The 43,800-nt window shown below is 74.4% G+C and carries 39 protein-coding genes and 1 riboswitch (1 of these 40 running past the window's edge); of the genes, 11 read left to right on the top strand and 28 right to left on the bottom strand.

Features of this window, described 5'->3' with window-relative positions; genetic code table 11:
• The first annotated feature begins 335 nt into the window (after positions 1 to 335).
• Both MUU72_RS23355 and MUU72_RS23350 read left to right on the top strand, forming a co-directional pair.
• On the top strand, positions 336 to 932 hold the full coding sequence (locus MUU72_RS23355; protein ID WP_248015323.1) for a uridine kinase family protein: 597 nt from the start codon (positions 336 to 338) through the stop codon (positions 930 to 932).
• Positions 933 to 1,429: 497 nt separating this feature from the next.
• Entirely contained in the window at positions 1,430 to 3,328 is a 1,899-nt protein-coding gene (locus MUU72_RS23350; protein ID WP_248015322.1) for an AAA family ATPase, read from the top strand.
• Between the two features lie 114 nt (positions 3,329 to 3,442).
• Here MUU72_RS23350 and MUU72_RS23345 read toward each other — a convergent pair whose 3' ends face one another.
• The 10 genes from MUU72_RS23345 to ribD all read right to left on the bottom strand — a co-directional run bounded on the left by MUU72_RS23345 (position 3,443) and on the right by ribD (position 12,120).
• Positions 3,443 to 4,594 (bottom strand): hemolysin family protein, encoded by a 1,152-nt coding sequence (locus MUU72_RS23345; RefSeq protein ID WP_248015321.1) that lies wholly within the window; start codon positions 4,592 to 4,594, stop codon positions 3,443 to 3,445.
• Positions 4,591 to 5,961 (bottom strand): hemolysin family protein, encoded by a 1,371-nt coding sequence (locus tag MUU72_RS23340; RefSeq protein WP_248015320.1) that lies wholly within the window; start codon positions 5,959 to 5,961, stop codon positions 4,591 to 4,593. The genes MUU72_RS23345 and MUU72_RS23340 overlap by 4 nt, the downstream gene beginning before the upstream one ends.
• Positions 5,962 to 6,133: 172 nt before the next feature.
• Entirely contained in the window at positions 6,134 to 6,604 is a 471-nt protein-coding gene (locus MUU72_RS23335; protein WP_248015319.1) for a PH domain-containing protein, read from the bottom strand.
• A 41-nt stretch (positions 6,605 to 6,645) separates the two neighbouring features.
• Positions 6,646 to 7,494 (bottom strand): ATP phosphoribosyltransferase, encoded by an 849-nt coding sequence (hisG, locus tag MUU72_RS23330; RefSeq protein WP_248015318.1) that lies wholly within the window; start codon positions 7,492 to 7,494, stop codon positions 6,646 to 6,648.
• 55 nt (positions 7,495 to 7,549) lie between these two features.
• Positions 7,550 to 7,822: a phosphoribosyl-ATP diphosphatase gene (locus MUU72_RS23325; protein WP_248015317.1), complete on the bottom strand. Its 273-nt coding sequence runs from the start codon at positions 7,820 to 7,822 to the stop codon at positions 7,550 to 7,552.
• A gap of 34 nt (positions 7,823 to 7,856) precedes the next feature.
• A complete protein-coding gene (gene ribH / locus MUU72_RS23320; RefSeq protein WP_248015316.1) occupies positions 7,857 to 8,342 on the bottom strand; it encodes a 6,7-dimethyl-8-ribityllumazine synthase in 486 nt (161 codons plus the stop codon).
• Between the two features lie 48 nt (positions 8,343 to 8,390).
• Positions 8,391 to 9,695 carry a bifunctional 3,4-dihydroxy-2-butanone-4-phosphate synthase/GTP cyclohydrolase II gene (locus tag MUU72_RS23315; RefSeq protein WP_248015315.1) on the bottom strand — a complete coding sequence of 435 codons (1,305 nt, stop codon included), beginning with the start codon at positions 9,693 to 9,695 and terminating at the stop codon, positions 8,391 to 8,393.
• Positions 9,692 to 10,354, bottom strand: a complete 663-nt coding sequence (locus tag MUU72_RS23310) for a nicotinamide mononucleotide transporter family protein (protein WP_248015314.1) — start codon at positions 10,352 to 10,354, stop codon at positions 9,692 to 9,694. Before MUU72_RS23310 ends, MUU72_RS23315 begins: the two co-directional genes overlap by 4 nt.
• A complete protein-coding gene (locus MUU72_RS23305) occupies positions 10,351 to 11,025 on the bottom strand; it encodes a riboflavin synthase (protein ID WP_248015313.1) in 675 nt (224 codons plus the stop codon). Before MUU72_RS23305 ends, MUU72_RS23310 begins: the two co-directional genes overlap by 4 nt.
• Entirely contained in the window at positions 11,026 to 12,120 is a 1,095-nt protein-coding gene (gene ribD, locus MUU72_RS23300; protein WP_248015331.1) for a bifunctional diaminohydroxyphosphoribosylaminopyrimidine deaminase/5-amino-6-(5-phosphoribosylamino)uracil reductase RibD, read from the bottom strand.
• Between the two features lie 194 nt (positions 12,121 to 12,314).
• Positions 12,315 to 12,445: riboswitch (FMN riboswitch) on the bottom strand.
• A gap of 202 nt (positions 12,446 to 12,647) precedes the next feature.
• Between ribD and MUU72_RS23295 the strand changes: the two genes are divergently transcribed.
• Positions 12,648 to 13,433, top strand: coding sequence for an SDR family oxidoreductase (locus MUU72_RS23295; protein WP_248015312.1), 786 nt, complete (start codon positions 12,648 to 12,650; stop codon positions 13,431 to 13,433).
• 52 nt (positions 13,434 to 13,485) lie between these two features.
• On the opposite strand, the gene MUU72_RS23290 is transcribed toward MUU72_RS23295, so the two are convergent.
• Positions 13,486 to 14,760: an ROK family transcriptional regulator gene (locus MUU72_RS23290; protein ID WP_248015311.1), complete on the bottom strand. Its 1,275-nt coding sequence runs from the start codon at positions 14,758 to 14,760 to the stop codon at positions 13,486 to 13,488.
• A gap of 71 nt (positions 14,761 to 14,831) precedes the next feature.
• Here MUU72_RS23290 and MUU72_RS23285 point away from each other — a divergent pair, with 71 nt between their 5' ends.
• Positions 14,832 to 16,088, top strand: coding sequence for an MFS transporter (locus tag MUU72_RS23285; protein ID WP_248015310.1), 1,257 nt, complete (start codon positions 14,832 to 14,834; stop codon positions 16,086 to 16,088).
• 7 nt (positions 16,089 to 16,095) lie between these two features.
• On the opposite strand, the gene MUU72_RS23280 is transcribed toward MUU72_RS23285, so the two are convergent.
• Positions 16,096 to 16,584: an acyl-CoA thioesterase gene (locus MUU72_RS23280; RefSeq protein WP_248015309.1), complete on the bottom strand. Its 489-nt coding sequence runs from the start codon at positions 16,582 to 16,584 to the stop codon at positions 16,096 to 16,098.
• A 157-nt stretch (positions 16,585 to 16,741) separates the two neighbouring features.
• Here MUU72_RS23280 and MUU72_RS23275 point away from each other — a divergent pair, with 157 nt between their 5' ends.
• The gene (locus MUU72_RS23275; protein WP_248015308.1) at positions 16,742 to 18,190 is read left to right on the top strand and encodes a uracil-xanthine permease family protein; all 1,449 of its coding nucleotides are present in this window, start codon (positions 16,742 to 16,744) and stop codon (positions 18,188 to 18,190) included.
• Positions 18,191 to 18,253: 63 nt separating this feature from the next.
• Here MUU72_RS23275 and MUU72_RS23270 read toward each other — a convergent pair whose 3' ends face one another.
• Positions 18,254 to 18,709: a phospholipase gene (locus MUU72_RS23270; RefSeq protein ID WP_248015307.1), complete on the bottom strand. Its 456-nt coding sequence runs from the start codon at positions 18,707 to 18,709 to the stop codon at positions 18,254 to 18,256.
• 169 nt (positions 18,710 to 18,878) lie between these two features.
• Between MUU72_RS23270 and MUU72_RS23265 the strand changes: the two genes are divergently transcribed.
• The gene (locus tag MUU72_RS23265) at positions 18,879 to 19,658 is read left to right on the top strand and encodes a DUF5995 family protein (protein ID WP_282504480.1); all 780 of its coding nucleotides are present in this window, start codon (positions 18,879 to 18,881) and stop codon (positions 19,656 to 19,658) included.
• A 134-nt stretch (positions 19,659 to 19,792) separates the two neighbouring features.
• On the opposite strand, the gene MUU72_RS23260 is transcribed toward MUU72_RS23265, so the two are convergent.
• Entirely contained in the window at positions 19,793 to 21,442 is a 1,650-nt protein-coding gene (locus MUU72_RS23260) for a DEAD/DEAH box helicase (RefSeq protein ID WP_248015306.1), read from the bottom strand.
• Between the two features lie 86 nt (positions 21,443 to 21,528).
• Positions 21,529 to 21,732, bottom strand: coding sequence for a cold-shock protein (locus MUU72_RS23255; RefSeq protein ID WP_248015305.1), 204 nt, complete (start codon positions 21,730 to 21,732; stop codon positions 21,529 to 21,531).
• Between the two features lie 249 nt (positions 21,733 to 21,981).
• Here MUU72_RS23255 and MUU72_RS23250 point away from each other — a divergent pair, with 249 nt between their 5' ends.
• Positions 21,982 to 22,914 (top strand): TIGR03619 family F420-dependent LLM class oxidoreductase, encoded by a 933-nt coding sequence (locus tag MUU72_RS23250; protein WP_248015304.1) that lies wholly within the window; start codon positions 21,982 to 21,984, stop codon positions 22,912 to 22,914.
• Between the two features lie 9 nt (positions 22,915 to 22,923).
• Here the strand turns inward: MUU72_RS23250 and MUU72_RS23245 are convergent, their stop codons facing one another.
• Both MUU72_RS23245 and MUU72_RS23240 read right to left on the bottom strand, forming a co-directional pair.
• A complete protein-coding gene (locus MUU72_RS23245) occupies positions 22,924 to 24,630 on the bottom strand; it encodes a flavin monoamine oxidase family protein (RefSeq protein ID WP_248015303.1) in 1,707 nt (568 codons plus the stop codon).
• Between the two features lie 104 nt (positions 24,631 to 24,734).
• The gene (locus MUU72_RS23240; RefSeq protein WP_248015302.1) at positions 24,735 to 25,541 is read right to left on the bottom strand and encodes a carbon-nitrogen hydrolase family protein; all 807 of its coding nucleotides are present in this window, start codon (positions 25,539 to 25,541) and stop codon (positions 24,735 to 24,737) included.
• Positions 25,542 to 25,919: 378 nt separating this feature from the next.
• Here MUU72_RS23240 and MUU72_RS23235 point away from each other — a divergent pair, with 378 nt between their 5' ends.
• Positions 25,920 to 26,300: a nuclear transport factor 2 family protein gene (locus MUU72_RS23235; protein ID WP_248015301.1), complete on the top strand. Its 381-nt coding sequence runs from the start codon at positions 25,920 to 25,922 to the stop codon at positions 26,298 to 26,300.
• Here the strand turns inward: MUU72_RS23235 and MUU72_RS23230 are convergent.
• The 10 genes from MUU72_RS23230 to fmt form a co-directional block, all read right to left on the bottom strand.
• On the bottom strand, positions 26,297 to 26,752 hold the full coding sequence (locus MUU72_RS23230; protein WP_248015300.1) for an Lrp/AsnC family transcriptional regulator: 456 nt from the start codon (positions 26,750 to 26,752) through the stop codon (positions 26,297 to 26,299). The genes MUU72_RS23235 and MUU72_RS23230 overlap by 4 nt on opposite strands.
• Before the next feature lie 10 nt (positions 26,753 to 26,762).
• On the bottom strand, positions 26,763 to 28,232 hold the full coding sequence (locus MUU72_RS23225) for an amino acid permease (protein WP_372503244.1): 1,470 nt from the start codon (positions 28,230 to 28,232) through the stop codon (positions 26,763 to 26,765).
• A 354-nt stretch (positions 28,233 to 28,586) separates the two neighbouring features.
• Positions 28,587 to 30,050: a GuaB1 family IMP dehydrogenase-related protein gene (locus tag MUU72_RS23220; RefSeq protein ID WP_248015299.1), complete on the bottom strand. Its 1,464-nt coding sequence runs from the start codon at positions 30,048 to 30,050 to the stop codon at positions 28,587 to 28,589.
• 167 nt (positions 30,051 to 30,217) lie between these two features.
• Positions 30,218 to 30,661, bottom strand: coding sequence for a barstar family protein (locus MUU72_RS23215; RefSeq protein WP_248015298.1), 444 nt, complete (start codon positions 30,659 to 30,661; stop codon positions 30,218 to 30,220).
• Positions 30,658 to 31,119, bottom strand: a complete 462-nt coding sequence (locus tag MUU72_RS23210; protein ID WP_248015297.1) for a guanyl-specific ribonuclease — start codon at positions 31,117 to 31,119, stop codon at positions 30,658 to 30,660. The genes MUU72_RS23215 and MUU72_RS23210 overlap by 4 nt, the downstream gene beginning before the upstream one ends.
• A gap of 58 nt (positions 31,120 to 31,177) precedes the next feature.
• Positions 31,178 to 32,167 carry a sugar-binding transcriptional regulator gene (locus MUU72_RS23205; protein WP_248015296.1) on the bottom strand — a complete coding sequence of 330 codons (990 nt, stop codon included), beginning with the start codon at positions 32,165 to 32,167 and terminating at the stop codon, positions 31,178 to 31,180.
• Positions 32,168 to 32,374: 207 nt separating this feature from the next.
• Positions 32,375 to 33,055: a ribulose-phosphate 3-epimerase gene (gene rpe / locus MUU72_RS23200; protein ID WP_248015295.1), complete on the bottom strand. Its 681-nt coding sequence runs from the start codon at positions 33,053 to 33,055 to the stop codon at positions 32,375 to 32,377.
• A 144-nt stretch (positions 33,056 to 33,199) separates the two neighbouring features.
• Complete coding sequence (locus MUU72_RS23195; protein WP_248015294.1) at positions 33,200 to 35,422, bottom strand: NADP-dependent isocitrate dehydrogenase; 2,223 nt, start codon at positions 35,420 to 35,422, stop codon at positions 33,200 to 33,202.
• 147 nt (positions 35,423 to 35,569) lie between these two features.
• Positions 35,570 to 37,009, bottom strand: coding sequence for an RsmB/NOP family class I SAM-dependent RNA methyltransferase (locus tag MUU72_RS23190; RefSeq protein WP_248015293.1), 1,440 nt, complete (start codon positions 37,007 to 37,009; stop codon positions 35,570 to 35,572).
• A gap of 106 nt (positions 37,010 to 37,115) precedes the next feature.
• Positions 37,116 to 38,057, bottom strand: coding sequence for a methionyl-tRNA formyltransferase (fmt, locus tag MUU72_RS23185; protein WP_248015292.1), 942 nt, complete (start codon positions 38,055 to 38,057; stop codon positions 37,116 to 37,118).
• Positions 38,058 to 38,307: 250 nt separating this feature from the next.
• On the opposite strand from fmt, the gene MUU72_RS23180 reads away from it, so the two are divergent.
• On the top strand, positions 38,308 to 38,853 hold the full coding sequence (locus MUU72_RS23180; protein WP_248015291.1) for a hypothetical protein: 546 nt from the start codon (positions 38,308 to 38,310) through the stop codon (positions 38,851 to 38,853).
• Between the two features lie 755 nt (positions 38,854 to 39,608).
• Here MUU72_RS23180 and MUU72_RS23175 read toward each other — a convergent pair.
• Positions 39,609 to 41,756 (bottom strand): primosomal protein N', encoded by a 2,148-nt coding sequence (locus tag MUU72_RS23175; protein ID WP_248015290.1) that lies wholly within the window; start codon positions 41,754 to 41,756, stop codon positions 39,609 to 39,611.
• Here MUU72_RS23175 and MUU72_RS36055 point away from each other — a divergent pair.
• Together MUU72_RS36055 and MUU72_RS23165 are read left to right on the top strand one after the other, a co-directional pair.
• A complete protein-coding gene (locus MUU72_RS36055; protein ID WP_505016669.1) occupies positions 41,701 to 43,299 on the top strand; it encodes a helix-turn-helix domain-containing protein in 1,599 nt (532 codons plus the stop codon). The two genes, MUU72_RS23175 and MUU72_RS36055, sit on opposite strands and share 56 nt — an antisense overlap.
• Before the next feature lie 40 nt (positions 43,300 to 43,339).
• Positions 43,340 to 43,800: the 5' portion of a toll/interleukin-1 receptor domain-containing protein gene (locus MUU72_RS23165; protein WP_248015288.1), read on the top strand. It continues 367 nt past the right edge of the window; only the first 461 of its 828 coding nucleotides appear in the window; the start codon lies at positions 43,340 to 43,342; its stop codon lies beyond the right edge, outside the window.

Raw genomic sequence — 43,800 nt, 5'->3', positions numbered from 1 at the left:
TGGTGGGTGCGGAAGAGGGTGCGGGAGTGCGTGCGGGCGGGGAGGGGTTGGAGGTGGTGCCGTTACGTGAGGGGGCGGGGGGCGGAGGGGTGGTGGTGCGGAGGTGCGTCGACGGGGGGCCGGATCGGGGCGCCGGAGTGGTCGGGCCGGTGCAGAGCGCGAGCACGGGAGGGGCCGGCAGGGGGGACGGGGGCGGGCAGCAGGGCGGTGGTGAGCCGGTTCGGTGTGGACACGGGTGGCTCAACTATGTCCGGTGGGGGCGGGCTTCGGAAGCGGTGGGGGGCGCGTCGCGCGGGGGAATATTGGTGTGGACCAGTGGCGCGTAGGCTGGTGGGATGACCCCTGCCCCGGATCCCGTTCTGCGCGCGCTCGCCGCGCGGCTGGGTGCGCTCGCGCCGTCCTGCGGGCCGGTGCGGCTGGTCGCGGTGGACGGGCACGCGGGGTCCGGGAAGAGCACCTTCGCCGGGCGGCTGGCCGAGGCGCTCGGCGGGGCGCCGGTGGTGCACACCGACGACCTGGCGACCCACGAGGAGCTGTTCGGCTGGAGCGAGCGGTTCCGGGAGCAGGTGCTGGCGCCGCTGTCCCGGGGGGAGACCGCGCGCCACGGGATCTACGACTGGGGGCGCGGCGCGTTCACCGCCGAGCGGGAGCTGGCGCCGGCGCCGGTGGTGCTGGTGGAGGGCGTCGGCACCGGACGGCGGGCGCTGCGGCCGGCGCTCGCGTGCCTGCTGTGGATGGAACTGGCGCGCGAGCATTCATGGGAACGGGGCCAACTCCGGGACGGGCCTGGGCTCTCGGCGTTCTGGGGTGGCTGGATCCCGGCGGAGCGCGCGCACTTCGCGGCGGATCCGTCCCGTCCGTACGCCGATCTCCTGGTGTTCCAGGGGCAGATGGGGTACGAGGTGCGGGAGGGACCGGGCCATACGGCATGAGCGGGCCCGGTTTTCACCCTGCGTAGTCGGTTATGGCTGACACGCCGACAGTTGTCGTCCGGGACCCGCCGAGTGCCCCAACTCGGCTTGACCTGGGGGGCGTACAGGACTTACGTTCTCAATGTGCGGTTCAACGGACCGCGCGCAGACGCGAAGCCCCCGGTTGTTCCCCCGTGATCGGGGGCTTCGTTCTGCGTAAAACCACCTCCGGCGCCGCTCGTTCACGGCCCATCCCCCTCACCCAGGGTCACCGCCCTCTTCGCGCCGGTGCGCCCTCCCGCGCGCCCCCGCCGCCACCTCGTGCGGCCCTCTACGGTCCGCGCCGACAGCGCAGGTACGATGCGAGTCTGTGTCACCGCGGGGCGGTCCGGGGTGCGCGGCAGGGCAACTCCCGCCCGCCGCACGCCGGTTCGGTACGGGCCGGAAGCGGCCCGTGGCTCCCCGGCCGGCACACGTCCGGTGGTACACCACGGGGGGACGTTTTGTGGGGGGACGGGATGGATGTCGGCGCTCAGGGTTCACCCGCCCCGGCCGAACTCGCCTGGCTGCGCGCGGTCGACGCCTACACCGTGGGGGCCTACCCCCAGGCCGAGGAGGAGTTCCGGGCCGCGGTCCGGCTCGATCCGACGATGGCCGACGCCTGGCTCGGCCTGCACGCGCTGCGCGCCGACACCGCCATGGCCCTGCTGCGGATGCACCAGCACCGCGACCGCTTCGGTGAACAGCGCACCCGCCACCGCCGCGCCCTCAACTCCTGGTACTGGCTGGGCTGGTGGGTCCAGCCCGTGCTGGAGACCGGCCGCGACCTGCTGCTGGCGCACGCCTCCCACTGGCTCGACGGCCGCCATGTCGCCGAGCTGGACCAGGCGCTGGCCGGCTGCCCCCCGGTGGAGACCGACCCCCAGGTGCGCTTCCTGCACGCCTGCCGCGCCTACCTCGTCAAGGACTGGGACCAGCTCGTCCGGCACACCGAACCGCTGCTCGGCGACCCGGTGCTGGGCATCGAGGCGGGCCTGTTCGGCGGGATGGCGCGGGTGCGGCTGGAGATGTTCGGGCAGGCCGAGCCGCTGCTGGCGGCGGCGCTGATGCGCTGCCGCAGCGAGCAGCCGCAGCGCAAGGAGCTGCGGTACTGGCTCGCCCGCGCCTACGAGGGCACCGGCCGCAGCGCCGCCGCGCTCCCCCTCTACCGCGCGGTGCACCGGGTCGACCCGGCGTTCATGGACACCGCGGCGCGGCTGGCCGCGATCGCGGAGGCGGACGGGCTGGACGAGGGCGCCGGGCTGGCCGCGGTCCCCGTCCAGGGGCCGGCCCAGGAGGCCGGCGGCGACCTCGATCCGCTGGCGCCGCTGGACCCGCTGGACGGCCGGGAGCTGCTGGTGGCCGGGGACGTGCCGGAGCCGGGGCCGGCCGGCGGGCTCGGCGGGAACGGCGGCGCGGCGGCCCGGGTGAAGACGACGGCGGCGGGCCGGCGCGACGGGGAACTGCTGCCGGCCGGTCCGGCCGATCCGGTGCTGCTGGAGAAGGCGCTGGCGGAGCTGGAGCGGATGGTCGGCATGGAACCGGTCAAACGGCACGTACGGGCGCTTTCGGCGCAGCTGCGGATGGCCCGGCTGCGGGCCGGCCAGGGCCTGCCGGTGGCGCCCCCGAAACGGCACTTCGTCTTCTCCGGCCCGTCCGGCACGGGCAAGACGACGGTGGCGCGGATACTCGGCCGGGTCTTCTACGCGCTGGGGCTGCTGGGCGGCGACCATCTCGTGGAGGCCCAGCGGGCGGATCTGGTCGGCGAGTTCCTCGGCCAGACCGCGGTGAAGGCGAACGAGCTGATCGACTCGGCGCTGGGCGGGGTGCTCTTCGTCGACGAGGCATACAGCCTCTCCAACTCCGGCTACAGCAAGGGCGACGCGTACGGCGACGAGGCGCTTCAGGTGCTGCTGAAGCGGGCCGAGGACAACCGCGACCGGCTGGTGGTGATCCTGGCCGGCTACCCCGAGGGCATGGACCGGCTGCTGGCCGCCAATCCGGGCCTGTCCTCGCGGTTCACCAGCCGGGTGGACTTCCCCAGCTACCGGCCGCTGGAGCTGACCAAGATCGGCGAGGTGCTGGCCGCGGAGAACGGCGACCGCTGGGACGAGGAGGCCCGCGAGGAGCTGTGCAGCATCAACGGGCACGTCGTCGACCAGGGCTGGATCGACGAACTGGGCAACGGCCGCTTCCTGCGCACCCTGTACGAGAAGAGCTGCGCCTACCGCGACCTGCGGCTGTCCACCTGGCAGGGCACCCCGTCCCGCGACGACCTCGCCACCCTGCGCCTGCCGGACCTGATGCAGGCGTACGGCGAGGTGCTGTCGGGCCGCGGCCCGGATCCGCAGGCGCCGCCGAAGGGGCTGGACCTGTAGGGCGGCCCGCACGGACACCGGCGCGCCACCGGGGAGCGGGGGCGCGCCAACAGGAGCGGGGGCGCGCCGGATGCTGCGGCGCGCCCCCGTGGGCCGTTCGTTCCGGTGAGCCGGTCAGCCCGCCAGGGCCGGGTCCGGGTCCTCGGCGGTCAGCGGCTTGTGCGGATGCGGTGCGGCGGCCGCCGGCGCGGGGGCCGGGGCGCCGGTCTCCCGGGGTGCCGGGCCGGCCGTCGGCTCCGTGCGGTGCGCGGGGTCGCGGACCTCGCCGACCAGCATCTCCAGCACGTCCTCCAGCGCGACCAGGCCGAGCACCCGGCCGGTGGCGTCGGCGACCGCGGCCAGATGGGAGGCGGCCCGGCGCATCGCGGTCAGCGCGTCGTCCAGCGGGAGTTCGGCGCGCAGCGTGGTCATCGGGTGCCAGATCCGCTGCGGTACCGCCCGGTCCCGTTCCTCCAGGTCCAGGACGTCCTTGACGTGCAGATAGCCCATGTAGGCGCCGCCCGGCGCGCAGACCGGGAAGCGGGAGTAGCCGGTCCGCACGGTCAGCTCCTCGACCTGGCGGGGGGTCACCGTCGGGTCGACGGTGATCAGTCCGGCGCGGTCCAGGAGGACGTCGGTGACCGGGCGGCTGCCCAGCTCCAGGGCGTCGGAGAGCCGCTCCTGCTCGGCCGGGGCGAGCAGGCCCGCCTGGCCGGAGTCCTCGACGAGGTGGGTGAGCTGCTCGCTGGTGAAGGCCGCCTCGACCTCGTCCTTGGGCTCGACCCGGAAGAGCCGCAGCACGCCGCGGGCCAGTGCGCCGAGCAGCGCGGTGACCGGGCGGCACAGCCGGGCGAAGGCGACCAGGCCGGGGCTGAACCACAGGGCGGTCTTCTCGGGCGCGGCCATCGCGAGGTTCTTGGGGACCATCTCGCCGATGACCAGGTGGAGGAAGACCACCAGGGCCAGGGCGATGGCGTAGCCGAGCGGGTGGATCAGGGCCGCGGGCAGGTGGACCGCCGCGAAGAGCGGTTCCAGCAGGGCGGCGACGGTCGGCTCGGCGACCGCGCCGAGCGTCAGGGAGCAGACGGTGATGCCGAACTGGGCGGCGGCCATCATCTGCGGGAGGTTCTCCAGACCGTGCAGGACCCGGCGGGCCCGTTTGGAGCCCAGCACGGCGAGCGGTTCGATCTGGCTGCGGCGGACCGAGACCAGGGCGAACTCGGCGCCGACGAAGAAGCCGTTGACGAGGACGAGCAGGACCGCGAAGAGCAGTTGAGCCACGGTCACCGGGCCACCTCCGCACCGGCGGCGACCCGCTCGCGGGCCGCTTCGGGGACGGTGGCCGCGGCGGGGGCCAGCCGGACCAGCCGTATCCGCTCGGCGCGGTGGTGGGCGACCAGCCGCACCCGCAGCCGCCAGCCGTCCAGTTCCGCGGTGTCGCCGGGGGCCGGGATCCGGCCGAGTATGTGGGCGACCAGTCCCGCGACGGTCTCGTACGGGCCCTCGGGGGCGTCCAGGCCGATCCGGCGCAGGGTGTCCACCCGGCAGCCGCCGTCCGCGTCCCAGGCGGGGCGGCCGTCCTCGGGCGGGGCCTGGCCCAGCTCGGGCAGGGCCGCGCGGTCGTGCTCGTCGCGGACCTCGCCGACGAGTTCCTCGATGATGTCCTCCAGGGTCACCACTCCGGCGGTGCCGCCGTACTCGTCGACGACCACGGCGATCGGCTGCTCGCTGCGCAGCCGTTCCAGCAGCGGCTGGACGGGCAGGGTCTCGGGCACCAGCAGCGGCGGTACGGCGATCCGCGCGGCCGGGGTGCGCAGCCGCTCCTCGGCCGGTACGGCCAGCGCGTCCTTGAGGTGGACCATGCCGACGATCTCGTCGAGCCGGGTGCGGTAGACGGGGAAGCGGGACAGGCCGGTGGCGCGGGTGAGGTTGACGACGTCCTCGGCGGTGGCGTTCGCCTGGAGGGCGCTGACCCGGACGCGGGGCGTCATGACGTTCTCCGCGGTGAGGCCGCCGAGCGAGAGGGTGCGGACGAAGAGGTCCGCGGTGTCCTGCTCGATGGCGCCGGCCCGGGCGGAGTGCCGGGCCAGGGAGACCAGCTCGCCGGGGGTGCGGGCGGAGGCCAGTTCGTCGGTCGGCTCCACGCCCAGGGCGCGGACCAGGCGGTTGGCGACGGTGTTCAGCAGGGTGATCACCGGCCGGAAGAAGCGGGAGAACGCGTCCTGCGGCCCGGCGACGAAGCGGGCGACCTGGAGCGGCTTGGAGACCGCCCAGTTCTTGGGCACCAGTTCGCCGACGACCATCTGGACGGCGGAGGCCACCAGCATGCCGATGACCACCGCGATGCCCGGGACGGCGCCCTGGGGCAGGCCGAGGGCGCGCAGCGGTCCGGACAGCAGTTCGGCCAGCGCGGGCTCGGCGAGCATACCGACCACCAAGGAGGTGATGGTGATGCCCAGTTGGGTGCCGGAGAGCTGGAAGGAGAGTTCCCGCAGGGCGGCCACGACGGTGCGGGCCCGGCGGTCGCCGCCGTCAGCGGCCCGTTCGGCGTCCGCCTTCTCGACGGTGACGAGGCCGAACTCGGCGGCCACGAAGAAGCCGTTGGCCAGGATGAGCGCGAGTGCCGCAAGGAGGAGCAGCAGGGGGCCGGTCATGCCGCCGCCTCCGTGGTGTGCGGGGGTCGGGGAGGGGCGGCGCAGGTACTACAGGACGATCCGTCCATTGCCGGAGGGAGTCACTCCTCGGGTCGTTGGGTCCCCTTGGGGGGCGGGGCGCGGGTGCGTCCCGGAGAACAGAGTAAACAGCGGGACCCGCGTTGGGGCAGGGTCAGCGGGCCGTGTGGTCGACGGCACCGTGGATCTCGACGAGGTCGCGCAGCGCGCGGGCGTCGCGGATGGCCTGGTCGCGGGCGATGCCGGGCTGGATGCCCATCGCCGGCAGGCTGGTGCCGTCGGCCAGGTCCAGATGGACCCACGGGTCGCCGGCCCGGAGGTTGACGCGCAGGACCTGGGCCCAGGCCAGCTCGCGCCGGGTGGTGAGGTTGACGACCGTGACGCCCTCCTGCCGCGCGACCACCTTGGGGCGGCTGAGCAGCAGGAGGACGGCGCCCACCAGCACCCCGGTGGCCACGAAGCTGATCCGCTCGCCGCCGCTCAGCTCCGGCAGCAGCACCGCGATCGCGGTGAGGGCGGCGAGCTGGGCGATGCCGACGGTGCACAGGACGGCCCGGGTACGGGTCGGCCGGAAGGTCACCGGCAGGCCGGGCAGCGGGGACTCGGGGGACGCGGGCGCGGACACGTGGCGTTCTTCCGTGGGTGGGGTGGCGGGCGGACGGGGCGTCAGAGCCGGCAGGCGTGGATGCCGGTGGTCAGGATGGCGCGGGCGCCGAGGTCGTAGAGCTCGTCCATGATGCGCTGGGCGTCCTTGGAGGGGACCATGGAGCGGACCGCGACCCAGCCCTCGTGGTGGAGCGGGGAGACGGTCGGGGACTCCAGGCCCGGGGTGAGCGCCACGGCCTTCTCGACCTGTTCGACCCGGATGTCGTAATCCATCATCACGTACCGGCGGGCCACCAGGACGCCCTGCATGCGGCGCAGGAACTGGCGGACCTTCGGGTCGTCGTCGGGGGCGCCGGTGCCGCGGATGACCACGGCCTCGGACTTCAGGATCGGCTCGCCGATGATCTCCAGGCCGGCGTTGCGCAGCGTGGTGCCGGTCTCCACGACATCGGCGATGATCTCGGCGACGCCGAGCTGGATGGCGGTCTCCACCGCGCCGTCGAGGTGGACGACGGAGGCGTCCACGCCGTTGTCTGCGAGGTGCTTGGTGACCAGGCCGGAGAAGGAGGTGGCGATGGTCATCCCGCCGAACTCGCTGACGTCCTTGGCCGTGCCGGGGCGGGTGGCGTAGCGGAACGTGGAGCCGGCGAAGCCGAGCTGGAGGATCTCCTCGGCCGGCGAGCCGGAGTCCAGCAGCAGGTCGCGGCCGGTGATGCCGATGTCGAGCTTGCCGGAGCCGACGTAGACCGCGATGTCGCGGGGGCGCAGGAAGAAGAACTCGACCTCGTTCTCGGCGTCGACCAGGACCAGTTCCCGGCGGTCCTTGCGCTGGCGGTACCCGGCCTCATGGAGCATCGCCGACGCAGGCTCGGACAGTGAACCCTTGTTGGGGACAGCGATGCGCAGCATGAGAGCGATTTCCTTTGCAGGTAAGGGAGTTGGGGAGTGCGGGGGGGGGGGGGGGTCAGAGGTGGGCGTAGACGTCGTCGAGGGAGATGCCCTTGGCGACCATCAGCACCTGGAGGTGGTAGAGGAGCTGCGAGATCTCCTCGGCGGCGGCATCGTCGGACTCGTACTCCGCGGCCATCCACACCTCGGCGGCCTCCTCGACGATCTTCTTGCCGATCGTATGGACACCGGCCTGCACCAGTTCGGCGGTGCGGGAGGTGGCGGGGTCGCCGGTGGCGGCCTTCTGCTGGAGCTCGGCGAAGAGCTCCTCGAACGTCTTCTTGGACATGATGCCGCCTACCCTACGCGGTCACCCCCTTCCGTCAGCGCCAGGGCTCGGCGACGGTGCGGAGCGTGGCGGCGGTGGCGACCGCGGCGGTGACCGCTTCGTGGCCCTTGTCCTCGGCGGAGCCCGGCAGGCCGGCGCGGTCCAGCGCCTGCCCCTCGGTGTCGCAGGTCAGCACGCCGAAGCCGATCGGGACGCCGGTGTCCACCGCGACCTGGGTCAGGCCCTGGGTGACGCCCTGGCAGACGTAGTCGAAGTGCGGGGTGCCGCCCCGGATGACCACGCCGAGCGCGACCACCGCGTCGTAGCCGCGGCCGGCCAGGACCTTGGCGACCACCGGCAGCTCGAAGGTGCCCGGCACCCGCAGCAGCGTCGGCTCGTCGATGCCCAGCTCGGCCAGCGCCCGCAGTGCGCCGTCCACCAGGCCGTCCATGACCTGCTGGTGCCACTGCGCGGCGATCACGGCCACCCGCAGGTCGCCGCAGTTCTTCACGGTCAGTTCGGGTGCGCCCTTGCCGCTCATGCTTCTCCTCGTACGGGTGATGTGCCGGTGCTTGGCTGACGGTGGTGGTTACTGGTCGCCGCAGGTGGTGGCCGTGCGGTCGGTGCGGCCCGCGGGGTCGAGCCAGGGCAGGTCGTGCCCCATCCGGTCGCGCTTGGTGCGCAGGTACCGCAGGTTGTGCTCGCCGGCCTGGACGGGCATCGGCTCGCGGGCGGTGACGGTCAGGCCGTGCCGGGCCAGGGCGGCGGTCTTCTCGGGGTTGTTGGTCAGCAGGCGCAGGGAGCGGACGCCGAGGTCTCGGAGCATCCGGGCGCCGGCGCCGTAGTCCCGCGAGTCGGCGGGCAGGCCCAGCTCCAGATTGGCGTCGAGGGTGTCCCGGCCGCGCTCCTGGAGCTCGTAGGCGCGCAGCTTGGACAGCAGGCCGATGCCGCGGCCCTCGTGGCCGCGGAGGTAGACCACCACCCCGCGGCCGGCCTCGCTGATCCGGCGCAGCGACTCCTGGAGCTGCGGACCGCAGTCGCAGCGCAGCGAGTGGAAGACATCGCCGGTCAGGCACTCGGAGTGGACCCGCACCAGAACGTCCTCGCCGTCGCCGAGGTCGCCGGCGACCAGGGCGATGTGCTCGACGCCGTCGACCGTGGAGCGGTAGCCGTACGCGGTGAAGTCGCCGAACGCGGTGGGCAGGTGGGTGGCGGCCTCGCGGCGGACGGTCGGTTCGGCGGTGCGGCGGTAGGCGGCCAGGTCCTCGATGGAGATGATCGACAGGCCGTGCTTGCGGGCGAACGGGACCAGCTCGGGCAGCCGCAGCATGGTGCCGTCCTCGCCGGCGATCTCCACGATGGCGGCGGCCGGGCGGAGTCCGGCGAGCCGGGCCAGGTCCACCCCGGCCTCGGTGTGGCCGGGCCGGGCCAGGACGCCGCCGGGCCGGGCGCGCAGCGGGAAGATGTGGCCGGGCCGGACGAAGTCGCCGGCCCCCGCGGCGCCGGAGGCCAGCAGCCGCAGGGTGGTGGCACGGTCCGCGGCGGAGATGCCGGTGGTCACGCCGTGCGCGGCGGTGGCGTCGACCGAGACGGTGAAGGCGGTGCCCATCGACTCGGTGTTGCGCGCGACCATCTGCGGGAGGTCGAGCCGGTCCAGCTCGGCACCCTCCATGGGGGCGCAGATCAGGCCGCGGCACTCGCTCATCATGAACGCGACGATCTCCGGGGTGGCCTTCTCGGCCGCGACGATCAGGTCGCCCTCGTTCTCGCGGTCCGCGTCGTCCACCACGACGACGGGGCGGCCGGCGGCGATGTCGGCCAGGGCCCGTTCGACCGGGTCGAGGGTCAGCTCGTCGGCGTCGGTGGCGCCGTACCAGCTCTGTAGTGCGGTCATGCCGCGGCTCCTTCCAGTGCGGAGCGCTCCGCGACGGCGGCGGCCCGCGAGCGGAGCCACCAGTCGCGCATGCCCCAGGCGACGAGGGCGAGGTAGACGACGTAGACGAGGCCGGAGAAGGCCAGGCCGCTGCTGAAGGCGAGCGGCACGCCGACCACGTCCACCAGCAGCCAGGCGAACCAGAACTCGACCAGCCCGCGCGCCTGGGCGACCATCGCGGCGAGGGTGCCGACGAAGATGTAGGCGTCCGGCCAGGGGTTCCAGGACAGCTGCGGGAGCAGGGTGAACAGGCCGCCGACGGCGAGGGTGCCGACGGCGGTACCGGCGATCAGCACACCGCGCTCGCGCCAGCCGGCGAACCGTACGGCGATCGAGCCGTCCTGGGCCTGCCGGCGGCCGCGCTGCCACTGCCGCCAGCCCCACACCGCCACCCCGATGACCAGCAGCTGCTTGCCGACACCGCCGCTGAGGTGGGCGGAGGCGTAGGCGGCGACGAGGATGACGCCGGAGAGGAACTGGGCCGGCCAGGTCCATATCGAGCGGCGCCAGCCGAGCGCCAGCGCGGCCAGGCCGATGGTGTTGCCGATCATGTCGGACCAGATGACGTGCTGTCCGAAGGCGGTGAACGCCGGGCCGTTGAGCCAGTGCAGGAGGTTCACCGGTCCGTCCCCGCACGCTCCGCGAGGCCGCCGGCGGTGTCCTGCGCGCCCCGGTCGAGCAGCCGCTCGACGTACTTGGCGAGCACGTCCACCTCCAGGTTGACCGGGTCGCCGGGCTGCTTGAGGCCGAGCGTGGTCAGCGCGAGGGTGGTGGGGATCAGGCTGACGGTGAAGTCGTCGTCGCCGGCGTCCACGACGGTGAGGCTGACGCCGTCGACGGTGATGGAGCCCTTCTCGACGACGTAGCGGGCCAGGCGGGCCGGCAGTGCGATCCGCACCAGCTCCCAGTGCTCGCCGGGGGTGCGCTCGACGATGGTGCCGGTGCCGTCGACGTGGCCCTGGACGAGGTGGCCGCCGAGCCGTCCGCCGAGGGCCATCGGCCGCTCCAGGTTGACCCGGGAGCCGGCGGCCAGCGCGCCGAGGCTGGAGCGGTCGAGGGTCTCGGCCATCACATCGGCGGTGAACTCGCCGTCGCCGGTCTCCACGACCGTCAGGCAGACGCCGTTGACGGCGATCGAGTCACCGTGCTTGGCGCCTTCGGTGACGACGGGGCCGCGCAGGCGGAAACGGGCGGAGCGACCGGGGGCACCCCCAGCGGTGGCGGGGGGACTGTCGCCGAGGATGTCGGCGGCGACGACCTCACCCAGTTCTTCGACGATTCCGGTGAACACTCAGTTCTCCTCGGGACGGGCGGGGCGGGCGGGGACGGCGGTGATCCGCAGATCGGGGCCGAGCCGGACGGTGTCGGTCACATCGAGCCGCAACGCCTGGGCGATGGTGGTGATTCCGGCCTCGCCGACGGCGGCCGGGCCGGCGCCGAGCAGCACCGGGGCCAGATAGCCGACGACCTTGTCGACGGCGCCGGCGGCGAGGAAGGCCCCGGCGAGCGTGGGCCCGCCTTCGAGCAGCACCGACCGCACCTCGCGGTCGTGCAGGGCCTGGAGCAGGGCGGGGAGGGACAGGCCGCGCCCCTGGGGGGCGCGGGGCAGCCGCACCACCGGGACGAGCCCGTCGAGATGGCCGGTGTCGGCGTCCTCGGCGACCGCGATCAGGGTCGGCGCGGTGCCGTCCAGGACGCGGGCGCCGGGCTTGACGGCGGTGGCGCCGGAGTCCACGACCACCCGCAGCGGCGGGCTGATCTCCCCGGCGCCGGCCCCGGCGATCCGGACGCCGAGCTGCGGGTCGTCGGCGCGGGCGGTGCCGGAGCCGACGACGACGGCGTCCGCGGCGGCCCGCAGCCGGTGCGCGTCGGCGCGGGACTCCGGGGAGGAGATCCAGCGGCTGGTGCCGTCGGCGGCGGCGATCCGGCCGTCCAGGGTGGCGGCGTATTTCCACAGGACGAACGGGCGGCCGCGCAGCACCGAGGTCAGCCAGGCTTCGTTGCCGGCCGCGGCCTCGTCGGCGAGCAGTCCGCCGACCACGTCGACACCGGCCGCGGCCAGCGTCACCGCGCCGCCGGTGGCGGTGGGGTTGGGGTCGGGGACGGCGTAGACGACGCGGGCGATCCCGGCGTCGATCAGCGCCTGGGCGCAGGGGCCGGTGCGGCCGGTGTGGTTGCAGGGTTCGAGGGTGACCACGGCCGTGCCGCCGCGGGCCCGTTCACCGGCGGCGCGCAGGGCGTGGATCTCGGCGTGCGGTCCGCCGGCGCGCCGGTGCCAGCCCTCGCCCGCGGGGCGTCCCGCGGAGTCCAGGACGACGCAGCCGACGACCGGGTTGGGGCTGGTGTGACCGAGGCCGCGGGCGGCGAGCTCGATGGCCCGGCGCATCGCCGTGATCTCTGCGGGGGCTGGGGTGGCCACCGGGTCCTCCTGCCTCTTCGGGCACGGACTCCGGGGCTGTCGGAACGACAGAAGCGGACGACTGCCCGCGAGGACACCGGGAACCGGAACGGAAAAGGCCCGTCCGGACGAGGAAACGACCGGCCGCGCCGCCGAACGGCGGTGTACTCCGGACACGCCCGCCGCGCACTGCCTCCCATCCGGACTTTCACCGTCGGTGCAGGAATTCCACCTGCTCAACCGGCCGCTGGCTGCGGACGGGTCGCGGACTGTTACCGCCGGTTCGGAATTACACCGACCCCGGAGTGCGCTGCTGCTTGTGTCAGTACAGCCCCAGTCTGCCACGGCCGGTCATCGGCCATGCGAGCGACGCCCTGTGGGCTGTCTCACAGCCCCCGCGCGCGCCGTCTGTCACATCCGCGCGCCCCGTCCCGTCATGGGGACGGCACGAACTCCCTGCCCCGCACGGGATCCCCTCCCCTGCGGAAACCCCTCACCCCAAGGACGGAACCGCGATGACACCCGCGCAGGACATCCTCGTCACCGGCGGCACCGGCACCCTCGGCCGCGCCCTGGTCGGCCGGCTGCTGGCCGGCGGCCACCGCGTGCGGTCGCTGAGCCGCCACCCGCACACCGGCCCCGCGCGGCCCGGGCTGCGCTCGTACGCGGTCGATCTGCGCGACGGCGCCGGGCTGCCGGAGGCGCTGGCGGGCGTGGACACGGTGGTGCACTGCGCCTCCACGCCCGCGGGCGGCGACGTCGAGGCGGCGGGGCACCTGGTCGAGGCGGTGCGCCGGGCCGGCGGCGTCCGGCACCTGGTCTACATCTCGATCGTGGGCGTGGACCGGATCCCGTTGCGCTACTACCGCGCCAAGCTCGCCGTGGAGCGGCTGGTGGCGGAGTCCGGGACCGGCTGGACGGTGCTGCGGACGACGCAGTTCCACGATCTGCTGCTGGGGCTGGTCAGGGCGGGCGCCCGCTCCCCGGTGGTCCCGGTGCCGGCGGGCCTCCGCTTCCAGCCCGTGGACGCCGGTGAGGTGGCCGACCGCCTGGCCGGCCTGTCCCTCGCCGCCCCTTCCGGCCGGGTCACCGACATGGGCGGCCCGGAGATCCTGGGAGCCCGCGACCTGGTCCGTATGACCCTGACCGCGGCCGCGCGCCGCCGCCTCCTGCTGCCCGTCCCGCTCCCCGGCCCCACCGCCGCGGCCCTGCGCCGCGGCGAGAACCTCGTCCCCGACCACCCGGACGGCCGCCGCACCTACGCCGCGTTCCTGGCGGAGAGGGTCCCCGGGCGGGGGTGAACGGCCGCCGGTGGTACGGCAGTTGGGACCCGCCCGGGGGTGCCGGGACGGTTCAGGCGCTCGGCGGGAAGAGGGCGTCCTGGGCGGCGTCGCGGGCCGCGTGGACGGCGCCGAGGAGGACCGCGCGGCCGCCGACCGTACCGGGGCGGACGTCGGTGCGCAGCGGCGAGAGGCGGGCGAGGTGTCCGGCGACGCGGGTGGCCAGCGGCGCGCCGCCGGCCGAGCCGATCTCGCCGCCCAGGACGACGCACCCGGGGTCCAGCACCGCGCACACACCCGCCGCGCCCAGCGCGATCCGGGCGGCCAGCGCGTCGAGGAACGCGGCACCGGCGGGGCCGGCGGCCGGGGCGGCGCGGACCAGGTCCTCGGCGGGCGGCGCACCGGCGCGCCCCGGACCGGCGGTGGCGGCCGGGTCGGCGGTGACGGCCGGCAGGCCGTGGGCGGCGGCGAGCCGGCAGATCGCGGCGGAGCCGGCCAGCGAGTGGAAGCCGCCGTCGCAGCCGTCGGCGGAGGGCAGCCCGCCGGTGCCGGGGACCGGCAGGAAGCCGATCTCGCCGGCACCCCCGGAGGCGCCGCGCCGCAGCGTCCCGTCCAGGACGACCGCGGCGCCGGTGCCCTGGCCGAGCCAGAGCAGGACGAAGGTGTCGCGGTCCCGGGCCGCGCCGTCGCGCTGTTCGGCCAGGGCGGCGAGGTTGACCTCGTTCTCCAGCAGCAGCGTGCCGGCCCGCCGGTCGCGCAGGGCGCCGATCAGCGCGTCGTGCCAGGCGGGGGTGGTGCCGCCGAGCCGGCCGGTGGCCGGGTCGACCAGGCCCGGCGCGCCGACGGCGAGGGTGTGCGGGGCGGTGGCACCGGCCTCGGCCAGGGTCCGGTCGACGGCGGCGAGCGCGGTGGCGAGCGCGGCGCCGGGAGAGGGCGGGGCAGGGGCGCCCGGTGGAGCCGGGGCGGGCGGGGGGCCGGGCGGGTCCACGGCGACCGTGCGTTCCGCGCGGATCCGGCCGAGGAGGTCGGCGACCGCGACCGTGACGGAGCCGGGGCGCAGGTCGAGGCCGAGGAGGTGGGCGCGGTCGGCGACGATGCCGTAGAGGCGGGCGTTGGGTCCGCGGCGCCGGTCGCCGCTCTCGCCGACCACCGCGATCAGCCCGGCCGCCGTGAGCCGGTCGACCAGGTCGGCGACGGTGGGCCGGGAGAGCCCGGTCCGCTCCTTGAGCTGACTGGCCGTCAACTGCCCTTCCGACTGGAGGAGTTGGAGGGCGAGCCGGTCGTTGATCTGCCGGGCGGTGGCCGGTGAGGCGGTGCGGCCGGCGGCTGCCGCGCGCGGTGCGTGCATGGCTGGATCCTCCCCTTCGCACGGGCCGTCACTCTTATTATCAGGCAGGGTTCCTGATAGTTTCCCGGGCCATGGCTGGCAACGGCGTCCCCGACGCCACCCCCCGCGCCCCGCACCCTCCCCTCCCCCACCGCCGCCTGCGCCGCGCCCGCTGGGCCGTGGCCGCGGTCTTCCTCGTCCACGGCTCGGTCACCGGCACCTTCGCCACCCGCATCCCCTGGATCCAGGAGCACACCGGCATCCCGCCCGGCCAGCTCGGGCTGGCCCTGGCCTTCCCCGCGATCGGCGCGTCGCTGGCGATGCCGCTGGCCGGCCGGATCAGCCACCGCTTCGGCACCCGCACCGCGCTGCGCGGCCTGCTCGCGCTGTGGACGCTGGCCCTGGCGCTGCCCGCCCTCTCCCCCGGCCTGTTCACGCTGTGCGGCGCCCTGCTCGTCTACGGCGCCACCTCGGGCACCGCGGACGTGGCGATGAACGCCCTGGGCGTGCAGACCGAGGACCGGCTGGGCCGGCCGATCATGTCGGGGCTGCACGGTATGTGGAGCGCGGGCGCACTGCTGGGGTCGGCGGCCGGCACCGTCGCCGCGCACACCGGCACCGACGCCCGGCTGCACCTCGCGGGCGCCGCCCTGGTGCTGACCGCGCTGGGCGCCCTGGCCTGCCAGGGCGTCCTGGACCTGCGCACCGCCCCCGAGGAGCATCCGCCGCCGCGCTTCGCACTGCCGCCCCGGTCGGCGCTGGTGATCGGCGCCATCGGGTTCTGCGCGGTGTTCGCCGAGGGTGCCGCGCTGGACTGGTCGGCGGTCTACCTCCACGACCGGCTGGGCACCGACGCCGGGCTGGCGGCCGCCTCCACCACGGCGTTCTCCTGCACGATGGCGGCGGCCCGGCTGGCCGGGGACCGGGTGGTGGCCCGCTTCGGCCCGGTGCGCACGGTCCGGGCGGGCGGGGTGCTGGCCACGGCCGGCGGGCTGCTGATCGTCACCGCGGGCCGGCCGGCCCCGGCGCTGGCCGGGTTCGCGCTGGTCGGCATGGGGATCGCGGTGGTGGTCCCGCTGGCGTTCGCGGCGGCCGGGCACAGCGGGCCGGCGCCCAGCCAGGCGATCGCGGGGGTGGCCACGATCACCTACACCTCCGGGCTGATCGCCCCCTCCGCGATCGGCGGAATCGCCCAGGCCACCTCGCTGACCGGGTCGTTCGCGCTGGTCACGGTGCTGACGTGCGGGCTGGTGGCGGGGGCGCGGGTGCTGCGGGTGCCGTCCCGTACGGCGCCGCACGGCGCACCGGCCGCCGCCCGCGGCACCGACAGCGGCCTGGAGCGCTCCTGAACGGGCCTCAGGCCGCGTCGGCCCCGGCCTCCTGCGCGTCCGCCGGCCGCAGCAGGTCAGCGGCTATCGCGCGGGCCCGGTCCGACCACGGCGTGGGGCGGAAGGTCTGCGGGTCGACGCGGACCAGCACCCGGTGGCCGCGGGCGTGCGTCTCGGTGCCGTCGGCGGAGCACAGCCGGAAGCCGTAGGTGAGCCCCGTGCGGCCGAGGCGCTCGACCCAGAGGTGCGCGGCGTAGCGGCCGGCGCGGGTGACCGGGCGCTCGTAGGAGACTTTCATCTCCTTGATGACGTTGCACATGTCGCCCGCGGCGGCCCAGTCGCCGTCGAAACCGAACCCGAAGCCGTGCCAGTACTCGGCCCAGGCCCGCTCGACCAGCAGCGGGTAGCGGGCGTTGTGCAGCATGCCGAGCGCGTCGAGGTCGTCGAAGTGGACGGTGACGGGGACCAGTTGCCCGTACGCGACGGATCCGGCGGCCTGAAGGGGTTCGACACTCACGGGTGGCGCTCCTGTACTTCCTGGGGTTTTCCGGGGGGGCGTGGTCCGGTGCGCGGGGCACCGGCCGGCCGGTCATGATCGGCCCGGCCCATCGTAAGCGGCTGCTTAGAATGCTTCGCGTCCCCCTGTGAACAACACCTGAACAACGGGAGCAGCAATGGGCCTCGGTGTGCGCTGGACCGTACACGGCGACGGGCGCAACCCGGCCCCCGGTGCCGTGGTCCGACCGGACGAGCGGCTGTCGTGGCCGCGCACGGTGGGCCTGGGCGCCCAGCATGTCGTCGCGATGTTCGGGGCGAGTTTCGTCGCCCCGGTCCTGATGGGGCTCGACCCCAACCTCGCGATCATGATGTCGGGCGTCGCGACGGTCATCTTCCTGCTGGCCACCCGCGGCCGAGTGCCCTCCTACCTCGGCTGTTCGCTGTCGTTCGTCGGGGTGGCGGCGGTCATCCGGGCGCAGGGCGGCACCAGTGCGACGGTCACCGGCGCGGTGCTGGTGGTCGGGGTGGCGCTGTTCCTGATCGGGCTGGCGGTGCAGCGGTTCGGGGCGCGGATCATCCATGCCGCGATGCCGCCGGTGGTCACCGGCGCGGTGGTGATGCTGATCGGCTTCAACCTCGCCCCGGTGACGGCCAGGACGTACTGGCCCCAGGACCAGTGGGTGGCGCTGCTGACCATGCTGTTCACCGGACTCGCGGTGGTCTGCCTGCGCGGCTTCTGGTCGCGGATCGCGATCTTCCTCGGCCTGGTCTTCGGCTACGCGGTCTCCTGGGTCTTCGACCGGGCCTTCGGCATGATCCACTCGGTGAACGGCGCGGGCCGGGTGACCGACCACTGGCGGCTGGACTTCTCCGCGGTCGGCTCGGCGGACTGGATCGGCCTGCCGTCCTTCCACGGCCCCACCTTCCAGCTGTCGGCGGTGCTGGTGGCGCTGCCCGTGGTGATCGCGCTGGTGGCGGAGAACGCCGGGCACGTCAAGGCGGTCGGCGAGATGACCGGCGATCCGCTGGACGACAAGCTCGGCACCGCGATCTCCGCGGACGGCGCGGCCTCGGTGCTCTCCACCGCCCTGGGCGGCCCGCCGAACACCACGTACTCCGAGAACATCGGCGTGATGGCGGCGACCCGGGTCTACTCCACCGCGGCCTATTGGGCGGCCGCCGGCTTCGCGCTGCTCTTCGGGCTGTGCCCGAAGTTCGGCGCGGTGGTGGCCGCGATCCCCGGCGGGGTGCTGGGCGGCATCACGGTCATCCTCTACGGCATGATCGGCCTGCTGGGCGCCCAGATCTGGGTGCACAACAAGGTGGACCTGCGCAATCCGCTCAACCTCGTCCCGGTCGCCGCGGGCATCATCATCGGCATCGGCGGCGTCAGCCTGCGCCTGGGCAGCCACTTCGAACTGGGCGGGATCGCCCTGGGCACCATCGTGGTGCTCACCGGCTACCACGTCCTGCGGGCCCTGGCGCCCGCGCACCTCAAGGAGCAGCGCCCGCTGCTGGACGCGGGCACGTCGGCCTACGACCGGACGAGCGGCACGGACGGCACGGACGGCCGGGGCGGTGCGGACGGCGCGGGCGGCCCCGACGGCGCGGACGGCCAGCCATAGCGGTCGCGGCGCCGCACTCCGGGGACGGCCGGGCGCCGGCCGGTCCCCGGAGCGCCGCCGGGCCTACTTCCCGAGATTCTTCACGGCCTCGTAGTACGTCCAGGCCAGCCCGTCGCACGACGTCTTCTTCGCGCCGGAATATCCCGCGCAGACCCGTTTGAGATCGGCGTGGAGAGCGCTGTCCAGCCGCGCCTTGTTGGCGGAGAACGTGCCCGCTTTCTTGTAGTTGCGGTAGCCGAAATCATGGCGCGCGCAGGAGAGTTTGAAAGGGAACCCGAAGGGGTTGTCCGGCGACTTGGAGCAGTAGTCGGTGGACCAGTCGAAACCGTAGGCGGCCCATTTCGCCTGATTGTTGCGGGCGGCCAGCCAGGTGCCGTAGCTGCCCGCGTCGGTCTGTGTGAACGCCGCCAGGACCTGCGGCTTGTCGGCGGGAGCGGCCTGGGCCGGGGCGGTGGCCACCGCCAGTGCACCGGCCGCGAGCAGCGACGTGACGGCCAGAGCGGAAAGTCTTCGGGACACGCGTCAACCTCCGGAATACAACGCCGCGTTGCCACGGCGTTTCCTGGGATGCCGAACGGAGAGGGGTGCGCAGAGCCTCAAGGGGGGACGCGCCGATTATTACGCCGTTCCGGTCAACTCACCAGAGTTGTCAGCGTGTTCAGAGGTCGGGCGATGTCACGCTGAACGGATGACGACCCTTCAGCAGCGCGACGGAAAAGGCCCGCGGAACACCACCGGCGGCCCCGCCGCCCGTCCCGCCGGCAGGACTGTTCCCGCGCCGCCGCCGGCGGGGTTGGCGGACGTCCTGGCGCGGATGCGGGCACTGGACGGGGCGCTGCCCGCCGACGACGGGGTGGCGGTCTTCAACCGCGTCTACCTGGCCGTCACCGAGGCCGTCGCGGAACGGGTCGGCGGCGGCACCTTCGAGGACCCCGCGGCCACCGGAGAGCTGGACGTCCGGTTCGCCCGCCGCTACTTCACCGCGGTGGACGCCGAGACCGCCGGGCGCCGGCCGCCGGCCTGCTGGCGGCCGCTGTTCCAGCTGCGGCGGCATCCGCGGATCCGCCCGCTCCAGTTCGCCCTGGCCGGTATCAACGCGCACATCGGCCACGACCTCGCGCTCGCCGTGGTGGACACCTGCCGGGCGCTGGACTGCGAACCGGCCGCGCTGGAGGGCGACTTCGACCGCGTAGGCACCGTTCTGACGGGCCTGGAGGAGGGCATCAGGGAGACCCTGATGCCCGGCCCCGACCTCCTGGACATCGCCGATCCGCTGACCCATCTGATCGGGTCCTGGAGCCTGGAGATGGCTCGCGACGGGGCCTGGGCCGCGGCCCGGATGCTGTGGGGCGTGCGCGGCCTGCCGGAGGTGGGTGAGGAGTTCGCCGCCCGCCTGGACGCGAGCGTGGGCCTGATCGGCCGCTGCCTGCTGACCCCGCTGGGCCGGGCGGTCCCGGCGGACGCGTAGCGGCGCGCAGGCGCCGGCGGGGCCCGGCCGGGGGCTCAGGCCCGGGCCGTGCCCCTCGTCAGCCGCGGCAGCGCCACCCGATCCGCCCGGCCGGGGGCCGGCGCCCGGCGCCGGCCCCCGCTCGGTTCACCGCCTCACGACGCCGGGGAGCGCCGGCCGCCGCGCCGCCGGGCGGAGCCGCGCCCGCCGCTGCCGCCCGTACCACCGGTGCCGCCCGCACCCGAGGTGCCGGCCGCGGCCCGGCCGGCTCCGGTGCGGCGGGCCGCGCCGCGGCCGCCCGCTCCGGCAGCGCCACCGGCCGCCGCCCCGGCCGTGCTCCGGCGGTCCGTGCCCCGGCGGTCCGCTCCCTGTCCCTGCGCCGCGGTGGCCGCGCCCGCGGCCCCGCCGCTCTTCCGGCGCCGGCGGGCCGGCCGCCCGCTCCCCTGCGCACCGGCCGTGCGGTCCGCGCGGGGTGCCGCCGGTGCCGCCGCCGGGCGGGGCACCTCGATGGTGACCGCCACACCGGACGGCTCACGGGCGCCGGTGAGGGTCGCCAGTTCCGCGTCGGTCGAGGTCAGGCGGGCCGTACGGGGGCGGATGCCGGCGTCCGACAGGAGCCGGGTGACCTCCCGCTTCTGGTCCGGCAGGACCAGCGTGACCACGCTGCCGGAGCCGCCGGCGCGGGCCGTGCGGCCGCCCCGGTGCAGGTAGTCCTTGTGGTCGGTGGGCGGATCGACGTTCACGACCAGGTCCAGGTCGTCGACGTGGATGCCCCGGGCCGCGACGTTCGTCGCGACCAGCGCGGTGACCTGGCCGCTCTTGAACTGCTCCAGGGTGCGGTTGCGCTGCGGCTGGGACCGGCCGCCGTGCAGGGCCGCCGCCCGGACCCCGACGGCGAGCAGCCGCTTGGCGAGCCGGTCGGCGGACCGCTTGGTGTCGAGGAAGAGGATGACCCGGCCGTCCCGCGCCGCGATGCGCGTGGTGACGGCCTTCTTGTCGGTCTCGTCCTGGAGGTGGAAGACGTGGTGCTCCATGGTGACCACCGCGCCCGCGGCCGGGTCCACGGAGTGCACCACCGGGTCGGTCAGGAAGCGCTGCACCAGGCGGTCGATGGTGGCGTCCAGGGTGGCGGAGAAGAGCATGCGCTGCCCGTCGGGCCGCACCTGCTGGACCACCTTGGTGATCTGCGGCAGGAAGCCCATATCGGCCATCTGGTCCGCTTCGTCCAGCACCGTGATGCGGACCTCGTCGAGCCGGCAGTCACCGCGCTCCACCAGGTCGTTGAGGCGGCCGGGGGTCGCCACGACGACCTCGGCACCGCGCCGCAGCGCATTGGCCTGCCGGCTCAGGGACAGCCCGCCGACCACGGTGGTCAGCCTGAGGCCCAGCGCCGTCGCGTACGGGGTGAGCGCGTCCGTCACCTGCTGGGCGAGTTCCCGGGTGGGCACCAGCACCAGCGCGAGCGGCGCCTTGGACTCGGCCCGGAGCCCGGCGGTACGGGCCAGCAGCGCCAGCCCGAACGCCAGCGTCTTGCCGGATCCGGTGCGGCCCCGGCCCAGCAGGTCCCGGCCGGCCAGCGAGTTGGGCAGCGTGGCGGCCTGGATGGGGAAGGGGGTCGTCACGCCCTGGGCGGTGAGGGTGGCCAGCAGCTCCGCGGGCAGCCCCATACCGGCGAAGTCCTCGACGGCGGGCAGTGCGGGAGTCGTGCTGTCCGGCAGCCGGAACTCCCTCGGAGACGAGGTGGACGGCGCGGGCGACGAGGGGCGCCGGTTCGGCTTCCGGGGCCTGCGGGAGGTGCGGGTCATGGGGTGGTCTGCCTTCCTGGAACAGCACAAACCGGGGTCCGCACCATGGCAGTGCGGACCCCGGCGAGCGGATACGCGTCCGGCGATCAGGCGGGGACGATGTTCTCCGCCTGCGGGCCCTTCGGGCCCTGCGTGACGTCGAAGGAGACCGCCTGGCCCTCCTGCAGCTCACGGAAGCCCTGGGACTGGATGTTCGAGTAGTGCGCGAAGACGTCGGGGCCGCCGCCGTCCTGCTGGATGAAGCCGAAACCCTTTTCGGCGTTGAACCACTTCACAGTGCCCTGTGCCATGACATTTCTCCTTCTGTAGGCAGAGGCCCCATCCGGAGATGCCGGAAAACAAATAATGCGCCCGAAGAGGAACATTCCCGTCAGGCGCACATAGGTTCATGGGTACCACAACTGCAACTCCGCAACGGTAGCACGGACTGGCGCCCCACCCCGCGCGGAAAGCCGCCCCGCAACCCGTACGAGGGGTCCGCCCGGCGGCCGCGCCGCGTTGCCGCCGCGGCCGCCGGGCGCCGCCCTAGGGTGCCGCGCATGACGCTACGACTGGGTCTGGGACTGCCCCAGATGCCGCAGTACGACCCCGCGCACGCTGTGCGGTACGTCGCGCGCGCCGCGGAGGAGACCGGTTTCGACAGTGTGTGGGTCTTCGAGCGGACGGTCTTCCCGCGCGAGCCCCTGGAGGGCCTCTACGGCATGCCGGGCGTGCCCTGGCCGGGCGTCTACCGGCACTGCGCCGACCCGCTGGTCACCCTCGCCCTGGCCGCCGCGGTCACCGACCGGGTCCGGCTGGGCAGCAGCGTGCTGGTCTCCGGGCTGCACGCGCCGTTCCCGCTCGCCCGGACGCTGGCGACGCTGGACGCGGCCAGCGGCGGACGGGTGGTGGCCGGGCTGGGCACCGGCTGGTCGCGGGACGAGTACCGGGCGGCGGGGGTCACCGCGTACGCCGACCGCGGCGCCCAGCTGGACGAGCTGCTGGACGTCTGCGCGGCGGTCTGGGGGCCCGACCCGGTCGCGTACCGGGGCCGCTGGACCGAGATCGCGCCGGCCGCGGTCGGCCCCAAGCCCGCCCGGCCGGTCCCGGTGTACCTGGCGGCGGGCGGCGGCCGGGCGCTGGACCGGGTGGCCCGGCGCGCCGACGGCTGGCTGCCCGCCCAGCTGGCGGGGCCCCGGCTGGCGTCGGGGCTGCGGAGGCTGGCCGAGGCGGCGGAGCGGCACGGCCGGGCCGCCGGGGATCTCGACGTCTCGCTGCGGGTCGGCGTCGAGCTGACCCGCGGGCCGCTCCCCGAGGCCGGGCGCCGCCCGTACTCCGGCAGCCCCGAGCAGGTGCTGGCGGATCTGGCCGGGGCGGCGGAGGCCGGCGCCGGGGAGGTCCTGGTGGACCTCCAGACGCACTGCCGGGACGGCAAGGAGCTGGCCGACCGGGCCGCCGAGCTGTACGGGCGGATCCGGTCGGCCGGGCTGTAGCGCCGGGGCTCAGTCCTCGGGCAGCTCCACCGGGGCGATCTCGTCGTAGACGTCGCCGGGGCCGGGGTTGGTCGCGTCGGTGCCGCCGCCGAGGTGGTGCATCACACCCCACACCGCGTTCAGCGCGGTCTGGATCGCGCCCTCGGCCCAGCCCGCCGTCCAGGAGATGTCGTCGCCGGCGAGGAAGATGCCGCGCTTGTCCTCGGGGAGCAGGTCCTGCATGAAGTGGGTGAACAGGCGCCGCTGGTAGCGGTAGTGCCCGGGCAGGTTGGCCTTGAAGGCGCCCATGAAGTAGGGCTCGTTCTCCCAGGACACGGTCACCGGGTTGCCGATGATGTGCTTCCGGATGTCGACCTTGGGGTAGATCTCGCCGAGCGACTTGAGCATGACCTCCATGCGCTCGTTCGCCGACAGCGGCAGCCACTTCAGGCTGTCGTCGCACCAGGTGTAGGACAGGCAGATGACGGCCGGCCGGTCCGGGCCGTTGTCCAGGAGGTACGTCCCGCGCGTCATGCGGTCGGTGAGGGTCATCGACATCACGTCGCGCCCGGTCTCCTCGTCCTTGTCCAGCCAGAACGGCCGGTCCACCGGCACGAAGAGCTTCGAGCTCTCCATGTAGTGGGTGCGCTCGATCGCCGTCCAGTGGTCGATCGGGAACAGCTCGTCGTCGCAGGCGATCTTGGACAGCAGCATCCAGGACTGGGCGGTGAAGACGACCGCCTTGTAGGAGCGGATGTCGCCGGAGGCGTCGGTGACGGTGACGCGGTTGCCGGCGGTGCGGTGCAGCCGGGTCACGGCCGGGCGGGGCGCGCCGTCGTGCAGCGACGACAGCGAGGTGCCCTGGGCCCAGTGCACGATCTTCTCCGGGGCGCGCTCCCACAGGCGCAGCGGCAGCTGCTGGGAGCCGCCGACGATGCCGCGGTGGTGGTCGTCGGCCTCGGTGTAGACGACCCGCAGGATCTCCAGGATGGAGTTGGGGAAGTCGGTGTCCCAGCCGCCGGTGCCGAAGCCGACCTGGCCGAAGATCTCGCGGTGCCGGAAGGACCGGAAGGCTTCGGAGTCGCAGAGGAAGCCGTAGAAGGTCTGGTTGTCGAGCTTCTCGACGAGCTTCGCCCAGATCTCGCGGATCCGCGGCACGTCGCGCTCGCGCATCGCCTGGTTCATGTCGGAGAAGTCGGCGCCCTCCTCCAGGCAGGCGTTCCACGCCTCGGCGACCTGGCGGTAGACCGGGGGCAGGTCGTCCAGCGTCTCGGCGTAGTGCGACTCGCCCTTGAGGTCGACGACGGTGGAGGGGGTGGACTCGGCCAGCGGGTTGGGGAACGGCTTGGTGGTCAGGCCGACCAGGTCGATGTAGTGCTGGAGGGCGGTGGAGGACGGCGGGAAGCGCATCGCGCCCAGCTCGCAGTTGAGCTCGCTCGCGTCGCCCGCGGCGGAGCAGCCCTCGAAGCCCACGGTGCGCAGCCGGCCGCCGATCTGGTCCGCCTCGTAGACGACGGGCTTGAGGCCCATCTTCATCAGCTCGTAGGCGGTGACGATGCCGGAGAGGCCGCCGCCGACGATGGCCACCTCGGTGCCGTGCTCGGTCGCCGGTATCTGGCCGAGGCCCGCGGGGTGCGCCAGGTAGTCGTCGTAGGCGTACGGGAAGTCCGGGCCGAACATGGTGATCGGCGGCTGGCCGGCGGTGTGCGGGACGGCGGGGGGCACCGTGGACGTCATCGGGGCGGACTCCTTGCGGGCAGGGGTACGGGCGGGGGTGAATCAGGGCGTAACGGGCGCTGCCGGGCGTGCGGGGGCCCGCCGGGGCGCGAGGGGGCGGCCGGTCAGGTCAGGTCGGCGTACAGCTCCGGCCGCCGGTCGCGGAGGTAGGGGTTGTCCTCCCGCGACGCGGCGAGGAAGGCCGGGTCGACGGCGGCCTGCACCAGCTGCTCGCCGCGCCCGGCGCGGGCGCGGACCACCCCGTCGGGTCCGGCCAGGCAGCTGAGTCCGACGAACTCGAACTCGCCTTCCGCGCCGGCCCGGTTGACGTACGCGAGGTACATCTGGTTCTCGAAGGCGCGGACCGGGATCATCCGCTCCGGCACGATCTGGAAGGGGTGCATCTGGGCGGTGGGGACCAGCAGCAGGTCGGTGCCGGCCAGCGCGTGCGCCCGGACGTTCTCCGGGAACTCCACGTCGTAGCAGATCAGCAGGCCGATCCGAACCCCGTCCAGCTCGGCCTGGACGACCGGGCGGTCGCCCGGGGTGAACCACTCGCGCTCGAAGCAGCCGAAGAGGTGGGTCTTGCGGTAGTTGGCCAGCGCGGTGCCGTCGGGGCCGATGAGCTGGGCGGAGTTGTAGACCACGCCGTGCTCCTCGGGGGCGCGCTCCGGGTAGCCGTAGAGCACCGCGAGGCGGTGTTCGGCGGCGATCGCGGCGATGGCGCGGGCACTGGCGCCGTCCGCGGGCTCGGCGAGGCGGTGCACGTCCGCGCCGATGGCGTAGCCGGTGAGGAACAGCTCGGGGCAGACCAGCAGCCGGGCGCCGGTGGCGGCCGCGTCGCGGGCCGCCGCGGCGAGGAGGTCCAGGTTGTGCGCGACGTCGCCGGGCCGTCCGGAGCTCTGGAACAGGGCGGTGTGCAGCGGCGGCATGGGACCCCTCGGCGGTGGTGTTACGTGTGGGACGCAATGAAGGTACGGTTCGCCGGCGATCGGGGACAAGGCGCCTCCGTTGCGTGGCGGCGGACGATTCGTTGCGCTTTCAAGGGCCTCCGCGGCGATTCGTTGCACGCGCCATCCGGGCAGGTCGGGGCGGGGGCCGCGGAGTGATCCAGGCCACTGCGACGGGCGGCCCCAGGGAGAGGCAGGACACCGCGGCGGCGCCCGCCGCACGCACCGCCGCGCGCAGCCGGAACACGGCCCGGGTCGGCCTCCTGCCGGGGGTGCCGGGCCGTCACCCTCGAACGCGCCGACAGGTCGAGCGGGATCGGCAGGGCGCGCAGGCCCGGGGTGCGGCCCAGGGGCGCGGCGGTGCCCTCCAGGACCGTCCCGACCGCGCCGCACTCCCGCAACCGAGGTGCGGGGCGGCCGCGACGGGAGGGGCCGGCCGGGGACGCGGTGGTGGCGCGGATCCGGGAGGGGGTGGCGCTGTTCGACCGGACCGTGCACCTGGGCGGCAGCACCGCCGTCGCGCTCGACGGCGACCGGGCCACCGCCCGCGCCGCCCAGCTGAGCACCCACGCCCTGGCGGACCCGCCCGGCGAGCTGTTCGTCTCCGGCGGCCACGCCGACACCGAGCTGGTGCGGACCCCGGACGACTGGCGGATCGCCGCCACCGCGCTCCGCATCGCCTGGACCCGGGGCACCCCGCCGCGCCTCCCGGCCGCGGCGGCCCCGGGCGACACGATCTAGCCCGGCGCGCCCGACCCGTAGCGGCGCAGCAGCGGGGAGAGGACCAGGACGGACTTGGTGCGCTCGACGAAGGGCTCGCCGGCGATCCGCTCCAGGACCCGTTCGAAATGGCGCATGTCGGAGGCGAAGACCTGCACCAGGGCGTCCGCCTCACCGGTGACGGTGGAGGCGGACGCCACTTCGGGGTAGCGCGACAGGCCGCGGTGGATCGCCTCGGGCGAGGTGTTGCGGCGGCAGAAGATCTCGATGAACCCCTCGGTCTCCCAGCCGAGGGCGGCCGGATCGACCCGGACGGTGAACCCGGTGATCGCGCCGTCCGCCCGCAGCCGGTCCACCCGGCGTTTGACCGCCGGTGCGGACAGGCCGACCTCCTGGCCGATGTCCGCGTAGCTGCGGCGGGCATCCTCGGCGAGGGCGTGGACGATGCGTTCGTCGAGATCGTTCAGTCGCACTGCGGGTGGGTCACTTCTCTGCGGTGGCCAATCGGGAGCGGCGCATGCCGTATCCGAAGTAGATCACAAGGCCGACCACCATCCAGGCTCCGAAGACCACCCAGGTCACCGGGCCGAGGCTGCCCATCATGTAGACGCAGAGCAGGAAACCGATCGCCGGGAAGAGCGGCGCGAGCGGCGTCCGGAACGCCCGCGGCATGTCCGGCCGGGTCTTGCGCAGCACGATCACGGCCACGTTGACCAGCGCGAACGCGAAGAGCGTGCCGATGCTGGTGGCGTCCGCCAGCTCACCGAGCGGGACCGCCGCGGCGAGCACGCCGCAGAACAGGGAGACGATGACGGTGTTCACCCGCGGCACGCCGCTCTTGGGGTGAACCTTGGCGAACGCCTTGGGCATCAGCCCGTCCCGGGACATCGCGAACAGGATCCGGGTCTGGCCGTAGAGCACGGTCAGTACCACGCTCGCGATGGCCACGACCGCGCCGAAGGCCAGCAGGACCGCCCAGTAGCCGTGGCCGGTGACCGCCTTGAGGATGCCGGCCAGCGCGGCCTCCGAGCCCTTGAACTTCTGCCACGGCATGGCACCCACCGCGATCGCCGCGACCAGGCAGTACAGCGCGGTGACGATCACCAGCGACAGCATGATCGCGCGGGGCAGGTCGCGCTGCGGGTTCCGGGCCTCCTCGCCGGCCGTGGAGGCGGCGTCGAAGCCGATGTAGGAGAAGAACAGGGTGGCGCCGGCGGCGCTGACGCCCGCCATGCCCATCGGCATGAAGTTGGCGTAGTTGCCGGACTTCACGCCCTGGAAGGCGACGCCGCAGAAGAGCAGCAGTGCGACGATCTTGACGGACACCATGATGGTGTTGGCCCGGGCGCTCTCCTTGGCACCGCCCAGCAGGAACACCATCGCCAGCAGCACGACCAGCAGTGCGGGCAGGTTGAAGTAGCCGCCCTGGCCCGGCGGGGCGGAGAGCGCGGTGGGGATGGTGACGCCCAGCGTCCCGTCGAGGAGTTCGTTGAGGTACTGGCCCCAGCCGACCGCGACCGCCGCGACCGAGACGCCGTACTCCAGGATCAGGCACCAGCCGCAGACCCAGGCGACCAGCTCACCGAGGGTGGCGTAGGCGTAGGAGTAGGACGAACCGGAGACCGGGATGGTGCCGGCCAGCTCCGCGTAGGAGAGCGCGGAGAACAGCGCGGTGATGCCGGCGATGACGAAGGAGAGCACCACCGCCGGGCCGGCGTCCGGGACGGCCTGGCCGAGCACGACGAAGATGCCGGTACCGAGCGTGGCACCGATGCTGATCATGGTCAGCTGCCAGACGCCCATCGAGCGGCGGAGCGTTCCCCCCTCGCCCTGGCCGCCCTCGGCGACCAGCCGCTCGACCGGCTTGCGGCGCATCAGCCGGGTGCCGAGTCCACCGGCGGGCGGCCGCGGATAGCTGTCCCCTGGGGGCGGGACGGCGCCGTTCTCCAACACTGGGGGCTCCTTTGTCGCTGCCGGGTCAGACTGACACATTCCGGCACATTCCGGTGACTGGACCGCAGCGGCCGGGCAGGCAGGACGAAACCACCCACAGCAGGAGACCGCCGAGCAGACGGTCCCCGCCACTCCACGTACAGCGCATGACCTTACGGCCCCTCGCTGACCTGCCGTAATGCAGGATCCTTGCGCAACCGCGGTGGTTCGTTGCGCACAGCGGAAAAGCGCGGCGGAACGTTGCGCTCCACGCAGTCAATCATGGCCGGTCCCACAGAACGAGACCGGCCCCGCACCAGGTCGGTGCGGGGCCGGTGAGCGGCACGGGCGGTGCCGCCGGGGATGCGGCGGAGATCAGCTCCAGCTGGCGTGCAGCGGCTTGCCCTCGGCGTAGCCTGCGGCGCTCTGGACGCCGACCACGGCCTTCTCGGCGAACTCCGCCAGGGAGCCCGCGCCGGCGTACGTGCAGGAGCTGCGCACGCCCGCGATGATCGAGTCGATCAGGTCCTCGACACCGGGCCGGGCCTGGTCGACGAACATCCGGGAGGTGGAGATGCCCTCCTCGAACAGCGCCTTGCGGGCGCGGTCGTAGGCCGACTCGTCGCTGGTGCGGTTGCGCACCGCACGGGCCGAGGCCATGCCGAAGGACTCCTTGTACGGCCGGCCGTCGGCGGTGTGCTGGAGGTCGCCCGGCGACTCCAGGGTGCCGGCGAACCACGAGCCGATCATGACGTTGGACGCGCCCGCGGCCAGCGCCATGGCCACGTCGCGGGGGTGCCGGACGCCGCCGTCGGCCCAGACGTGCTTGCCGAACTTCCGCGCCTCGGCGGCGCACTCCAGCACCGCGGAGAACTGCGGCCGGCCGACGCCGGTCATCATGCGGGTGGTGCACATCGCGCCCGGGCCGACACCGACCTTGATGATGTCCGCGCCGGCCTCGATGAGGTCGCGCACACCGGCGGCGGCGACGATGTTGCCCGCGACGATCGGGACCTGCGGGTCCAGCGCCCGGACCGCCTTGATCGCGCTGATCATCGACTCCTGGTGGCCGTGCGCGGTGTCCACCACGAGGGTGTCCACACCGGCCTCCAGCAGCGCCTTGGCCTTGCCGGCCACATCGCCGTTGATGCCCACCGCGGCGGCGATCCGCAGCTTGCCGGCGTCGTCGGTGGCGGGGGTGTAGAGGGTGGCGCGCAGCGCGCCCTTGCGGGTCAGGATGCCGACCAGCATGCCGTCCGCGTCGACCGCGGGGGCCAGCTTGCGGTTGGCGGCGTCCAGGCGGTTGAACGCCTCGCGGGGGTCGATGTCCGCGTCCAGGACCAGCAGGTCCTTGGACATGACCTCGGCGACCTGGGTGAAGCGGTCCACGCCGGCCAGGTCGTGCTCGGTGACGACGCCCACCGGGCGGCCGCCCTCGACCACGATGCCCGCCCCGTGCGCGCGCTTGGGCAGCAGCGACAGCGCGTCCGCCACGGTGGAGACCGGGGACAGCACGATCGGCGTGTCCAGCACCAGGTGGCGCTGCTTGACCCAGGTGATGACGTCGGTGACGACGTCGATCGGGATGTCCTGGGGGATGACGACCAGACCGCCGCGGCGGGCGACGGTCTCGGCCATCCGGCGGCCGGCGATCGCCGTCATGTTGGCGACCACCAGCGGGATGGTCGTGCCGGAGCCGTCGCGGGAGGCGAGGTCCACACCCTGGCGGGAGCCCACCGCCGAACGGCTGGGCACCATGAACACATCGTCGTAGGTCAGGTCGTAGGGCACCGAAGAACTCTCTTCGAGGGCGCCGTTCTTCGGATTCAGGAATCGCATACCGCCAGGATACGGGCCCTGACCAGGACTCATGTGATGGTCCTATGGCCTCGCGAGCCGTGTGTGCGATCCGCCAAAGCGGTGTCCGCCGACCGGGACGGCGCCTCACCGGACGCGTCCGTAACGTCGCGCAGCGGCGCCCGCCGCCACCCCGCCGAAGGCCCCGCTTACACGCCCTGCCGGCCGCGCCCCCCGGCCATGATCAGCGCGAGAGCGGTAGCGCTGTCCCGCCAGTACGCCACCGCGTCCGCCAGCACCTCCTCGACCACCGCCCACTCCTCCGGCACGGCCGCGGCGTACCCCTGCCAGCCGGTGACGACCAGCAGCCGGCCGCGGGCCGGCGGGAGCCAGGACAGGTCGGTCAGGCAGTCGGCCAGCGCGTCCCAGTTGCGGCCGAAGTAGCCGGGGAGGTCCAGCGCGGCCGTGCAGGCGTCCATGAAGCCGGCCTTGTCCGCCACGCCCTCCAGGCCGAGCGCGGCACCGGTCCAGCCGGCGTCCCGCGCCGCGGCCAGCGCGTCCGCCACCGGGCGGTCGGCCGGCCAGGGCAGCACCCCCGCCGGCGTCCGCCCGTCCAGGACCGCGGCCAGCGCGGCGGGCACCCGGGCGCTCACCGCAGCACCGCCTGGAAGCTCGCGTAGTGGTCGCCGGTGTAGAAGAGTTCGTGGTGCTTGCCGGAGATCAGGCGGCGGGCGCCGCGGTTGCGGGCGCCGGGGGTGTCGACGGTGTACTCGCGGTAGTAGCCGCGCGGCTCCTTGGGCAGCCGCTTCTCGTAGTTGCCGAAGACGGTGCCGTCCTTGGGGTACGGGAACGGCCCGCCGGCGTCGATCAGCTTCAGGGTGTGCCGCGCCTCGGCGGGCAGCCGGCTCGCCGGGACGGTCTGATAGCCCTTCGCCCACGGCGGTGCGGCACCCCGGCCGTCGGCCGTGGCGGACGCCGAGGGGCGCTGCGCACCGGACGAACTCCCTTTGCCGGCACCGCCGTTGGAGCAGCCGGTGAGGACGAGGAGGAGGGCGGCGAGCAGCGCGCCGAGGACGGCGGCGGCCCGGCGCGGGGCGGTGTGGATCAGCATGCGCCGATGCTGCCACAGCCGCGCGCGGACCGCGCGCCGGTGTCCGCGCCGGGCCCGCTCACTTCCCGTCGGGGTCGGCCCGGTCCAGGGCGGGCCGGGGCCCGGGGCCGGTCTCCAGCAGCAGGTGGTCGGCGGCGGCGGTGTCCGTCACCAGGCTCGTCACCAGGCCCGAGCGGAGCACCGCGCCGATGGCCGCGGCCTTGCGCCGGCCGCCGGCGATCGCGACCACCTCGGGAATCCGGCGCAGCCGGTCCGCCTCGACGGTGATGCACCGCTCGCCCAGGTCGCGGCCGATCCGCCGGCCCTCGGCGTCGAAGAGGTGCGCGGACATCTCGGCGGCCGCGCCCAGCGAGGCGTAGTGCTCCCGCTCCTCCTCGGACAGCATGTCGTAGACGGTCGAGACGCCCGGCTCCCAGGAGCCGATGGAGACGCAGGCGACGGTGACCTTGTCGAAGTACTCGAAGGCGCGGGCGATGCCGGTCTGGCCGCGCAGCGCCGCGGCGGTCGCGGAGTCGGGCAGCAGCATCGGCGCGTAGATCGGGTGCGCCTCGCCGCCGGAGACGTCGGCCGCGCGGCGGACCGCCTCGACCGAGCCGCGGTCGGCGGTGCCGGCGTCGTAGACCCCGGTCAGCTGGACGACCGTGCAGGGCGGCAGCTGGTGCAGCGCCGCCGCCATGTGGATCGTCGAACGGCCCCAGGCGAGCCCCAGCACATCGCCCTCGTTGACCAGCTCGCCGAGCAGGTCGGCGGCCACCTCGCCGAGGTTCTCCGGGTCGGCGGCGTCCTCCGAGGCGTCCGCGGGCGATTCGACGACGACCGCGTGCCGCAGGCCGTAACGGGCGCGCAGGGCGTCGGAGCGCTCCGCGTCGAGCTCCGAGGGCACCCGGATCTCGATCCGTACGAGATCACGCTCCAGGGCCGTCTCCAGCACGCGGGCGACCTTGAAGCGGCTGACGCCGAACTCCTCCGCGATCTGGATCTTGGACTTGCCCTCGAGATAGAAGCGGCGGGCCATGGCCGCGGCCTGCACCAGCTCGGCAGGGCCCATTCCGGACTGTGGGCGGCTGGCTACCACGAAATTCTCCCCTTTTGCGCATCTGATCGAGTCTTTGCTCATCCTTTCAGAAACCCGGGATGTACGGGGACCGGGAGCGCTGCGGCGGGCATGAACGCTCGGTTGCGGCGAGGTCAACCCGCGGCGCCGCCCCGGACCGGCGGCACGTCCCCGGGCCCCCTACGGGCCGGGCCGGCTCGATCAGTGGGCGCAGCCCCAGCTCGCGGCGTTCGCCGCCTCGGCCTTCTCCCGCAGGTCGCGCACGGCCTTGGCCGGGTCGTCCGCACCGTACACCGCGGAGCCCGCCACGAACACGTCGGCGCCGGCCTCCGCACACCGCTCGATGGTCTCCGCCGAGACTCCGCCGTCCACCTGGAGCCACATCTGGAGGCCGTGCCGGGAGATCAGCTCCCGGGTGCGGCGGATCTTGGGCAGCATGATGTCCAGGAACGCCTGGCCGCCGAAGCCGGGCTCGACGGTCATGATCAGCACCATGTCCAGCTCGGGCAGCAGGTCCTCGAACGGCTCGATCGGGGTGGCCGGCTTCAGCGCCATCGACGCCCGCGCGCCCTTGGCCCGGATCTCCCGCGCCAGCCGCACCGGCGCCCCCGCCGCCTCGGCGTGGAAGGTGACCGAGCCGGCCCCGGCCTCCACGTACTGCGGCGCCCAGCGGTCCGGGTCCTCGATCATCAGGTGCAGGTCGAGGGGGGTGTCCGTCGCCTTGCTCAGCGATTCCACGACCGGGACGCCGAGGGTGAGGTTGGGGACGAAGTGGTTGTCCATCACGTCGACGTGGAGCCAGTCGGCGCCCTCGACGGACTGCGCCTCCTCGGCGAGGCGGGCGAAGTCGGCGGACAGGATGCTGGGGTTGATCAAGGCCATGCCCCCAGTATGGCGGTCCGCCCGCGACCGGGCCGCGGCGGGCGGCGAGACCCCCGTCACCCGGGCCCGGGCGGGCACCGCTCCGCCCCGGCCGGGCGCGCGGCCGGCCGGGGCGGAGGAGGTGGTGACGCGGGACCGCGGCGGTCAGCCCTTCAGGGCCGCCAGCGCCTGGTTCAGCGTCGCCGACGGGCGCATCACCGCGGACGCCTTGGCCGGGTCCGGGTGGTAGTAGCCGCCGATGTCGGCCGGGGAGCCCTGGACCGCGATCAGCTCGTCGACGATCGTCTGCTCCTGCTCGCCGAGCGTCTTGGCCAGCGGCCCGAACGCCTCGGCCAGCTGCGCGTCGGCGGTCTGCCTGGCCAGCTCCTGGGCCCAGTACAGGGCGACGTAGAAGTGGCTGCCGCGGTTGTCGATACCGCCGAGGCGGCGGGTCGGCGACTTGTCCTCGTTGAGGAAGGTGCCGGTGGCGCGGTCGAGGGTCTCGCCGAGGACCTTGGCGCGGGCGTTGCCCGTGGTGTTCGCCAGGTGCTCGAAGGAGACGGCCAGCGCGAGGAACTCACCGAGCGAGTCCCAGCGCAGGTAGTTCTCCTTGACCAGCTGCTGGACGTGCTTGGGCGCGGAACCGCCGGCACCGGTCTCGAACAGGCCGCCGCCGTTCATCAGCGGCACCACCGACAGCATCTTGGCGCTGGTGCCCAGCTCCAGGATCGGGAACAGGTCGGTGAGGTAGTCGCGCAGGACGTTGCCGGTGACCGAGATGGTGTTCAGACCCTGGCGGATGCGCTCGACGGAGAGCTTGGTGGCCTCCACCGGGGAGAGGATCCGCAGGTCCAGGCCCTCGGTGTCGAACTCCGGCAGGTACTGCTCGACCTTCTTGATCAGCTGGGCGTCGTGGGCGCGCTCGGCGTCCAGCCAGAAGACGGCCGGGTCGCCGGTGGCGCGGGCGCGCGTGACGGCCAGCTTGACCCAGTCCTTGATCGGCGCGTCCTTGGTCTGGCAGGCGCGGAAGATGTCGCCCTCGGAGACGGTCTGCTCCAGGACGACGTCGCCGGCCCGGTTGACCAGGCGGACGGTGCCGGTGGCCGGGATCTCGAAGGTCTTGTCGTGGGAGCCGTACTCCTCGGCCTTCTGCGCCATCAGGCCGACGTTGGGGACCGAGCCCATGGTCGACGGGTCGAAGGCGCCGTTGGCCCGGCAGTCCTCGATGACGGCCTGGTAGACCCCGGCGTAGGAGGAGTCCGGGATGACGGCGAGGGTGTCGGCCTCGTTGCCGTCCTTGTCCCACATGTGGCCCGAGGTGCGGATCATGGCCGGCATGGAGGCGTCGATGATGACGTCCGACGGCACGTGGAGGTTGGTGATGCCGCGGTCGGAGTCGACCATCGCCAGGTCCGGGCCGGCGGCCAGCTCGGCCTCGAAGGACGCCTTGATCTCGGCGCCGTTGGCCAGCGCCTCGAGGCCCTTGTAGATGCCGCCCAGACCGTCGTTGGGGGTCAGGCCGGCAGCGGCCAGGTCCTGGCCGTAGCGGGCGAAGGTCTCCGGGAAGAAGGCGCGCACGACGTGGCCGAAGATGATCGGGTCGGAGACCTTCATCATGGTGGCCTTCAGGTGCGCGGAGAACAGCACACCCTCGTCCTTGGCGCGGGCGACCTGGGCGGTCAGGAACTCGCGCAGCGCGGCGACCCGCATCACGGCGGCGTCGACGACCTCACCGGCGACGACCGGTACGGACTCGCGCAGCACGGTGGTGGTGCCGTTGTCGGCGACCAGCTCGATGCGCAGGGTGTCGTCCGCGGCGATGACGGTCGACTTCTCGGTCGAGCGGAAGTCGTTGACGCCCATGGTGGCGACGTTGGTCCTGGACTCCGCCGACCAGGCACCCATGCGGTGCGGGTGCGCCTTGGCGTAGTTCTTGACCGAGGCGGGCGCGCGGCGGTCCGAATTGCCCTCGCGCAGCACGGGGTTGACGGCGCTGCCCTTGACCTTGTCGTAGCGCGCGCGGATCTCGCGCTCCTCGTCGGTCTTCGGGTCGTCCGGGTAGTCCGGCAGCGCGTAGCCCTGCTCCTGGAGCTCGGCGATGGCCGCCTTCAGCTGCGGGATGGAGGCCGAGATGTTCGGCAGCTTGATGATGTTGGCGCCGGGGGTCTTGGCCAGCTCGCCGAGCTCCGCGAGGGCGTCGGCGATCCGCTGGTCCTCCTTCAGGCGCTCCGGGAAGCTGGCGATGATCCGCCCGGCCAGAGAGATGTCACGGGTCTCCAGCGTCACCCCGGCCGTCGAGGCGTAAGCCTCCACCACCGGCAGGAACGAATACGTCGCCAGGGCCGGGGCCTCGTCAGTGTGGGTGTAAATGATGGTCGAGTCAGTCACCGGGTGCTCCGCTCCATCCACGTCTCAATATTGCTCGACATCAAGATATCAACATTGCTCGACATCAAGATATCTCCTGTCGCGGTCCGCCACCCCGGGGCTCCCGGCCCCTGCGCGCACGAACCGGCCACCGCCGCCCCGGGCCCGTCAGGCGGTCCGCCGCAGCAGCGCCAGATACATCGCGTCGGTCCCGTGCAGATGCGGCCACAGCTGGACGTCCGGGCCGTCGCCGAGCGCCGGGACACCGGGCAGCAGCGGCCGGGCGTCCACCCACTGCGCCGCGGCGGCCGGGCCGCCCCGGCCCTTGAGGACGTCCTCGACGACCGCCCGGGTCTCCGCCGGGTGCGGCGAGCAGGTCGCGTACCCCACCACCCCGCCGACCCGCACCGCCGCCAGTGCCTGCCGCAGCAGCTCCCGCTGGAGCGGCGCGAAGCCGTCCAGGTCCTCCGGGCGGCGCCGCCAGCGCGCCTCGGGGCGGCGGCGCAGGGCGCCCAGGCCGGTGCACGGCACGTCCACCAGCACCCGGTCGAAGGCACCGGGCCGCCACGCCGGGCGGGTGCCGTCGGCGGCGATCACCGCGTACGGGCCGGGGTTGCCCGCCAGCGCCCGGGCCACCAGCCGCGCCCGGTGCGGCTGCTTCTCCGACGCCAGCAGCGCCGCGCCCCGCTGCGCCGCCAGCGCGCCCAGCAGCGCGGCCTTGCCGCCCGGGCCCGCACAGCCGTCGAGCCAGGCCCGGTCCGGGCCGTCCAGCGGCGCGTTCGCCAGCGCCAGCGCGACCAGCTGGCTGCCCTCGTCCTGCACCCCGGCGCGCCCCTCGCGCACCGCGTCCAGCGCCCCCGGCTCACCGCCCTCGGCGAGCCGGACCGCGTACGGGGACCACCGGCCCGGGACCGCGCCGTCCTGTCCGGCGGCGGCCAGCAGCTCCTCGGCGGTGGCCCGGCCCGGGCGCGCCACCAGCGTCACCTCGGGCCGCTCGTTGTCCGCCGCCAGCAGTTCCTCGATGCCCGCGCGCCCGCCGCCGAGCGCGTCCCACAGCGCCGAGACCACCCAGCGCGGATGCGCGTGCACGATCCCCAGGTGCTCCTCGGGGTCCTCGTCGTACTCCGGCGCCACCCGCGCCAGCCAGCCGTCCAGGTCGTCCGCGGCCACCTTCCGCAGCACCGCGTTGACGAACTTCGCCCGGCCGTCGCCCAGCACCACCCGGGCCAGCTCCACGGTCGCGCTGACCGCGGCGTGCGGCGGGATCCGGGTGCCGAGCAACTGGTGCGCGCCCAGCGTGAGGACGTCCAGCACCGGCGGGTCCACCTCGCGCAGCGGACGGTCCACGCAGCGGGCCAGGATCGCGTCGTAGGTGCCCTGGCGGCGCAGCGAACCGTAGACCAGCTCGGTGGCCAGCGCCGCGTCCCGGGAGTCGAGGTCGCCGCGGTCGCGCGCCTTGCGCAGCAGCGGCGGCAGGACGAGGTTCGCGTAGGCGTCCCGCTCGTCCACCGCCCGCAGCGCCTCGAACGCGAGGATCCGGACCGGGTCCTTCTGCGGGCGGCGGTAGGGCTTGCGGGTGCCGTGGCGGCGCGGCGGCTGCTGACTCACGAAAAGGTGCTCCGGTATTACGGGACGGGGGTCCGCCCCAGCCTACGCGGGCCCGCGGGCCGCGGCGCGCGGGGACGGCCCCCGCGGCGGCACCCCGCGCCGGCGGTCAGCCGCCCAGCCGCTCACCGGCCGCGATGCGCACCCCGCGCGCCCAGTCGGCGCCCTTCATCGGCTTCTTGCCCTGCGGCTGCACCCAGAGCAGTTCGACCGGGTGGCTGCCGGTGCCCGCGTGCACGGCCTTCTTGGACACGGCCAGTTCGCCCGGGGCCAGCGCGGGCCCGGCGTAGCCGTCGGCGGCGGGGGCGGCGGCCATCACCTTCAGCCGCTCACCGCGGAAGACCGTCCAGGCACCGGGCGCCGGCGCGCACCCGCGGACCACTCGGTCCACCCGCAGCGCCGGCGCGGCCCAGTCGATCCGGGCGTCCTCCACCTCGATCTTCGGGGCGAGGGTGACGCCTTCCGCCGGCTGCGGCACGGCCGTGAGGGTGCCGTCCTCGATGCCGTCCATCGTGGCGACCAGCAGCCCGGAGCCGGCGAACGCCAGCCGGGTCAGCAGGTCCCCGCTGGTGTCCGCGGGCCGGATCTCCTCGGTGATCACCCCGTACACCGGGCCGGAGTCCAGCCCCTGCTCGATCTGGAACGTGGAGGCGCCGGTGATCTCGTCGCCGGCGAGCACCGCGTGCTGGACGGGCGCCGCCCCCCGCCACGCCGGGAGCAGCGAGAAGTGCAGGTTGACCCAGCCGTGGGCCGGGATCTCCAGCGCGGCCTTGGGCAGCAGCGCCCCGTAGGCGACGACCGGGCAGCAGTCCGGGCCGATCTCCCGCAGCCGGGCGAGGAAGTCCTCGTCGCGCGGCTTGGCGGGCTTGAGCACCTCGATGCCCGCCTCCTCCGCGCGCTCCGCGACCGGGCTGGCCACCAGCCTGCGGCCCCGCCCGGCCGGCGCGTCGGGCCGGGTCACCACGGCGACCACCTCGTGGCGGTCGGAGGCGATCAGGGCATCGAGGGCGGGGACGGCGACCTCGGGGGTGCCGGCGAAGACAAGCCTCATGGGTGACGGACTACCTCTCACACGCAGCGGAACGGCGCACCAGTCTATGAGCCCCGGCGCAGGTCATGGGCCGGAACGCCGGGGGGCGTGCGAAGTTCTCCGCGCCCCACGCCCAAGCTCGTACGCCCCCATACCGTGACCAGAGCCGCTCCTGGCGCGTTGGTCAAGCAGCATTGACCGTTTCCGGGCCGCTTTGGCGGCCCGATCGCATTCCCCCCATCCTTTCCACGCCGGTTCGAGAGGCTTGCTCATGGCCGACCACGCAACCCACGACGCCCAGGCGCGCGCCAGCCTGCATCTCCTGGTGCGGGACATCGAGCGGGTCCGCCGGCAGGTGGACGCCCTGCGCACACTCACCGCGCAGCTCGGCAACGTCTACCGGCCGCGGCGCACGGGCCCCTCCGCGGGCTTCGTCGTCTACGGACGGGCGCCCGCCCCCACCGTGCGCCTCGCCCAGGAGCTGCGTGACAGCGTCGAGACCCTGGTCACCGCCGCCGTCGACTTCGACCGCTCGCTGGGCTTCTCCTGGGACGCGGTGGGCTCCGCGCTCGGCGTCACCAAGCAGGCGGTGCACCGCCGTTACGGTGCCCGGCGGGCCACCGCCCAGCCCCCCGCCGAGGGCGCCGAGACCGCGGTGCGCGCCCCCGAGACCTCCGCGGCCCGCGCGGTCAGCATGGCCGGCGGCCTGACCGGCGCCCCGTCCGTCCCCGCCGCCCGCGCCATGCCCACCCAGCCCTCCGCCGCCACCCGCGACGAGCCCCGCCCCAACGCCTTCCCCGGTCCCCGCAACGGGTGACCGCGGGGGGTGGGGCCCGCTCCCGGACACCGGCGTCACGCTGACGGTGCCGTGCCGACGCTTCCTCGCTGATGGGCCCCGGCACCTGGTCCTGACGCCGGGCCCGCACCGGCCGGGCGCACGTCGGCCGGGCCCGCACCACCGGGCCACGCGCCGGGCCCCCGTCGCCGGGCCCGCGGCCCCTGCCCGCCGGGCGGCGCTGCTTCGGGCGGCCACTGGTCGCCCCGTCCTCGTCCCCTCCCGGCGTCCCGGTCCCGACCCCGGTTGTCGTTCCGGTCCCCCGGCCCCGGCCCCGGTTCTCCTCCGGGCCGGCTCCGGGAGGAGCGCGTACCCCGCCAGGGGACGAGCGCGCACAAGGCGGAGTTCCGGGATGAGCCCGTACAAGGCGGACGCAGGACGGGTACGGGTATGGGTACGGCTGCAACCGGCCGCCGCCCCTCTCTTCCTCCTCCGCCCCCGCGACCGGGATGCTCACCGAACTGCTCGCCGTGGTGGGCGGCCTGCGGCCGCGGCGGCCCCCCGGAGGCAGGCACGGCACCGGGGACCACGACCACGTCCCGGCGCCGGGCGCGCACCCCGCCCCCGGTCACGGAGACCGCACCGCGCCCCGCAGCCGGGCCCGCTCCCCCGCCCCGGCTCCGTCACGCACGCCATCCGGCACCCGACTCCGGGCGGAGCCCGCAGCGCGGGGGCTGCGCCCCGGGCCCCCAGCACCCCGCCCCACCTGGCCCCGAACGGCTACCGGCCCTCAGCCCTCAGCCCAGGTCCGGCGGGTCGATGCGGACGCGGAGCTGTTGGCCCTCGCGTTTGACCAGGCGGGCGGCCCGGGCGGCCTTCAGCGCCGCGGCCAGGGCCGCGCCCTGCCCCGGGCGGACCCGTACCAGGGCCCGCTCCCACTCCTCGCCCGGCGGCGGATCGCCGGTCCTGCGGGGGCGTCCGGGGTCCGGTACGGGCAGCGGGACCGGGCCCAACACCTCGGCACCGGCGGGGAGTTCGGCGGCGTGCAGCAGACCGGCCACGTCCTCGGCGCGGCCCGTCACCGCGGCCATCCGGGAGACCGGCGGGAAGCCCAGTTCGGCCCGCTCGGCCAGCTCGCGCAGCGCGTGCCCGGCCGGATCCCAGCGCACCAGCGCCTGCACCGGGCGCAGCGCCGGCTCCGCGATCACCACGACCGTGCCGCCCGCCGCCTGCCCCCGGACCAGGGATGCCGCGCCCAGCCAGCGCCGCAGCGCCTCCTCACCGGCCCGCAGGTCCGCCCGGCCCAGCAGCGCCCAGCCGTCCAGCAGCAGCGCCGCGGCGTAACCCGGCCCCTCGGGGACGGGCTCGGCGCCGGGGGTGCTCACCACCAGGGCCGGTACGTCGGGGACGGTCTCCAGGATGTGGTCCCGGCCGGACGTGCGGACCGGTACCTCGGGGAACGCCCGCCCCAGCTCCTCGGCCGTCCGCCGCGCGCCGACGATCTGGGCCCGCAGCCGGGTCCCCCCGCACTCCGCGCAGGCCCAGCCCGGCGCCTCCTGCCCGCACCAGGCACAGCACAGCGCGGCGTCCTGGCTGCGTGCCTCCAGCGGACCGGAGCAGTGCCGGCACCGGGCCGGGGTCCGGCAGCGGGCGCACGCCAGCCGCGGTACGTAGCCGCGCCGCGGGACCTGGACCAGGACCGGACCGCGGGCCAGGGCGGCCCGCGCCGTCTGCCAGGCCAGCGACGGCAGCCGGGCCGCGCGGGCCGCCTCGTCCCTGGCCTCCTCCGCCTCGTCGACCGTGCGGACCAGCGGGGCGGCGGCCCGTACCGTCTCCCGGCCGGCCTCCAGCGGGCGGGCCCAGCCGTTCTCCACCAGCTGAGTGGCCTCGACGGTGCGGCCCACGTCGCCGACCAGGCACGCGGCCTTCTCGTGGACGGCGCGCAGCAGCAGGACGTCGCGGGCGTGCGGATGGGGGGCGTTGGTGTCGCTGTGGCTGGAGTTGCCGTCGTCCCAGATGGCGACCAGCCCGAGGTCGGCGACCGGGGCGTACATGGCGGCGCGGGTGCCCACCACGGCCCGGACCGCGCCGCGGCGTATCGCCAGCCAGCGGCGGTAGCGCTCCTCGGGCCCGGACTCGGCCACCAGCACGGCGTGCTGCCCCGGCCCCACCAGCTCCGTCAGCGCCGCGTCCACCCGGGCCGCCGAGCGCCCGTCCGGCATCACCACCAGGGCGCCGCGCCCGGAGGCCAGGGTGGCCGCCACCGCGGCGGCCAGCTCCGCCGGCCAGTGCGGCCCCGGCAGCGCGGTCCACACCGCGCGCGGCGCCTCCCCGCGCGCCAGCGCCTCCAGGAAGGCGGGCCCGTCGGGGTAGCGGCTCCAGCTCGCCGGCGCGGGGGGCGCGGGCGGCGGCGGGGGCGCCGGGAAGCGGGCCGCCTCGGCCCGGGCGTTCCGCGGCGGGACGGCCAGCTGGAGGACGTCGGCGAGCGATCCGGCATACCGGTCGGCGACCGCCCGGCACAGCTTCAGCAGCGGCTCGCTGAGCACCGGCTCCGGGGAGACCACCTGCGCGAGCGCGGCCAGCGGGCCGCGGTAGTCGGACGCGTCGATCCGCTCGACGAGATACCCGTCGAGCAGTCCCCCGCCCTCGCGGCGGCCCTCGCGCACCTTCCCGGTGCCCGCCCCGAACCGCACCCGCACCCGCACCCCGGGCTGCGCCTCGGCGTCCATCGCGGCCGGGACGGCGTAGTCCCACAGCTTGTCCAGATGGACCGGGCCCTTGTCCACCAGCACCCGGGCCACCGGCCGCCGGGCCGCCAGTTCGGCCCCGCGCCACGTCCGCGGCCGCGCCCGCTCCTCCTTCTTCCGCGTCTCGCGCACGGCTTCCCGGATGAGGGCCAACTGCTCTCCCCCACCCGCCCCCGCTCGACCGTTCTCCCTGCTCACAGCAACCAGTCTTAGCAGACACCACCGACAACGGCCGGGGCGCAGCGGAGGGGCCCGTCCGCACGGGGCTGCCTCACCTGCCCGTTTCCCCACCGGCTGTCGAGCCAGAAAGAAGAGGAAACGGGAAACCCACCACAGTGCCTTGTCCGGCCGGACCGCCCTGGAGCAATCTGACACGCGTCCGCACCGGCTGCCCGAACGGACGGGGACAGCTACGGAGGTTCATGTGCTCGGGCAGCCACGCGCGTTCGGGAGCGAGCTACGGCGGTTACGCCTCGCGGCTGGTCTCTCGCTCAATGCAATGGCGACGCTGGTCCACTACAGCAAGGCGCAGCTCAGCAAGGTCGAGACCGGCAACAAGCGCCCCAGTCCGGAGCTCGCCCGACTCTGTGACACCGCGCTCGGAGCAGGAGGCTCGCTCGCCGCCCTCGTCGTCCAGCCATCCCGCCGGACGCACGCCTCCGCAGGAGCCGGTGCAGCCGCTGCGACGTTCCTTCCGTCCCCTATCCGAGGTGAGGTCTGGCCCATGCCCGAAGATTCCACCGGCCCGGGCGGCGATCTCGCCCTGGGCAGGCGCCATGTGGTCGCGGCGGGCGCCGCGTCGTTACTGTCGCTCAGCTGTCCGGGGGCGGCGGCCGCTGACCCGGTCGGCCCACCGCTCATCGAGGCGGCCCGGAGCCTGTTCGGCCACTTCCGTACGCTGGGCCAGACCGCGGGCCCCCAGGTGGTACTGCCCGCGCTGGCCGCGCAGACCCGGTCGCTGTGCGACTTGGCCCCCAACGCAGGACCGCAGATCCGGCGGGAGCTCCTCAGGCTCAGCTCCCGCTACGCCGAGTACGCCGGGTGGATGGCGCAGGAAGCCGGTAACGACGATGCCGCCCTGCAATGGACGAACCGGGCAGTGTCCCTGGGCGCCGCTGGCGGCGACCCTCACCTGGCCACCTACGCGCTGGTCCGCCGGGCACTGGTCTCGTTCTACGCGGGCGACGCCGCAGAAACCATCGCGCTCGCCCAACGCGCCCAGCAGGCGAAGCCACCGTCCCGGATAGCCGGTCTCGCCTCGCAGCAGGAGGCTCAAGGACACGGGCTGGCCGGTGATCGCTCCGCCTGCCTGCACGCCCTCGACCGGGCCCGGGATCTGCTCTCCCGTCCCGTTGACGACCCGACGTCCCCGGTCATCGGGCCCTCGTTCGTGTCCGACCCTGTCGCCATGACGACCGGTTGGTGCCTTTACGACCTCGGGCACCCTCGGCAGGCCGCCGAAGCGCTCGACCGTGAGGTCGCCAAACTGCCGGCCCACGCTGTACGGAACCAGGCCCGCTACGGCGTGCGCCGTGCTCTGGCCCATGCCACGGCCGGCGAGATCGAGCACTCCTGCGCGCTCGCCCGCGAACTGCTCGGCACTGTCCCCCTGCTGGGATCCGCCACCATCGCCACCGACCTCCGGCGACTGGCGCGCACACTCAACCGCTACCACACCCACCGCGCCGTCCGAGAACTCTCCCCCGACCTGGCGCTGGCCCTGCACGCCGGCTCCCGCTGAGCCCCGCCTCACCCACCCATTCACCCCGGAAGGGAACGCCATGCCCCATGCCGTGAATTCTCCCGCCACGCCGACCTCACGGCCCGAGATCTTCATCAACTACCGCACGGCTGACGAGGCGTGGTGCGCGTCGCGCCTCGCCAAAGAGCTCGGACAGCGCTTTGGTGCCGACCGCGTCTTCTGGGACGGCGACTCCCTGCGAGGCGGCGACCGGTACCCAGAAGCACTCGTGGCGGCGGTGCGCCAGTGCTCCGTCTTGCTCGCCGTCATCGGGGAACGCTGGCTGCATGCCACGGACGCGCGGGGCGGTCGCGCCCTGGACAACCCCGAGGACTGGACCCGCCGGGAGATCATCGATGCGTTCGACTGGGGCATCCGCGTCATTCCGGTGCTGGTCTCCCCCCGGCTGGGCCCCTTCACCCGCGCCGACCTCCCTCCCGAGCTGGCCGAATTGGCCGATGTGCAGTTTCGCCGCCTCAACCCCAGAGAGCCCGACGCTGA

Source organism: Streptomyces rhizoryzae, assembly GCF_023155275.1.
GTDB lineage: Bacteria > Actinomycetota > Actinomycetes > Streptomycetales > Streptomycetaceae > Streptomyces > Streptomyces rhizoryzae.
The sequence above is the reverse complement of the archived record's forward strand: the minus strand, read 5'-3'. Positions and strand labels throughout refer to the sequence as shown.

Bases quoted from the DNA above. Each gene is read 5' to 3' on its own strand.
- MUU72_RS23355 (WP_248015323.1), top strand. From the start codon at position 336: ATGACCCCTGCCCCGGATCCCGTTCTGCGCGCGCTCGCCGCGCGGCTG.
- MUU72_RS23350 (WP_248015322.1), top strand. From the start codon at position 1,430: ATGGATGTCGGCGCTCAGGGTTCACCCGCCCCGGCCGAACTCGCCTGG.
- MUU72_RS23340 (WP_248015320.1), bottom strand. From the start codon at position 5,961: ATGACCGGCCCCCTGCTGCTCCTCCTTGCGGCACTCGCGCTCATCCTG.
- hisG (WP_248015318.1), bottom strand. From the start codon at position 7,494: ATGCTGCGCATCGCTGTCCCCAACAAGGGTTCACTGTCCGAGCCTGCG.
- MUU72_RS23325 (WP_248015317.1), bottom strand. From the start codon at position 7,822: ATGTCCAAGAAGACGTTCGAGGAGCTCTTCGCCGAGCTCCAGCAGAAG.
- ribH (WP_248015316.1), bottom strand. From the start codon at position 8,342: ATGAGCGGCAAGGGCGCACCCGAACTGACCGTGAAGAACTGCGGCGAC.
- MUU72_RS23315 (WP_248015315.1), bottom strand. From the start codon at position 9,695: ATGACCGCACTACAGAGCTGGTACGGCGCCACCGACGCCGACGAGCTG.
- ribD (WP_248015331.1), bottom strand. From the start codon at position 12,120: ATGCGCCGGGCCATCGAGCTCGCCGCCCGCGGCCTCGGTCACACCAGC.
- MUU72_RS23295 (WP_248015312.1), top strand. From the start codon at position 12,648: ATGACACCCGCGCAGGACATCCTCGTCACCGGCGGCACCGGCACCCTC.
- MUU72_RS23290 (WP_248015311.1), bottom strand. From the start codon at position 14,760: ATGCACGCACCGCGCGCGGCAGCCGCCGGCCGCACCGCCTCACCGGCC.
- MUU72_RS23285 (WP_248015310.1), top strand. From the start codon at position 14,832: ATGGCTGGCAACGGCGTCCCCGACGCCACCCCCCGCGCCCCGCACCCT.
- MUU72_RS23275 (WP_248015308.1), top strand. From the start codon at position 16,742: ATGGGCCTCGGTGTGCGCTGGACCGTACACGGCGACGGGCGCAACCCG.
- MUU72_RS23265 (WP_282504480.1), top strand. From the start codon at position 18,879: ATGACGACCCTTCAGCAGCGCGACGGAAAAGGCCCGCGGAACACCACC.
- MUU72_RS23260 (WP_248015306.1), bottom strand. From the start codon at position 21,442: ATGACCCGCACCTCCCGCAGGCCCCGGAAGCCGAACCGGCGCCCCTCG.
- MUU72_RS23255 (WP_248015305.1), bottom strand. From the start codon at position 21,732: ATGGCACAGGGCACTGTGAAGTGGTTCAACGCCGAAAAGGGTTTCGGC.
- MUU72_RS23250 (WP_248015304.1), top strand. From the start codon at position 21,982: ATGACGCTACGACTGGGTCTGGGACTGCCCCAGATGCCGCAGTACGAC.
- MUU72_RS23245 (WP_248015303.1), bottom strand. From the start codon at position 24,630: ATGACGTCCACGGTGCCCCCCGCCGTCCCGCACACCGCCGGCCAGCCG.
- MUU72_RS23240 (WP_248015302.1), bottom strand. From the start codon at position 25,541: ATGCCGCCGCTGCACACCGCCCTGTTCCAGAGCTCCGGACGGCCCGGC.
- MUU72_RS23220 (WP_248015299.1), bottom strand. From the start codon at position 30,050: ATGCGATTCCTGAATCCGAAGAACGGCGCCCTCGAAGAGAGTTCTTCG.
- MUU72_RS23210 (WP_248015297.1), bottom strand. From the start codon at position 31,119: ATGCTGATCCACACCGCCCCGCGCCGGGCCGCCGCCGTCCTCGGCGCG.
- MUU72_RS23205 (WP_248015296.1), bottom strand. From the start codon at position 32,167: ATGGGCCCTGCCGAGCTGGTGCAGGCCGCGGCCATGGCCCGCCGCTTC.
- rpe (WP_248015295.1), bottom strand. From the start codon at position 33,055: ATGGCCTTGATCAACCCCAGCATCCTGTCCGCCGACTTCGCCCGCCTC.
- fmt (WP_248015292.1), bottom strand. From the start codon at position 38,057: ATGAGGCTTGTCTTCGCCGGCACCCCCGAGGTCGCCGTCCCCGCCCTC.
- MUU72_RS23180 (WP_248015291.1), top strand. From the start codon at position 38,308: ATGGCCGACCACGCAACCCACGACGCCCAGGCGCGCGCCAGCCTGCAT.
- MUU72_RS36055 (WP_505016669.1), top strand. From the start codon at position 41,701: ATGAGGGCCAACTGCTCTCCCCCACCCGCCCCCGCTCGACCGTTCTCC.